General features: G+C 48.4%; 47 protein-coding genes and 3 tRNA genes. 26 read left to right on the top strand and 24 right to left on the bottom strand.

Translation table 11 applies throughout. The features are described 5' to 3' along the window. The 3 genes from AC4PME_RS15295 to AC4PME_RS15285 all read right to left on the bottom strand — a co-directional run. Positions 1-371: alpha/beta hydrolase (locus AC4PME_RS15295; protein ID WP_491529646.1), on the bottom strand; the 371-nt coding region annotated here is incomplete at its 3' end. A gap of 219 nt (positions 372-590) precedes the next feature. Further along, on the bottom strand, positions 591-1,202 hold the full coding sequence (locus tag AC4PME_RS15290) for a hypothetical protein (protein WP_491046385.1): 612 nt from the start codon (positions 1,200-1,202) through the stop codon (positions 591-593). A 157-nt stretch (positions 1,203-1,359) separates the two neighbouring features. Next, positions 1,360-2,307, bottom strand: a complete 948-nt coding sequence (locus AC4PME_RS15285) for a hypothetical protein (RefSeq protein WP_491046386.1) — start codon at positions 2,305-2,307, stop codon at positions 1,360-1,362. A 142-nt stretch (positions 2,308-2,449) separates the two neighbouring features. Here AC4PME_RS15285 and AC4PME_RS15280 point away from each other — a divergent pair, with 142 nt between their 5' ends. The 3 genes from AC4PME_RS15280 (at position 2,450) to ybiA (ending at position 4,092) form a co-directional block, all read left to right on the top strand. Then, a complete protein-coding gene (locus AC4PME_RS15280; protein ID WP_491046387.1) occupies positions 2,450-2,794 on the top strand; it encodes a hypothetical protein in 345 nt (114 codons plus the stop codon). Positions 2,795-2,874: 80 nt separating this feature from the next. Further along, the gene (locus AC4PME_RS15275) at positions 2,875-3,474 is read left to right on the top strand and encodes a hypothetical protein (RefSeq protein WP_491046388.1); all 600 of its coding nucleotides are present in this window, start codon (positions 2,875-2,877) and stop codon (positions 3,472-3,474) included. A gap of 51 nt (positions 3,475-3,525) precedes the next feature. Next, a complete protein-coding gene (gene ybiA, locus AC4PME_RS15270; RefSeq protein WP_491046389.1) occupies positions 3,526-4,092 on the top strand; it encodes a riboflavin biosynthesis intermediates N-glycosidase in 567 nt (188 codons plus the stop codon). Here ybiA and AC4PME_RS15265 read toward each other — a convergent pair. From AC4PME_RS15265 to AC4PME_RS15250, 4 genes are all read right to left on the bottom strand, one after another. Continuing rightward, positions 4,083-4,622 carry a hypothetical protein gene (locus tag AC4PME_RS15265; RefSeq protein ID WP_491046390.1) on the bottom strand — a complete coding sequence of 180 codons (540 nt, stop codon included), beginning with the start codon at positions 4,620-4,622 and terminating at the stop codon, positions 4,083-4,085. The genes ybiA and AC4PME_RS15265 overlap by 10 nt on opposite strands. A gap of 481 nt (positions 4,623-5,103) precedes the next feature. Next, positions 5,104-5,463: a hypothetical protein gene (locus AC4PME_RS15260; RefSeq protein WP_491046391.1), complete on the bottom strand. Its 360-nt coding sequence runs from the start codon at positions 5,461-5,463 to the stop codon at positions 5,104-5,106. A 378-nt stretch (positions 5,464-5,841) separates the two neighbouring features. Beyond that, the gene (gene lpxH, locus AC4PME_RS15255) at positions 5,842-6,579 is read right to left on the bottom strand and encodes a UDP-2,3-diacylglucosamine diphosphatase (RefSeq protein WP_491046392.1); all 738 of its coding nucleotides are present in this window, start codon (positions 6,577-6,579) and stop codon (positions 5,842-5,844) included. Positions 6,580-6,655: 76 nt separating this feature from the next. After that, positions 6,656-7,150 (bottom strand): peptidylprolyl isomerase, encoded by a 495-nt coding sequence (locus AC4PME_RS15250; RefSeq protein ID WP_119501800.1) that lies wholly within the window; start codon positions 7,148-7,150, stop codon positions 6,656-6,658. Positions 7,151-7,322: 172 nt separating this feature from the next. Between AC4PME_RS15250 and cysS the strand changes: the two genes are divergently transcribed. Further along, positions 7,323-8,702 carry a cysteine--tRNA ligase gene (gene cysS / locus AC4PME_RS15245; RefSeq protein ID WP_119501799.1) on the top strand — a complete coding sequence of 460 codons (1,380 nt, stop codon included), beginning with the start codon at positions 7,323-7,325 and terminating at the stop codon, positions 8,700-8,702. Positions 8,703-8,749: 47 nt separating this feature from the next. Here the strand turns inward: cysS and AC4PME_RS15240 are convergent, their stop codons facing one another. From AC4PME_RS15240 to gloB, 3 genes are all read right to left on the bottom strand, one after another. Continuing rightward, on the bottom strand, positions 8,750-9,802 hold the full coding sequence (locus tag AC4PME_RS15240) for an ion transporter (protein WP_303575609.1): 1,053 nt from the start codon (positions 9,800-9,802) through the stop codon (positions 8,750-8,752). A gap of 6 nt (positions 9,803-9,808) precedes the next feature. Further along, a complete protein-coding gene (locus tag AC4PME_RS15235) occupies positions 9,809-11,488 on the bottom strand; it encodes a lytic transglycosylase (RefSeq protein ID WP_491046393.1) in 1,680 nt (559 codons plus the stop codon). 64 nt (positions 11,489-11,552) lie between these two features. Continuing rightward, on the bottom strand, positions 11,553-12,350 hold the full coding sequence (gene gloB, locus AC4PME_RS15230; RefSeq protein ID WP_491046394.1) for a hydroxyacylglutathione hydrolase: 798 nt from the start codon (positions 12,348-12,350) through the stop codon (positions 11,553-11,555). A gap of 88 nt (positions 12,351-12,438) precedes the next feature. Here gloB and AC4PME_RS15225 point away from each other — a divergent pair, with 88 nt between their 5' ends. Beyond that, the gene (locus AC4PME_RS15225; protein ID WP_119501795.1) at positions 12,439-13,206 is read left to right on the top strand and encodes a methyltransferase domain-containing protein; all 768 of its coding nucleotides are present in this window, start codon (positions 12,439-12,441) and stop codon (positions 13,204-13,206) included. A 10-nt stretch (positions 13,207-13,216) separates the two neighbouring features. On the opposite strand, the gene AC4PME_RS15220 is transcribed toward AC4PME_RS15225, so the two are convergent. Further along, positions 13,217-14,320, bottom strand: a complete 1,104-nt coding sequence (locus tag AC4PME_RS15220) for an MBL fold metallo-hydrolase (RefSeq protein ID WP_491046395.1) — start codon at positions 14,318-14,320, stop codon at positions 13,217-13,219. 146 nt (positions 14,321-14,466) lie between these two features. After that, on the bottom strand, positions 14,467-16,530 hold the full coding sequence (gene metG / locus AC4PME_RS15215) for a methionine--tRNA ligase (RefSeq protein WP_491046396.1): 2,064 nt from the start codon (positions 16,528-16,530) through the stop codon (positions 14,467-14,469). 109 nt (positions 16,531-16,639) lie between these two features. Here metG and apbC point away from each other — a divergent pair, with 109 nt between their 5' ends. The 5 genes from apbC (at position 16,640) to AC4PME_RS15190 (ending at position 21,333) form a co-directional block, all read left to right on the top strand. Then, positions 16,640-17,728, top strand: a complete 1,089-nt coding sequence (gene apbC, locus AC4PME_RS15210; protein ID WP_491046397.1) for an iron-sulfur cluster carrier protein ApbC — start codon at positions 16,640-16,642, stop codon at positions 17,726-17,728. Positions 17,729-17,819: 91 nt separating this feature from the next. Next, positions 17,820-18,410 (top strand): dCTP deaminase, encoded by a 591-nt coding sequence (dcd, locus tag AC4PME_RS15205; RefSeq protein WP_119501791.1) that lies wholly within the window; start codon positions 17,820-17,822, stop codon positions 18,408-18,410. 64 nt (positions 18,411-18,474) lie between these two features. Next, positions 18,475-19,845, top strand: a complete 1,371-nt coding sequence (locus AC4PME_RS15200) for an SLC13 family permease (RefSeq protein WP_491046398.1) — start codon at positions 18,475-18,477, stop codon at positions 19,843-19,845. Positions 19,846-19,955: 110 nt separating this feature from the next. Further along, positions 19,956-20,032: transfer RNA gene (locus AC4PME_RS15195), tRNA-Pro, on the top strand. A 389-nt stretch (positions 20,033-20,421) separates the two neighbouring features. Next, positions 20,422-21,333 (top strand): hypothetical protein, encoded by a 912-nt coding sequence (locus AC4PME_RS15190; RefSeq protein ID WP_491046399.1) that lies wholly within the window; start codon positions 20,422-20,424, stop codon positions 21,331-21,333. A 623-nt stretch (positions 21,334-21,956) separates the two neighbouring features. Here AC4PME_RS15190 and AC4PME_RS15185 read toward each other — a convergent pair. Further along, the gene (locus tag AC4PME_RS15185; RefSeq protein ID WP_491046400.1) at positions 21,957-22,763 is read right to left on the bottom strand and encodes a hypothetical protein; all 807 of its coding nucleotides are present in this window, start codon (positions 22,761-22,763) and stop codon (positions 21,957-21,959) included. A gap of 248 nt (positions 22,764-23,011) precedes the next feature. Here AC4PME_RS15185 and AC4PME_RS15180 point away from each other — a divergent pair, with 248 nt between their 5' ends. From AC4PME_RS15180 to AC4PME_RS15145, 8 genes are all read left to right on the top strand, one after another. Further along, positions 23,012-23,329, top strand: a complete 318-nt coding sequence (locus AC4PME_RS15180; RefSeq protein ID WP_491226109.1) for a hypothetical protein — start codon at positions 23,012-23,014, stop codon at positions 23,327-23,329. A 53-nt stretch (positions 23,330-23,382) separates the two neighbouring features. Further along, the gene (locus AC4PME_RS15175) at positions 23,383-23,919 is read left to right on the top strand and encodes a DinB family protein (RefSeq protein WP_491046402.1); all 537 of its coding nucleotides are present in this window, start codon (positions 23,383-23,385) and stop codon (positions 23,917-23,919) included. A gap of 155 nt (positions 23,920-24,074) precedes the next feature. Next, positions 24,075-24,314 (top strand): helix-hairpin-helix domain-containing protein, encoded by a 240-nt coding sequence (locus tag AC4PME_RS15170; RefSeq protein WP_491046403.1) that lies wholly within the window; start codon positions 24,075-24,077, stop codon positions 24,312-24,314. 13 nt (positions 24,315-24,327) lie between these two features. After that, on the top strand, positions 24,328-24,753 hold the full coding sequence (locus AC4PME_RS15165; protein ID WP_491046404.1) for a GNAT family N-acetyltransferase: 426 nt from the start codon (positions 24,328-24,330) through the stop codon (positions 24,751-24,753). A gap of 50 nt (positions 24,754-24,803) precedes the next feature. Next, positions 24,804-25,424: a LysE family translocator gene (locus AC4PME_RS15160; RefSeq protein ID WP_491046405.1), complete on the top strand. Its 621-nt coding sequence runs from the start codon at positions 24,804-24,806 to the stop codon at positions 25,422-25,424. A gap of 223 nt (positions 25,425-25,647) precedes the next feature. Continuing rightward, a complete protein-coding gene (locus AC4PME_RS15155) occupies positions 25,648-26,130 on the top strand; it encodes a c-type cytochrome (RefSeq protein ID WP_119501781.1) in 483 nt (160 codons plus the stop codon). A gap of 205 nt (positions 26,131-26,335) precedes the next feature. After that, the gene (locus AC4PME_RS15150; RefSeq protein ID WP_491046406.1) at positions 26,336-28,879 is read left to right on the top strand and encodes a putative bifunctional diguanylate cyclase/phosphodiesterase; all 2,544 of its coding nucleotides are present in this window, start codon (positions 26,336-26,338) and stop codon (positions 28,877-28,879) included. Positions 28,880-29,019: 140 nt separating this feature from the next. Continuing rightward, on the top strand, positions 29,020-30,909 hold the full coding sequence (locus AC4PME_RS15145) for a propionyl-CoA synthetase (RefSeq protein ID WP_491046407.1): 1,890 nt from the start codon (positions 29,020-29,022) through the stop codon (positions 30,907-30,909). Between the two features lie 120 nt (positions 30,910-31,029). Here the strand turns inward: AC4PME_RS15145 and AC4PME_RS15140 are convergent, their stop codons facing one another. After that, positions 31,030-31,713: a cytochrome b/b6 domain-containing protein gene (locus tag AC4PME_RS15140; RefSeq protein WP_491046408.1), complete on the bottom strand. Its 684-nt coding sequence runs from the start codon at positions 31,711-31,713 to the stop codon at positions 31,030-31,032. A gap of 214 nt (positions 31,714-31,927) precedes the next feature. Between AC4PME_RS15140 and dapB the strand changes: the two genes are divergently transcribed. The 6 genes from dapB to AC4PME_RS15110 all read left to right on the top strand — a co-directional run bounded on the left by dapB (position 31,928) and on the right by AC4PME_RS15110 (position 40,325). Continuing rightward, positions 31,928-32,728 carry a 4-hydroxy-tetrahydrodipicolinate reductase gene (gene dapB / locus AC4PME_RS15135; RefSeq protein ID WP_474844514.1) on the top strand — a complete coding sequence of 267 codons (801 nt, stop codon included), beginning with the start codon at positions 31,928-31,930 and terminating at the stop codon, positions 32,726-32,728. A 280-nt stretch (positions 32,729-33,008) separates the two neighbouring features. Continuing rightward, complete coding sequence (carA, locus tag AC4PME_RS15130; protein ID WP_349587667.1) at positions 33,009-34,139, top strand: glutamine-hydrolyzing carbamoyl-phosphate synthase small subunit; 1,131 nt, start codon at positions 33,009-33,011, stop codon at positions 34,137-34,139. Between the two features lie 13 nt (positions 34,140-34,152). Next, positions 34,153-37,374, top strand: a complete 3,222-nt coding sequence (carB, locus tag AC4PME_RS15125; protein ID WP_491046409.1) for a carbamoyl-phosphate synthase large subunit — start codon at positions 34,153-34,155, stop codon at positions 37,372-37,374. 126 nt (positions 37,375-37,500) lie between these two features. After that, entirely contained in the window at positions 37,501-37,977 is a 477-nt protein-coding gene (gene greA / locus AC4PME_RS15120; protein WP_119501775.1) for a transcription elongation factor GreA, read from the top strand. A 98-nt stretch (positions 37,978-38,075) separates the two neighbouring features. After that, positions 38,076-39,080: an alpha/beta hydrolase gene (locus AC4PME_RS15115; protein WP_491046410.1), complete on the top strand. Its 1,005-nt coding sequence runs from the start codon at positions 38,076-38,078 to the stop codon at positions 39,078-39,080. A 303-nt stretch (positions 39,081-39,383) separates the two neighbouring features. Further along, the gene (locus AC4PME_RS15110; protein ID WP_491046411.1) at positions 39,384-40,325 is read left to right on the top strand and encodes a tetratricopeptide repeat protein; all 942 of its coding nucleotides are present in this window, start codon (positions 39,384-39,386) and stop codon (positions 40,323-40,325) included. Here AC4PME_RS15110 and AC4PME_RS15105 read toward each other — a convergent pair. The 7 genes from AC4PME_RS15105 to miaB all read right to left on the bottom strand — a co-directional run bounded on the left by AC4PME_RS15105 (position 40,295) and on the right by miaB (position 47,691). Continuing rightward, complete coding sequence (locus AC4PME_RS15105) at positions 40,295-40,726, bottom strand: Hsp20 family protein (RefSeq protein WP_491046412.1); 432 nt, start codon at positions 40,724-40,726, stop codon at positions 40,295-40,297. The two genes, AC4PME_RS15110 and AC4PME_RS15105, sit on opposite strands and share 31 nt — an antisense overlap. A gap of 147 nt (positions 40,727-40,873) precedes the next feature. Continuing rightward, positions 40,874-42,136, bottom strand: coding sequence for a Xaa-Pro dipeptidase (locus AC4PME_RS15100; protein WP_491046415.1), 1,263 nt, complete (start codon positions 42,134-42,136; stop codon positions 40,874-40,876). Between the two features lie 164 nt (positions 42,137-42,300). Beyond that, on the bottom strand, positions 42,301-43,767 hold the full coding sequence (gene lnt / locus AC4PME_RS15095) for an apolipoprotein N-acyltransferase (RefSeq protein ID WP_491046416.1): 1,467 nt from the start codon (positions 43,765-43,767) through the stop codon (positions 42,301-42,303). A 36-nt stretch (positions 43,768-43,803) separates the two neighbouring features. Further along, positions 43,804-44,661, bottom strand: a complete 858-nt coding sequence (locus AC4PME_RS15090) for a CorC family transporter (RefSeq protein ID WP_119501769.1) — start codon at positions 44,659-44,661, stop codon at positions 43,804-43,806. 32 nt (positions 44,662-44,693) lie between these two features. Further along, entirely contained in the window at positions 44,694-45,107 is a 414-nt protein-coding gene (gene ybeY / locus AC4PME_RS15085) for an rRNA maturation RNase YbeY (protein ID WP_491046417.1), read from the bottom strand. 56 nt (positions 45,108-45,163) lie between these two features. Beyond that, the gene (locus AC4PME_RS15080) at positions 45,164-46,225 is read right to left on the bottom strand and encodes a PhoH family protein (protein WP_119501767.1); all 1,062 of its coding nucleotides are present in this window, start codon (positions 46,223-46,225) and stop codon (positions 45,164-45,166) included. A gap of 29 nt (positions 46,226-46,254) precedes the next feature. After that, positions 46,255-47,691 carry a tRNA (N6-isopentenyl adenosine(37)-C2)-methylthiotransferase MiaB gene (gene miaB / locus AC4PME_RS15075; RefSeq protein WP_119501766.1) on the bottom strand — a complete coding sequence of 479 codons (1,437 nt, stop codon included), beginning with the start codon at positions 47,689-47,691 and terminating at the stop codon, positions 46,255-46,257. Positions 47,692-47,941: 250 nt separating this feature from the next. Between miaB and AC4PME_RS15070 the strand changes: the two genes are divergently transcribed. After that, positions 47,942-49,120, top strand: a complete 1,179-nt coding sequence (locus AC4PME_RS15070) for an FAD-dependent monooxygenase (protein WP_491046413.1) — start codon at positions 47,942-47,944, stop codon at positions 49,118-49,120. After that, complete coding sequence (locus AC4PME_RS15065) at positions 49,108-49,287, top strand: hypothetical protein (RefSeq protein WP_119501764.1); 180 nt, start codon at positions 49,108-49,110, stop codon at positions 49,285-49,287. The genes AC4PME_RS15070 and AC4PME_RS15065 overlap by 13 nt, the downstream gene beginning before the upstream one ends. An 85-nt stretch (positions 49,288-49,372) precedes the next feature. On the opposite strand, the gene AC4PME_RS15060 is transcribed toward AC4PME_RS15065, so the two are convergent. The 3 genes from AC4PME_RS15060 to AC4PME_RS15050 all read right to left on the bottom strand — a co-directional run bounded on the left by AC4PME_RS15060 (position 49,373) and on the right by AC4PME_RS15050 (position 51,149). Next, positions 49,373-50,776, bottom strand: a complete 1,404-nt coding sequence (locus tag AC4PME_RS15060; protein WP_491046414.1) for an alanine/glycine:cation symporter family protein — start codon at positions 50,774-50,776, stop codon at positions 49,373-49,375. A gap of 178 nt (positions 50,777-50,954) precedes the next feature. After that, a tRNA-Gln gene (locus AC4PME_RS15055) sits at positions 50,955-51,030 on the bottom strand. 43 nt (positions 51,031-51,073) lie between these two features. Beyond that, positions 51,074-51,149, bottom strand: a tRNA-Gln gene (locus AC4PME_RS15050). Between the last annotated feature and the right edge of the window lie 5 nt (positions 51,150-51,154).

The following is a 51,154-nucleotide window of genomic DNA, read 5'->3' as shown; positions in this document are numbered from 1 at the left end:
AAAAATACGAATTGCCGCCCTTGACCTTGTGTACTGTTTAACACCTCATCTCTCAGTAAATCAAAGTTGGTTTTTGCCTCGTAAAAGTCATTATTGTAACCATGGATAAACACCACCAACTCTTTTGAACCCCTGTTCAGTTGTTGATAAAGATGGTTAGCCCGGCTTCGTATGAGCTCTTGTTTTGATATTTTACGATTTTCATCAACGGTACTATCAATAGGATAGAAGTCACCATTTTTATCGAGAAACAGGCTAACAGTATCGCAATCCAGAGTTTCTTGCTTGTGTGCTTTGTCAGTAAAAATCACGTGTGTAGCGCAGCCGGAAAGGAAGATAATTGGGATGAGTAGAAATACAAACTTGTTCATAAAACGTCCTTGTTAATAATTAATTGAAGCCTAAAAACGCCTAATAGATTAGGCTTGTATAACTGTAGTTTGTGTTTTATACCTAGCAAGTATAGCAATCATTTAAGCATCATCATTGCAGCATGTAATAGCCTTAAACCGAAGAGCACACAAGGAGCTTATCTTATTTTCTGTGAGCTTATGCGAGGTTACTAATTTCAAAAATCACCAGCTTTACGCCTACACAATAGGCGATGGCTCAATTTGATACTTATCAAAACCTACGGTATCCATGCGCTCGTACGGGCAAGGCTCTACCTGCTGTACTTCCGGTGCGCCGTTATTGGCCGATAGCGTATAGTATTCCATGATGAACTCGCTCTGTCCCTCGGGGAGCGAGACATGCATCCCATCTACCCACAGGTTGTCATGCTCATCAAACCCTACTTCAAATGTGGTGCTTACCAGACTGTGCAGGTATTGCACCTCAAGATGTTTGTTTGCATCGAAACCCTCACCGATATAATGCAAAAATACGGTCATGAATTGGCTATTACCTGCATCCAGTTCGTGCATACATACCAACCAGTTGCCAGAAGCCGAACTGAACACGGTAATAAAGTCGTCTGTTCCCATGTCAAACGTATGCAATAAGCGCTGGGTTTTCAAACACCAAAAGGTAAAATACCTATCGCTATCGCGCTCAAACAATAACACCCGATGGGTGCTTGGAAGGTATATGAAATAACCACAATCGGCGCGCTGCTCGTCGCTTAATGGCAGTGCATCCAACCATTGGTGGATTTCGGCGGGTGTATTGCTGTCGCTTTGAGTAGAAGGCAAATCAGTCACTTTATATTCCTCTTAATATCTACAACTGCTTGCTTTAAAATTACGCGCAACAGCTACGACGCGATGGCACGTGGTAAACAGCGCACCAAACACGATTAAAATACTGTAGCATCCTTCGCACCTGTACTGGTGTGCCACAGCGCGTTCATGCTGTGCGTTAACTTGGCCTGGCGGTTGATGGGCCACAAAAGTCAAAATGCAGCGCAGTTTCGTTGCCAATGGCTAACATAAAACTCAGGTGCCTTTCTGCTAAAAGTTGTTTGCGTAAATTGCTTATTGCTACTGCGTCAGCTGTTAATGCGAAAGAAACAAAACCGTCATCATCAAAATTTGGCAGGATATCTTTCTGATAAATAATTGCGCCACTGTCTTCGCTACTTACTGTCAGGCCCACCTCTGCCTCATAAGGCCAGTGCGAACGCGCACTGCCCACTTCCTCTGACAACACTATCGCCGGTTGTTTATTGTGCTCTGATGAAGGTTCCAGCACACCATCCGCAGCAATAACAATGTGTAGATGCAGCAGGCGAAACACATCCTGATATCGGGTAGCGATGTGCCAGCAACGTGTTTTTACCCTATTCGAGATCGGGTAAATCAAAGGTTCAAAATAACTGCCTGTGATGCTTTGTCCGTCAGCTAAATCTTCGATGGCCAGACTACTCTCGGTCATGCTCCCCCGGCGCATAGTTAACGGAGTGGTGCGCCGGGCAGCGCCACCTAACACCAGTGTTACCATTGGATGGCATAGATGTTCAAAATACTGTTTTAGCCAAACATCCGTTGTTCTCGGGTCTTCTGGTGGTTCGAAAAAAGCTAAACAGTCTTGTACTCGCGCTTTGTTTAACCTGAAATTGTGATCATGCGACTGGGCGTAACACAAAATGGGTATCCAGGTACTAACGAAACCGCTTCGCGAGAAATACACAATCAATAAGTCTAATAACAAGGTGTTTGGCTGTTTCGGCGACGCGGTGTGTTCATCACATAGCGATTGAAGTCCCACGGGCGATAGTGCGTTAGTGAATCGGGTAATATAAGACGTGTCCAAACCAACCGCGAGGAGTTGAGGTTTTAAAACGCTAGCGATGTAATGATTATCCATAATTAACGCTTTTAGCAGTACAAATTCGCGCAGGCATGATTACACGAACGCCAAGATAATAAAAACGCCCTTCGTTTACAAAATGTGCATTTTGTTTCATAGTCATTCTCACTTTGCCATAAACCGTAAGGCACACACAACCATGCCTCATCGCTTAACACTGCTTCAGCGCATAGTATTACCTTGGGTCGTGCAGCGCGAAGTAAAAGCGATGTTGTTGCAACAACGTAAGCAGGCTGAGCGCGCACAATACGACCGACAAATCGGTATTGTTGCCCGTGGGGCAGCGTGTGATTTGGTGCGAAGACAAATGTCACTGCTGCCGTGGTGTACCCGCTGGCAGCGCATTTTATCGGCGCTTGAAGCGATGGCAGACAAACAAAACCAGCAGGGTGAATACAGCACGGGACGCAGTGATGTTTTGTCGGTGTATTATTCACTGAGGTCGTTATTGCTTGATTATCAGGTAATTACGCGAAACGATTAAGTGTTGACTGCTCAACCTATGAGAAAACAACGAGAAACTGTTGCTAAATGATTATCAGTAAGACAAGGAACGAACACACATTGAAAACAATCGCGGCGTGCTTAATATTACTGTTTTCAGCCACGCTTCATGCGCAGGCACCTTCGTCTACCATCACCGAAGCAAAAAAGGCAGAAATCGCCACGCTCGCAAACCAGATTTGCGACACTATGATGCTGTATAAGACTTTCGGCAAGCTTACCTATGTCGCGTTTGAAAAGATGATTTTAAAGTATCTACAGCAAGCGCCTAAAGAACCCGATGGCACGATTAACGGAATATCAAACGACGTATCCGCATTCTGGCAACAATTCCATCAATATTTTATATGCACTACGCCTCACCATGGTTACCCCACGCCGCAACATTTGCTTAAACGCGTAGTGGATATGAATACAACTGCAAGTTTTTACTTCGAATACTTATTGCACGATGAAGCCATAAATCTCAATGCTATTGAGTGGGTAGATGGTGAGCCAAAGACCTTAGTAGACTATTTAGATGAGATTCTTGCAGACCAAAAAAATAACCAGCTTTACGATTTAGAAACGGTAAGGCGGTTGCGTGATTTTGCCATCTATACTTACGATGGCAAGCGCGCCTGCGAGCTGCGTGACGGCTATCACTGTCCGGCACACTGATTCATGTTTATTGTGCAGCATTCAATTTGCTAAGAAATCGGAGACGGGGGAATGCGTCATAACGGGAAGCTACCAACGGATAAGGCGACGCTGATACAGCAACTTCAGCATGGCTATTCGCCCGCCATTCTATTGTTCTGCCAACATCACAAACCTAAGGGTAACAATGTCGACAAAAGTTGCTTAAGTCAGTGGTTCGACGTGAGTTTTCAGATGGATGACGTGTGGTACAGCAGTGCTGAGCACTATATGATGGCGCAAAAAGCGTTGTTGTTTGGCGATAAAAAGCACTTTAAGGCCATTGTGAAGAATCCTTCTGTGAAAGCAGCCAAGCAGTTGGGCAGAGAGGTGCAAGGCTTCAAAAGCCGGGTGTGGGATAAACACAAATTCGACATTGTAGTGGCGGGTAATCTTGCCAAGTTTTCACAGAATTCGGCGCTTAAGCAATTTCTGTTAAGTACTAATAATGCGGTGTTGGTAGAGGCAAGTCCGTCAGACGGGGTGTGGGGTATTGGGCTAAGCGAAACCGATACACGCGCCAATGACCCTGGTCAATGGCCGGGCGAGAACCTATTGGGTTTTGCCCTTATGCAAGTGCGCCAGCAGCTTCAGGGCTGAATTTCGGAGCAGGTTGAGAGCAGTTTGCCGTTTAATTTTTGTAAGATAAGTGCATCACCTTGCCAACTAACAGGCAGCACAAAGCTATCTCCAGTTTCATAAAACAATTTCTGTATAGGAAAAATATCATCGTGTCCGCTGCCAGATAAGTTCTTGATGTCTGAGTGGCTAACGGTCAGCAATATGCCATCTTGGGTGTCTTTCCATGTGAAATACTGCGTCAGAGTATAATCAAGGGTGGTAAAGCCTTGTGTTGGCATCATCACCATGCTTCCCACTGAAACATACAGCCCATTATCCATAAACGCATCCGTGGTGTTGATTTCCAGATAAATGCCGTCATTCATTTTTGCGCGGCATTGCCAGGCACCTTTAAGCGACTCCTGATGTGTTTCATCAAACTCTGTACTTGTTGCAGCGATTGAGGTGAGCGGGTAGCTAAGCGCTAGTAAACATAGAGACAAATTACATCCTTTGAGCAAAGTACGCCCGACGTCTGGTGGTAATGCTTTTCTAAACATTCTATTCATATTAATGCCCTTTCTAGCTGACGTAAAAAAGCGATATCGCTGGATGGGTGTTTCGCAAATAATAGTTGTTGGACAATTTGCAACAGTTCTACATAAGTGTAGCCACAGGTATCGACCAGTAAGTCCAGTACTCCTTCAATATTAATGTTGTCGCACTTGTCCACTGCAAAAACGGGGGGCCGTTAACTAAACAAGGCACTAAGGTAATCGTGTTGGGCTCATGTGAAGGTGATTGATATGCAAACTGATGCGAGTGATACCATTTTTCTGTTATTCGAAAAAACACGCTGGCATTGGGCTCATCGCGATAACGGGATTGCAAATATTGGAAGTCTTGTTGCCTCGTCGTGGTTAAGTTTTTGGAAACTTTAATGCCCTTCATTACACCGTCTTCGAGTTAGTATCGCTCATTAATAAGGCAGAAAACATGCTTTCCACTATTTGAACTTTCAAGGTTAATGGTTATAAACCAACAATAAGATTAACGACATATTTTTTTCACTATCTGCCACACATCGTCAATCGGCGGCTCGAGTTCTTCAAATGAAACCTTAAAACTCTCGGAAACAAACATTTTGTAGTTTTCGCAATACATTTCAGCCCTGACTGGCCGCAAGTAGTATTTTAGATTCAATGCATGGTATAAATCATCGGGACGATAGCTTTTTTCTTGCCGTAGATGAGTGATGAATGCGTTATTGTCTTCTCTGAGTTGTTGCAGCCCAGCCAAAATAAGTGCGGGGTCTACTTCTTTTTGGAGAAAATCAATCGCGTCCTTGGGATCGAAAGCCATACTTTTTGAGGCGAAGAGTAACCCTAATATGAGTAAGGCACGTTTCATGATGCAAATTCCTTATTATCGCGATTTAAGTAAGTGAGTTTATACGAACTTCGCGATAAACCCACCGTTTTGCATTAGTTTCTATTGGTGATTTACTGATGATGTTTAATCATCTTGGAATACAGATGCTCTTCGTTTTGGTCAACTAAATTTGGAAATGGACAACATGACTTGAATGTCTGCAATGCATTTTTAACCACCGTTGAAATTCATAAAACTCAAGGGGCGGCTACACGTACGAAGCAGTCCTTTACCAAGTATCTCGGTGATATCCGCTTTTGACCAAAATTAGAAGTAGGAAATGACATTGTTGACCGTCCGCTCCTTGTCTCTAGCCGACGATTCCATTTCCGACTGCTGATTTCAGTAATTCACCCATCACTGTCTAGAAACAAGAAAATCCCGCTGCTGCAACGTAACTTCCGTTCCACTGACTTTTAAAACCGAGCCTTGATCGTACCAGTCGCCCAGCACTATACGGGTAGCGGGTTTACCGTTGGCTTTCAGGGCGTGGATGGCTGGGCGGTGGGTGTGACCGTGGATCATTCGCTGTACGTTGAAGTGTTCCATGGCTTTCACCACCTCTTCCGGCGTTACATCCATGATTTCAGGTTTCAGGCCCTGCTGGTTTAACTTGCTTTGCTTACGTCCGTTCTCGGCGACCTTACGGCGGTATGAAAGTGGCAATGCCAGCATAAGCCGTGGCCACCACCAGCTGCGGCTTTTCTTACGGAATTTCTGGTAGGCAATGTCTTTTGTACATAACTCATCACCGTGGCTGATGAGGGTAGGGGTGCCGTATAAATCAATGACAGCCTGTTCGGGCAGTAATGTCATACCGGCTTGGGTTGCCCATTCCTGACGGATTGCAAAGTCACGGTTGCCGTGAATGAAAAATACCGGTGTGGTTTTACTGACCTGTTTAAATGCGGCTGCAATCGCGTCATTGAAAGGCGTTTTGTTGTCATCACCTATCCACACTTCAAACAAATCACCCAGCACGTAGAGTGCATCCGCCTGTGGCGCTTCGTTTTCTAAAAAAGTCATCAGACACTGAGTAATGTCAGGACGGTCTTCGCTCAGGTGAATATCGGCAATGAAGTAAGTAAATGGCATGCAGCTAAGTGTGACAATATGGGGGAAGAGGGATCAGAGACAGCAGGAACTGTCTCTGAACAAAGGTATCGCCGGATTACTCAGCAATAACCGCTTTTTCGATAACAACAGGCTCTGCAGGTACGTCCTGGTGGAAGCCGCTGGTGCCGGTTTTCACAGCTTTGATTTTCTCAACCACGTCCATGCCTTCAGACACTTTACCGAATGCACAGTAGCCCCAGCCGTTTACTGATTCGCTGGAGAAGTTCAGGAAGTCGTTGTTGTTCACGTTAATGAAGAACTGCGCTGTTGCTGAGTGCGGATCATTTGTACGTGCCATGGCGATTGTGCCTTTTTCATTGGCAACGCCATTGTTCGCTTCATTGGCAATAGGTGCGTTGGTCGATTTCTGATCCATATCCGGTGTGAAACCACCGCCCTGAATCATGAAACCGTCGATAACACGGTGGAAAATCGTGTTGTCGTAAAAGCCTTCTTTTACGTAGTTTAAGAAGTTTTCAACGGTTGCCGGTGCCTTATCTGCAAAAAGCTCCAGTGTGATGTCACCGTAATTTGTTTTTAACGTAACCATGAATTCGCCCCTTATCTTGTGTCCCGGCGGTTAAAGTGGGGTAATGGTAGCTGATTTCCTCCGTGAGTTAAATTAATCACTGTTAAAAGGCGGCAAAACCTGTGCGACCGCAACGGGTAGTGCTACACTTTCGCCCCGAATTTGAATCCTGAGCTAAAAAACGAGGACAACCATGCTACACCTTTACAACACACTGACCCGGGAAAAAGCCCCTTTTGTACCGCTGAAAGAAGGATGCGTGGGTTTATATGTGTGTGGTATCACGGTGTACGATCTCAGCCACATGGGGCATGCCCGTACCTATTTAAGCTTTGATGTGCTGGTACGTTATCTGCGCCATCTTGGATTTGATGTGAACTACGTGCGTAACATTACTGACGTAGATGACAAGATTATTGCCAGAGCGAATGAAAATGGCGAAACCACCGGTGAACTGACTGCCCGTACCATCGCCATGATGCACGAAGATTTCGCTGCCATTAATTTACTTGAGCCGGATATCGAGCCCCGTGTAACCACGCACATGGCTGAAATTGTGGATATCATTGAAAAACTGCTGGATAAAGGCTTTGCTTATGTAGCAGAAAGCGGTGATGTGCTGTTTGATGTCAGTAAGTTTGGTGACTACGGCAAACTGAGCAAGCAAAACCTGGAACAGTTACAGGCCGGTGCCCGCGTTGAAGTGGCGGCGGGTAAAGATGATCCGCTGGATTTTGTGCTGTGGAAAAAAGCCAAAGCCGGAGAGCCTTTCTGGACTTCGCCCTGGGGCGACGGCCGTCCCGGCTGGCACATTGAATGTTCTGCCATGAATCACAAGCACCTGGGTGCACACTTTGATATTCACGGCGGCGGCTCTGACTTAACCTTCCCTCACCATGAAAATGAAGTGGCTCAATCCTGCTGTGCCTTTGATACGCCGTATGTAAACACATGGATGCATACCGGTATGGTGCAGGTAGATAACGAGAAGATGTCCAAGTCGCTGGGCAACTTTTTTACCCTGCGTGATGTATTGCAGGAACACGATGCAGAATCCCTGCGTTTCTTCCTGATGTCGGCTCATTACCGCAGTCAGCTGAGCTACTCGCAGGATAACATCAGTCAGGCAAAATCAGCACTTGAACGTTTGTACACAGCCCTTCGCGGTGTGGATATAAACTCTGCCACTGATTTGTCTTACGGCGGTTACCTTGAGCGCTTTGAAACGGCAATGAACGACGATTTGAATGTGCCTGAAGCGATGTCTGTCCTGTTTGACCTGGCCCGCGAGCTCAATAAGCAAAAAGCCGGGGCGGAAGAAGCCGGTAAACTGGCTGCGGTACTGAAAGGTCTGGGAGCGATTTTAGGTATTTTGCAAACCGCGCCGGAAACCTGGTTGCAGGGCGGCAGCAATGATGATGAGAGCGCCGAAATTGAAGCACTTATCAAACAACGTAACGATGCCCGTGCTGCGAAAGACTGGCCGGCTGCGGACGCTGCCCGTGATGCATTGGCGGCAATGAATGTTGTTCTTGAAGACGGACCGTCCGGAACGACCTGGCGTAAAGGCTGACAAGCGACAGTATTTTCAAAATATACTGAATGAAAGGGCCCTGCGGATTATTCCAACGGGCCTTTTGTTTGGTTCTCAATACCGGCATCAGGCACCGGCCGGTTCTTTTCAGCCAGTTCGGTTTTCCAGCGCTGTTGTGCCACATGGGCTTTCACCAACTCCAGACACTCGTTAATCACTCCCAGCACCTCTTTATCCAAATCATCCGTGACCGGCGTGTAATCGTGTAAACCGGCTTCTACAAAATGATCAATCTTGCGGGCGTCGATGTCCGAAAGTAAGTTAATAATGGATGCGGTCACGATGTCGGTTACAGCCGACTCCAGCGTGCTTTCAATGGTTTTTCCCACCACCGGAATATAGTGCAGTGTCGATACCTGCTCGTTACTTTTCACCGCTTTGCCTACCGAGCGTCTGACGTGTTCGCGGATCGCTTCGCCATAATGTCCGTCGCTGATGGACTGACCGAAATGATTCAGCACACCTGCAACCCATTCAGTCAGAACAGGGCGGCGGGGGGCGAGCACCTGACGGGTAATATCGTCAACCAGTGGTGACCCTGCTGAAATATCTTTTTGGGCATCGCTGAGTACTTTAACGACAATGCGGTCAGACAGCTCTTCCACAAAAACATCGTAATAAAAGCGGAAGAAACGAAAAATGGCGGTACGGTTTAAGTCGATGATGTCGAATTTATGCAGCCGGTGCAAAATCGAAAAAATACGCAGAAAACGGAAAATGCGGGTTGCCCCGAGAGGGATCAGGCCGACAATATCGTACCAGTGCAGAAAGGGGAAAAAGTACCAGCGCAAATGCTCTTTTCGTACCACTGACACAACCCAGCGAAAGCAAAACTCAACAAAGAAAATGCCAATGAATACCAGGTCGACAAGAATGAAATTTTTATGGATGGGGTCGTAGGTGCCGGTAAATCCCGGCAGCAGAATTTCCAGTTGCTGGTGGATGACAGCAGTGCCGTAGAGGGCATCGAAGAGCAGCCAGGCCAGGTTTACCAGCAATAAACCCAGCATAACCAAATCAAGAATTAACCAGGGCGTTTCATGACTTTTCCGTAAGTTGTCCCAGTTAATTCTCAGCATGGTGGCTTATCCTACATTTTTCAGTCTCGTTACATCCACGTGTAATTTGAGTTTCTGACCAGGTTGTAAATAGCGGTTTTTGCTCAAATTATTCCAGTTGGTGATGTCTGAGATTTTAACATTAAACTTACTGGCTATACGGGAAAGACTGTCTCCCGGTTTAACTGTGTAAGTCAGAGAGCGGATGATGGAAGCGGAGGACTTCTCCGGCGCATCGCCACCTTGCCAGATCACCAGGGTTTTACCGGGCATCAGCGGATCTGCCGGCGCCATACCATTCCACTTCGCCAGGTCACGGGTGCTGACTTTGTATTTAACGGCTAAATCCCACAGGGTATCGCCGGAGGTGACTTTATGTGTCACTTTCACCGATGAGCGGGGCTTGTTCTGCAACGAAGCCAGACGCTGATCCTGTGACAAAGAATAAGAATCCAGTTCTTTTAAAGCAACCGGCACCATGACATAGTCACCGGCGCGGATCATGTTACCCGACAGACTGTTGACCCTTCTGATGATGTCAGCTGTTGTATGATACTTCTTTGCCAGACGCAGCAGGCTGTCCCCGCTTTTCACTTTATGACGCACCCAGTTCAGGCGGTCATGACGGTCAACGGACGCCAGTTCTGTAGTAAATTGTTCTGCTTTCTCAACCGGAAGCAACAACTGATGAGGGCCGTCAGGATCGGTTGCCCAACGGTTAAAGCCGGGATTCAGGGCATGCAAGTCTTCCAGTTCCATGTCCGCAAGATCGGCAGCAAACGCCAAATCTACCTGTGAGCCGATGTCTACCAGTTTTACCACTTCGACATTATCAACAGCAGGCCAGGCAAAGCCGTACTGGTCTTTGTTTTTAAGAATGTCAGCAAGGGCCAGAAGTTTCGGTACGTAAGCGCGGGTTTCGCGGGGTAAATCCAGCGACCAGAAATCTGTAGGTTTACCGGCTTTACGGTTTTGTTTGATGGCTCTGAGTACGCGGCCTTCACCGCTGTTGTACGCCGCAAGGGCATGTAACCAGTTGCCGTCGAACATGTTATTCAGGTAGGTAAGGTAATCCAGTGCGCCCTGTGTGGATGCCACAACATCCCGGCGGCCGTCGTACCACCAGGTCTGGCGGATCCCAAAACGTTTCGCCGTACCCGGAATAAACTGCCACATACCGGCAGCGCGGCCGTGGCTGTATGCGAAGGGGTCAAAAGCACTTTCCACGACAGGAAGCAGTGCGATTTCCAGCGGCATGTCCCGCTTTTCAATTTCTTCAGTAATGTAGTACAGGAATGGACGCGCACGGTTAACCACACGGGCCATGTACTCAGGGTGTTTCAGATACCAGTTACGCTGGCTGGTTACCCGCTTGTCATCAGGGATCTCAAAGGCCATTTGTGCAGCCGCGCGGGTCCACACATCATCAATGACAACGTCTTCAGGTTCTTCCGGTTCAACCGCTTCATCCAGCGCCTCGTCTACATCTTCAACAGGATGCACAACTTCAATAACACCTTCTTTGGCGATTTGACAGTCCTGCTCGTCGTCAATGGTCGTCTGGCCTACTTCACAGGTGTCTGAGTCCTGAGGTTCGGTATACTCAGGCGGTTGCTCACTGGCAATGTCATTCTCACCGGTGGTTTCACAACCACTCAGCATGCCAGCAAGCGCGATACTGGCAATCAGGCCCAGTGCTGATTTCATTAATTAAGTGCCCCGCAAATAAACTTCGAACGTGATAGTGTAACGATTGTTGCCGTCAATTGCATCAAAACTGATCTTTCCAGCGCCGCAGCGCAGCAAATACCGCAGTATCGTCATCTAATTCTTCTCCCTGCCACTGTGATGCAGCGGCTGCCACAGAAGCTTTGTGACTTCGCAGAAAGGGGTTAATGGCCTTTTCTTTTTGCATGCTGGAGGGCAGGGTAATGTTGTCTTCAGACCGCAGCTTTTCTACGAGGTTCGCATGTTGCTGCAATTCTTCGTTGTCAGGCTCTACCGCGAGGGCAAACTGCATGTTGGCCTGTGTGTATTCATGAGTACAGAACACACGGGTGCTATCGGGTAAGCGTTTTAATTTGTTCAGTGAATGGTGCATTTGCGCCGGCGAGCCTTCGAAAAGACGTCCGCAGCCACCGGAGAATAATGTGTCACCGCACAGCACCAGTCCGTGACCATAAAATGCAATGTGATCGAGGGTATGGCCTGGCAGCTCCATGACCGTAAACGCACAGTTCACCACATTCAGATGAATATCATCACCTTCATCCACAGAGCGGGTAATGCCTCGAATATGTCCGCCGGCGGGGCCGATAACCGGTAATGAAGGATTGGCGGAGGCCAGTCTGGCGATGCCGCCGGTATGGTCGCGGTGGTGATGGGTGATCAACACGGCTTCCAGGCTGAGCCCGTTCTGCTTACAAAATGCCAGTACAGGTTCTGCATCGCCCGGATCCACAACCACTGCATGGGTTTGATTGTGCAAACACCAGATATAATTGTCAGTAAAGGCGGGAATAGCGCTGATTTGTACACCGTCGGGAAGGGCGTCAGACATCCTGTTCATGGGGAATCCTGCTTGTTTATCAGTATTAATGCGATACTATAGAAATTAGATAGCAGTGTCGCAACTAATTGGATCAGCCTGAATATTAATGAGACTGGCATACCGTTCTAAACCGCCCGGTTACCCTGAATCCTGGGCTCAGCTACCGGCAGGTGAGGCAATTAAAGATGCTGTGCAGACGGTCAGTAACAGCTTTTCTGCCCGTATCTTCGGCTATCATCTGGTCAAGCTGGGAACACTCAGCAGTGAAATTGCGTTAAGCAAGTGCAACGTTAAACACCAAATCCGTCAGACACCCGTTCAGGTCGACGCGACATCTGTGCTGAGTCTGTCCACCGAACTGCCTTACGTTGAGAACAGCATCGACGGGTTTCTGCTGGCCAACGAGTTGGACTTTTGTCAGGATCCTCATCAGTTATTACGGGAAGTTGACCGCTGTATCACGCAGGACGGTTACATTATTCTGAGCGGGTTTAACCCGTACAGCCTCACCGGCATCGGCAAATATCTGCCATTGAAACGGGGTAACCTGCTGCATGATGCACGTTTCTTCTCGTCAGGCCGGGTAAAAGACTGGTTGCAGTTACTGGGCTATGAAATTATTGAAACCCGCCATATTCTGTTTTCCATGCTGTTTATTAAAAAGCAGTTTTCTCTGCCTGCCAGCTGGCATAACCGCATTACCCGCTATTTTCCCTGGTGCAGCTCGGTGTATGTGATCCTTGCCCGTAAACGGGTGATCCCCATGACCACCATCAAACCCGCATGGAAACTCAAACCCCGGTTCTCCGCCGTAGGTGCCAGTATGCGGGTGCAGAATGCAACTCCTGCAGGCCGCGACGGAAGCAGGGGCTGACCGGCCGTTGTCAGAGGTAGAAGGGTTCTCCCTGCTGCGGAAAAATCAGCGTTACACCATGCGAATTAAGCGCTTCCAGTTCGGATTTTATTTTCAGCAGGGTGTTTTCCTGTCTGTTCAAAGACGGCTTTATATGGGTGATAATGATCTTTAATCCCCGCAATGCGCTTGCGGGATTTTCACTGTCGGTAAGTGCTGCCAGTGTGTCCAGTTCCCGCATCAGCCATGCCGGTGTTAAATGACCAAACAGCGCGTTGTCCTCTCTGTCTGAAGGATAGGACGCTTCGATAAACACGCCTTTTAACCGGCCGCTTTTTATCAGTGGTGCCACGGCTTTCCACAAGCCGGCTAACTGACCGGTACCTTCCACTGCATCAGGCCCGGTATCCCCAAGATACAGCACGGCATTGTCATCACACTGGTATAAAAACGCTGAAGACTTGTCAGCACCGGCATGGGACAGCGGATAGGCAGTAAGCGAGCAGCCTGTGTCACTCAGTGTTTGCGCTTCACCGGCCTGCATGTAGGTATAACGGTAGCGGTTCAGTTTGTAGCCGTTTCCCTCATTGGTAAAGTTTGGCCACAGCGCCCAGTTAAATACATTTTCTTTCAGCGTTTTAATAGTGGAGGGCATGGCATAAACCGTTTTCGGCGTATCGTCCGTAGCGTTAATCACCATGCCGGCCACGTGGTCGAGGTGAGCATGGGAAAGTGCATAACCGTTGATATGACGGGTGAGTACATTTCCCTCAACAGATAAATCTGCTTGCACAGGCAAAGTCGCAAAAGCACCGTTTGCCGCAGCCACTTTCAGGCCTGCCATTACCGATCCGGCATCGAATGCGATATAACGGTGGCTGTACCCGGGCGATATCAGATAAGACGATAAGTTGCTTTCATCCAGCCCGCCTGCCGTACCCAGCGGGATCACTTCGAATGCCGGAGCTGAAACCTTTTGTCCGGCATCAGCTGTAATGGCGGAAGAAGCCGGTACGGCACTGCAACCGCTTAAAATAAATGTGAGAAGACATGCTGCGCCGGCCAGTACGTTGACTGAAATCCCAGCCCGTGGTTTTACATAAATCATTGTGATTGAGGCAGAAGTGGTTTGCACAAAGCATATTATCCGCTGCCTCTGCTGTATACCTTTTTGAAAAGCATTGACCTGTGAATTTTATTCATAAAAAAACGGTGTTCATCTGAACACCGTTTTTCGTTTACTGTCGACGTTACCTTTTCAGGTGAACATTGCGCAGCGCATTATTTAACGCGCATACCCGGTTTGGCACCTTCGTGTGGCTCAAGGATATACAAGTCCTTACCACCCGGACCTGCCGCCAGCACCATGCCTTCAGACATACCGAAACGCATCTTACGAGGAGCCAGGTTGGCAACCATTACGGTGTGCTTGCCAATTAAGTCTTCAGGGGCGTAGGCTGACTTGATACCGGCAAATACCTGACGGGTTTCGCCGCCTAAATCCAGCTCTAAGCGCAACAGTTTGTCAGCTTTTTCCACATGCTCGGCATTGGCGATGCGGGCAATGCGGAAATCCACTTTCGCGAAATCATCAAACGTAATTTCTTCACTGATGGGATCTTTCGCCAGCGGGCTTTCAGGATCTAACTTCGGCGCGTTTGCTGCAGCCAGGCTCTCTTTTGAGTCTTCTACCATTGCGTCAATCTTATCCATTTCGATGCGTTGCATCATGGCTTTAAATTTATTGATTTCATGACCGGTCAGAACAGTCTGAGTACTTTCCCAGGTCAGCGTGTCGTTCAGGAATGCTTCCGCTTTCTCTGCCAGCACAGGCAATACCGGCTTCAGGTAAGCCACCAGAATACGGAACATGTTAATGCCCAGTGAGCACACGTCATGGGTAAACTGCTGCTTGTTTTCGTCTTTAATGGTGACCCACGGCGCGTTCGCATCAATGAACTGGTTAGCTTTGTCAGCCAGCGCCATAATTTCACGCACCGCCTGATGATACTTACGGTTTTCAAAGTGCGCGGCGATACTCTCTGATGCAGCATGGAATTCTGCCATCAGCTCTTTGTCCAGTACCGTATCTGACAGTTTGCCGTCAAAACGTTTAGTGATGAAGCTGGCACAGCGGCTGGCGATATTGACCACTTTACCCACCAGATCTGAATTCACTTTCTGGGCAAAATCAGCAAAGTTCAGGTCGATATCCGTTACACCGTCACCCAGCTTGGATGCGAAGTAATAACGCAGGTATTCCGGGTTCAGATGGTCCAGATAGGTACGGCCTTTAATGAATGTACCGCGGGACTTGGACATTTTCGCGCCGTTTACTGTCACGAATCCGTGAATGTTCACACCGGTAGGTTTACGGAAACCGGCACCTTCCAGCATGGCAGGCCAGAACAGGCAGTGGAAATACGTAATGTCTTTACCGATGAAATGATACAGCTCTGTGTTGGTGTCTTTGTTCCAGAAATCGTCAAAGTTAACGTTATTCTGATCACAGAAATTCTGGAAGCTGGCCATGTAACCAACCGGGGCATCTACCCACACATAAAAGAACTTGTTCGGCGCGCCCGGAATTTCAAAACCGAAATAAGGTGCATCGCGGCTGATATCCCACTGCTGCAGGCCGTCTTCAAACCATTCCTGAAGCTTATTCGCCATTTCAGCCTGAATCGCACCGGAGCGGATCCACTCTTTAAGCATGCCTTCGAATTGCGGCAGGTCAAAGAAGAAGTGCTCAGATTCCTTCAGTATTGGCGTCGCGCCGGAAACTACACTGCGCGGGTTTTTCACTTCTGTCGGGCTGTACGTTGCGCCGCAAACATCACAGCTGTCGCCGTTTTGGTCTTCCGCATTACAGCTCGGGCAGGTGCCTTTTACGAAACGGTCCGGCAGGAACATTTCTTTTTGCGGGTCATATAACTGATTGATGGTACGCTTGCTGATGTAGCCTGCTTCATCAAGACGGTTATAAATGGTTTCACACAACGCCTTGTTTTCCGGCGAGTGAGTCACATAATAGTTGTCGTAATCAACGTAGAAGTCCTGCAGATCCTGATGGTGCTCTGCACGGGTACGGGCGACCATTTCTTCCGGCGTAATACCCAGCTCCTGTGCTTTCAGCATAACAGGCGTGCCGTGAGCATCGTCGGCGCAAACACTGTAGCATTCGTTGCCGCGAAGACGTTGGAAACGGGCCCAGATATCGGTCTGGATATGCTCAAGTAAGTGCCCGAGGTGGATAGAGCCGTTAGCATACGGCAGTGCACTGGTTACCAGAATACGGCGTTTCGCATTGTTTCCGGCAACAGAAGTCGACGTGTTTTCAGACATAGTATTATGTTTCTGTTCTCAAGCGTTGAAAAATGGCTGCAAATACTAGCGGAATCGCGCCGCTTTTGCATTACGTAAATAGCGCGACCGCGCATTTTAAAGGTGAATTATGTTCTTTTCCCGAAAGGGTGACAAGCTGGCGCAAACCGCCGCACAAAGTCTGGCTGATTATTATGCCTTAAGCACAGAGCAAACCCAACCGTGGTGTGAGGTAGACAACGGCTGTTTGTCGGTCACACTGCCATTCTGTGCGCTCACTCAACATGCCGTTATCAGAGAAACCATCACACAGGCATTAACACAAGCTGGATTTCCGCTGGTGGAGTTGGCCATTTCACAACAGGTTCGCGGTGCAGAAACCGCTATCGCGCCGGTGACTAATATCCGTAACGTGGTTGCGGTCGCATCCGGCAAGGGTGGTGTGGGTAAATCAACCACCAGTCTGAATCTGGCGTTTGCGCTTATGCAGGAAGGCGCCAAAGTGGGCATCCTGGATGCGGACATTTACGGCCCTTCTGTACCCATCATGCTGGGCAATCCGCAGGAACATCCGGTCAGCGGCGATAACAAACATATGCAACCGCTGAAAGCCTGGGGCATGGTGGCGAACTCCATCGGATACCTGGTGCCGGCAGAAGACGCGGCAGTATGGCGCGGCCCAATGGCGAGCAGGGCACTGAAACAGTTACTCGATGAAACTTTGTGGCCGGTACTGGATTATCTGATTGTGGATATGCCGCCTGGTACCGGTGATATTCAGCTTACTATGGCACAACAGGTGCCTCTGAGCGCTGCCGTCATTGTCACCACACCGCAGGACTTAGCCGTAGCTGATGCGCAAAAAGGCATTTCCATGTTCAATAAGGTAAATGTGCCGGTGGCGGGTTTAATTGAGAATATGAGCTATTACCAGTGTTCTTCTTGCGGTCACACGGATTATTTATTTGCGCAGGACGGCGGTAAAGCGCTGGCTGAACGCTACAATTTACCGTTGCTAGGCGCATTGCCGCTGGATGTCTCTATCCGCGAGCAGGCCGATTTAGGTAAACCGCTGGTGGCAGATAAACCGGACAGTGAACTGGCCGGCATCTACCGTGAAGCTGCCCGCGCATTGTCCATGCAAATGGCGCTTACATTACCTTCCCGCAGCTCTGAAAGTTACATCCGCGGTGAGACCATCGGGCTGACAAAGTTATAACTGCATAAAACGGTAGTTATGGCGGGTTGTGCGGCTTTAAGCAAAGTCGCATAATACGCGCTGTTTTCTTTCCCTCCTCAGGACATGTGTTATGCGTTTATGCGATCGTGATATTTACGATTATCTTCAGAAAGGCAAAATTAAAATCGACCCTACACCCGGGTATGAGCAAATCAGCGGTGTGACGGTGGATATGCGCCTGGGGAATAAATTCCGTGTTTTTGAAGACCATCAGGCACCTTATATCGACCTGAGCGGACCTAAAGCCGAAGTGCAGGAAGCCCTTAACTCTGTGATGAGTGATGAAATTGAGCTGCCTGAAGGCAAGGCATTCTTTCTGCATCCGGGTGAACTGGCACTGGCCATTACCCATGAGTCGGTAACATTACCGGACAATATTGTCGGCTGGCTGGACGGACGTTCTTCACTGGCAAGGCTCGGCCTGATGGTGCATGTGACTGCGCACCGCATTGATCCCGGCTGGTCCGGTAATATCGTGCTTGAGTTTTACAACAGTGGTAAGTTACCTCTGGCGTTGCGTCCGATGATGAAGATCGGCGCGCTGAGTTTTGAAGTGTTGTCTCAGGCGGCAGAAAAACCGTATAACGCCCGTGCAGATGCCAAATACAAAGGGCAGGCCGGTGCTGTTGCCAGCCGAATTACATCTGATGACGATAAATAAGCCTTTCGTAGTTTAATCCCGAATACTCTGTCAGTTTTCGTCTTACAAGAAACGGAGCCCGGTAATGATAAAAAGCAGTCTCACCCTTTTCATTGCCGCGCTGGTTGCGTTGCTTTCAGGCTTTGGCCTGCATTTCGCCGGCCAGCCCGCTGACATTGCGTCCACAACTGCAATCACCGCTTTTGTTGCCATATTATGGGTAACCGAAGCGTTGCCTATTCCTGCTACGTCACTCATCCCATTTGCGCTTTTTCCGCTCGCCGGCGTAATCAGCCACGCCGAAGCGGCATCTTCTCTTGGCAGTCATGTCATCATACTGCTGATGGCGGCATTTATGCTGTCGAAAGGACTGGAAAAAGCGAATCTGCATAAGCGGTTCGCGATTTATATGCTGCGCCTTACCGGCACTGGCAGCGGCATGAAGCTGATTTTGGGCTTCATGCTGACCACCGCTGTTTTGAGTATGTGGATCAGCAACACCGCTACTGTGCTGATGATGCTGCCCATGGCAATGGCCATCATCAACGCAACCAAACATACCCGCTTCGGTATTGTGCTGATCCTCGGTATTGCATACGCGGCCAGCCTTGGCGGTGTCGGTACGCCCATCGGCACGCCGCCGAATATTATCTTTATGAGCGTGTATGAAGAAACGCAGGGCAGTGAGTATAATTTCATTGAATGGATGAAAACCGGTGTACCCATTGTGCTGCTGGCAATTCCGGCTATGGCCATGTGGCTCGGACGCGGTCTGGGCAGCATCGGTAACATTGATTTACCGCAGCCCGGTGCCTGGACCACCGCTGAAAAACGGGTACTGGCGATATTCGGTACAGTGGCAATGGCCTGGATTTTCAGGCCGTTCTGGACAGGCTGGCTGGGGATCACCACCGTCAGTGACAGCACCATCGCTGTAGCCGGCGTGGTTGCCATGTTTATGGTTAACAGTGGCAAGCCGGACAATAACAAATTACTCGACTGGCCCACTGCCAATGATATCCCCTGGGGTATGCTGCTGTTATTTGCCGGCGGTATCTGTATCGCCAAAGCGTTTAAAGCCTCAGGGTTAAGCCTGCTTATGGGCGAGTGGCTGACGGGCCTGTCTACTTTGCCTGTACTACTGCTGGTGTTTTCTATTTGCCTGTTCGTAACGTTCCTGACAGAAATTACCTCTAACACCGCCACTGCCACATTGCTTATGCCCATACTTGCGGCAGCCGGCACCGCCGTGGGCGTTGACCCCAAATTGCTGATGATCCCGGCCGCCATAAGTGCCAGTTGTGCTTTCATGCTGCCCGTTGCCACAGCACCAAATGCTATCGCCTATGCCAGCGGTAAATTCGATATTAAAACCATGGCGAGGGAAGGGATCGTACTGAATGTAATAGTCGCCACTGTCGTCACCGTGGTGTGTTACCTCACATTACAGGGCTAAAACCGTAGTCCCGGCAGGGATTTGCTCATCATTTAGACGTTCAGTCATCGCGGTGCATATTTGTCGTTGCAAAGTGAAGAAAAATAAGTAGACTTGTCGGCTCTTTCGGTCGGTGTGTGGCGCAGCTTGGTAGCGCACTGTCATGGGGTGTCAGGGGTCGGAGGTTCAAATCCTCTCACACCGACCAACTTCTCTCTTCCCCGCTAATAGCTTGACTCTCGGGCTTAATCTCACTATTTATATTATCAAATTGGTAAGCCAAGGGTCACCTTTAGATCACTTCTGCTTACCGTTGTTTAATTTGATAATGGTTAACGATAATGGACACAAAGTATCTGATACGGGCATCGTCTGGTCTATGGTTTTATAGACGTAAGACACCTGTTCTTCTTAGGGATAAGTACGACTAGGCTACATTCATTAGACTCTGAATACCCACAGCCACCACGAAGCCATCATAAAGCGGAACTCTATGACTGCTGAGATAGACATGGAAGTAATGCGGGTTAAGCGAGGCGATACGGATAAGTCAAAGTTCTACGACTACTACAAATTTAAAGTAACACGGATAGCCAAATGGACATAATAAAAATACTTAGTGAGCACTTTAGGGATATTTTTGGAGCAGTAAAACAGCGCGCCTCTAGTCCTATAGTCGGCACATTCTTTATCTCATGGGTGCTGATTAATTGGAAACTGGTTTATTATTTCCTCTTTAGTTCAGAAGATGTTGCGGACAAAATTAGGCATATCGAACTGTACTATATTGATGTATTTCCCAATCTTTGCCTTCCGCTTGCGTTTACAGCAACTTACATCATTTTTTACCCATTATTGCTGCACTTGACCAATACTATCTGGGTTGCAATGGATAACTTAGGTAAAAGAGGTTCTTCCTATTTCATAAAGAACCGTATACCGATTTCCAAAGAAGACCAAAGACGGCTTTTTGAAAGCATGGCTAGTCAGGAGGCGCGGTATAAAGCAGCGCTCAAAGAAAAAGACGACGAAATTGATTCACTTACTCAGTCGCTTAACTACCAGACTGAATCACTTCGTCGTGCTAAGAATACCGAATTTAGTTCGTCGACGAGCAGCAAGTCTGATATGTCAGTGAGCGACGAAAAGCCAACATTAATTCCAGACATGTATAAGGTCATAGAATCCGTAGACGGTAAATTCCGTTTTGAAGATTTACTCGCTAGGGAGATGGATTTAGATAAAGACGATACCCTACATAGCAGGGAACTTTCCACTTATGCAGAAATTATCAAGATGATTGTAAAAAGATATCCAGAGCCATGGAAAATACAGGAACTTAGTATCGTTAATGGTGGAAGGCTAACTCTTGCAACTGCTACTGTACATTCAAATGCGAAAAAGTTAATCAGCAAAGGATGGTTAATCGAGATGGATTTTATGGATGCTAAAAGTTTGGCTTTCACAGATGAATTTGTAGAAAAATTAAATAGTGTAGCAATCGGATAATTTTCACCGCAAAAATCTGAGAGCCTAATCTACAGGAAGGTCGCCGCGATTCTCCCCCCATAGCCTAAAAGATGCTGCTGGTGGCTTTACTCTTTATCGTGATGCGACCTGGCCTCACTCCCTGACCTATGCAAAGCAAGCGCTTGGACTGTTCCCTAAGCACCTCTGAGCCTTTACCAGATACGGCATAGGCTAACTTGTACATTTATCCTGGTACAGACTTCTACACTCAACTGTACAAAATAGACTTGGCTTCGCATCACTGGTACAGATAGCGTATATAGCCTAAGAGTCATATTGGTACACTGAGGTACGCATGAGTAACGGAAAACACATCGGATACGCTCGGGTAAGCACAGTCGAGCAGAACATATAGAGACAACTCTCAGAGGTGGACCTGGACAATACATTTACCGACAAGTGTTCAGAGAAAGACCGCAACAGACCACAGCTAGAGGCTCTGCTCGACTATGTGCGAGAAGGTGTCACTACAACCAGACAAGTAACAGTGAAAAAGGCGATCAACGGCTAGGTCGGAACTAATTCAGCTGACGCGGTAAATTTAATCGCCCTTTCTTGGAATACTTATTTAGTCTGTAAGTCCCATTACATTCCCTTATTTATCAGGAGTTATACTGCTGGACGAAATCAGCTTTATTTCTGCCTGTATTGCTTATTTCAGGATGATCGTAAAATTTACCACTACCAATGAGCCAAAACACTTTGTCGACATTGTATGGAGATACTCGATTAGCCAATGCGATTTCTACTATTATTTTTTGAATTTGATAAGGGGTAAGTTTAGAGTCGCATAGGCCAACACCAGATAAAATATCCATGATATGGATATCAGGTTTACCAAAGTTGATAAAGCCGAGCTCCTTCAAAAAGTCACATGCAAGAGGATACCCAATACCATAAATTTCTTGCTCGAGTATAAGTGGCAGAGCAGCTAGAGAGCGTGGGTCATTATAGTAGTGATTTGCCCAAGCGTAGAATTCTTGGCCAGAGTTAAATTGTGATAAGAAATTCGCTGCACTTAAAGCAGTTTCGCAATATCTTGGCCAGATACTTTGTGGCGTCTTTCGAACTTTTCCGGTAGGTTTCAGTTGGGATTCGATTTCATTCAGTAACGCAAAGTGATCTTCATTATATTTCTCTACAACGTCAATGGGGCAAAAATCGCAAAGAACAATACCCAACTTGTCTACTCCTCCAATTGACCCTCCGATAACGCCAGCTTTCATGTTGGCATTCTGTGCAGATGATAAAAGTCGATAATACAAATTCTCAATGCTAGTGATATTTACGCTTCCATCTGACAGCGATATATAATGCTCTAAAATTGTTTCAGCATCAGCTCGATTGATTTTTTCGATTAGGTAACTTTTCGCACTTTCATAAAGGGTTATAAGCGATTTTTCATTCATTAGTTAATTCCATTTATTATTAACCTCAGATTTTTATTTTTGGTGATATTCATCAAAAAAATGCATTTTGTGAAAGTTTTCCAAGTGAATTTTTCTATTTCTTGATTGATACATATAGTACTAAAGTATGGGGCTCAAGCGCGCAAATTAGGTAGTAAACGTACCATTTTAAGCTTTGTCAGTGTAGTCTGAATTAGTCAACCATTAAGCGATAGCGTCAGTACTCAAACTCACCGACAGGACGTCCTATGAACCTATTACCATACTCAAAAATAGAAACTAGGAACTTGAGCATTTTGCTTTACTCAGCAAGGTTCATTGCGCTGGCCGCTGCGACCGTATTTGTATTGGGCGTAGCGCTGATTGTTTTTAATATTGTAATGAACCTGTCTGCACCACTTCCTCTGGAGGACGACGGCAGTGGTCTCCGAGTAGTTGTCACTCATGAAAGTTATGGTATGGCTTTCGGAGGCGTTGTGGCAATTTTGATTTCTGTACTGGGTTTTGTTTTCTCAGGTTTCTGTGCTGCTGTGGTAAGTTGGGAACACAAGTTGTCTTTAAAGTAGTCGTCGCCTGATATTGCAATGTTTTGCGGCTAAATACGTGTAAGGTTTTTTCCATGAGTCTGGAAAGTCATTTCTGCTTAATGGCGGAATATAATCAGTGGATGAATTTAAAGGTCTATGAATCTGCCGGGCGTCTGAGCCGGGAAGATTTAACGGCAGATCGCGGTGCTTTTTTTAGTTCTGTGCTGGGCACGCTGAATCATATTGTCGTCGCGGACATTATCTGGCTGAAGCGATTTGCCACACACCCATCTTGTGAGAATTTACTACGCGACATTGTTGACCTTTCGAATCCGGCAAGCCTTGATCACATTCTCTATGACGACTTTGAGGCATTGTCTGAACGCAGGTATTGGCTGGACGAACAGATAATCAAATGGACTGGTGCGTTGACCGCTGACGATCTGAATTTTGTGCTCAGCTATCGGAACACAAAAGGCATCGCTGCTAACAAGCGGTTTGCGAGTTTGCTTCTTCATTTCTTTAATCATCAAACCCATCATCGTGGTCAGGTGTCTACTTTATTATCGCAGGCGGGCGAGGATGTTGGTGTTACCGATTTACTTGCGCTGATCAAAGAAGAAATTTAAGTGGAATATCTCAGGCATCCGCAAAAAGGTATCTGATAAACACTATGGTCTGCACAGCTAATCTGAATGAATTGCCAGATGCGTTCAGAACCGGAAACTGGTAACTTGAAGCAGAGCGCGATTAATCAGAATTTATAGATGAAGGAACTAGGCAAATGCCATTCACGGAAGAAGAAAAAAGTTGTTTACTTGCAGTCAAAGGCGTTGGCCCTACGGTGCTGAAGCGCTTTGAGGAAGTCGGGCTGGATTCCTTTGAAAAACTCGCCAGCCACAATGCTTCAGAAGTCGTTGCACTGGTATCTTCCATGCTGCAATCGAGATGCTGGACGAATACTAAAGCGATTGAGGCAGTGGATGCCGCGATCCAACAAGCAAGAAAAGAAATCAGCAACTGAACGGTGTGAAAGCATGCCAGTATCAGACATCACTTTAATCACCCGGCCGCCTGAAGCAAAAGCATTTGCTGCCTTACGGGAGACTGCGGGATGGAATAACCCGGCGATGGCAGTCATCCAGAAGAGTATTGAAAATTCACTGTTCTGGGTTTGTTTGTATTCAGAGGAAACGCTAATTGGCTGCGGGCGTCTGATTGGTGACGGGGCGATGTACTTTTACCTTCAGGATGTCATTGTGCACCCTGATTTTCAGGAACTCGGGCTCGGGGCCCGGATAATGGAATCAATAAACGGATACATTGCAGAACATTGTCCGGCAGGCTCAACAGCCGGCCTGTTAGCAGCAAAGGGAAAAGAAGGGTTTTACGCCAAATACGGCTTCACTGAGCGAAACGGTGAGCCGCTGGGACACGGAATGTGCCGTTTTATCACGGAGTAAAATCTGAAAACATTTACCGACTCAGAAACCTGAAGGAAAAGGAGAGAACAATGCTGTCAGCCGGATTTTTATTAACGTCTCTGGTCGTGGTGCTGATGCCGGGCACAGGTGTGTTGTACACCGTAGCAACGGGTCTTTGCCATGGAAAAAGGGCGAGCTTCTTTGCTGCGCTGGGGTGTACGCTGGGGATTATTCCTGCGCTGCTGGCCAGTAGTTTCGGTCTGGCCGCTATATTCCATACCAGTGCGGTAGCTTTTTCGGTAGTGAAATATGCCGGGTGTGCTTATCTGTTGTATCTGGCCTGGCAAATGTGGCGCTCGTCCGGGCCACTGGCGGTGTCCGGTGAAGCGCAGAGTGAGGCAGGGTATGTAAGCTTCATGATAAAGGGATTTTTGCTAAATATCCTGAATCCGAAATTGTCTATTTTCTTTCTGGCATTTCTGCCTCAATTTATCACCGGCAGCGACAGTACCATTGCCGCCAGTATGTTACTTCACGGCTCCGTGTTTATGCTTATGAACTTTGCTGTTTTTCTGGTTTACGGTGGGTTATCCGGTTTATTCAGCGCCCGGGTTTTAAAGTCTGAGAAAGTGAGTGTTTTCATACAGAAATTCTTTGCCACCAGTTTTGCTGCACTCGGGCTGAAACTCGCATTTAGTGAGCAACGCTAAAGAAAGTGGCGTTGTCCCGTTACTGCGGTGAAGAAAATTCGTTCAACTTCGTATTTAATGCGCTTGTCGTACATAACCTTGCGCGAATATAGATTTAGTGCAACAAATAACATGATATGACCCTGGAAACTGCAACCGGATCAGGGGTAAGGTAAGCTTGTCCGCAGGGACGGATGCGTAAACTATCACACACCACATTTACCGTATCTTAATGGAGAAAAGAATGAAGCAACTGCTCAAGACCGGCCTGATGGCAGCAGTCGTGGTTACAAGCCTTACAACCGGCAGCGTTCTGGCTCAGGAAGCTGCAATGAACGAAAAACACGCGAAAGCGGCAACCAAGTACAGACATGCGCTTTACACACTGGTAGCCAGCAACATGGGGCCTTTGGGCGGCATGGCGAAAGGCGCTATCCCGTTTGATCAGGAAGTCATTGAAACCAACGCAATGCGTCTGGAACAACTGGCCGACATGATGGCAGATTATGTAAAGGTTGATACCCGCAAGTTTGATGTAGACACCGAAGCAAAAGATGAGATCTGGGAAAACTGGTCTGATTTTGAAGGCAAGATCAGTGCGCTGAAGTCTGCTGCTGCTAATTTACAGACTGTTGCTGCGGCAGGTGACGAAAGCAAATTTGCTCAGGCAATCGGTAAAGTAGGCGGTACCTGCAAGTCTTGCCACGATGATTACAAGGCTGACTAATCAATAAAAAATCGGTACGGATTATCCGTAATGTTCATTTAATGGCCGCTTATAGCGGCCATTCGCGTTTTTAGACGTCGTATTCCGGCATGATATCGCAATTTACCAACCTCTGTTTGTAGAAAAATGGTTCTTTTCCTATGCTTAATGGGGGGTGATCGCCGCAGGAAAGATTTTTAGTGATTCATGAGAGGAATGCCGGTATATGGGTGAGTCGTGGTTAACGGATGAAATAAGTCATGAAGGACGTTCCCGGATTTCGGATGTCCTGAATTCGCTTATTCAGAATACCGCCGCAGAGAACGCCTGTATTATTGTTGCCACGGTGGCAGAGCAGGAGGATGCAGCATCCTTACAGGGTAAAATTCTTTTCTGGCAAATGAATGACACCGCGTCATTACCCGTCGCTTGTGTACTGGAACAAACCGGCGCCTCTCCCTGTTTGCCCGTAAGCTTTAAAGACAAAACGACAAAAGCATTTTTTTCACTGGCGGTTCAGGTTGTTAAACACGACGACATTGCACTTTTTGTCGCCGGTTATTTTCCACACCAGAAAGCATCAGACTACGATATGGCCTTTCTGGAGCTTAGTGGTGAGCGTGTGGGGTTGATAGCCGAATCGGCATCATTGCACCGTGAGGGCAGCCTGAAGTTACTTCACGACAGACTGTCGCTGTTTGATGAAGTCTCCGAGATGTCGTCTACCGGCGGCTGGGATTACGATGTACAAACCCAGCAAATACACTGGACTAATGAAACCTACCGGCTGTTCGATTTCGCCAGAGATACCCGCGTTACCCTTTACCGTATTCTTTCCTGTTTTCCCTCTGAAGCCAGACGAAAGCTGATTAAAGCCATACAGATGCTACTGGCCTCCGGAGTGAGTTATCAGTTTGAACTGCCTGTGATCACCCGCAAAAAACACAAACGCTGGGTGAAATTGTCTGGCAAGGCCAGAAAGCAGAACGGTGAAATCGTGAAGATTTTCGGCTCTGTTCAGGACATTACTGAGCACAAGCGCCTGTCGGAAACAGAACAGAATTACATCGAATACTTAAACACGATTCTGGACAGCATGAATGATGCGGTACTGACCGTGGATGAGCTGGGCACCATCATTACTGCCAATCAGACCGTTGAAATTCTGTTTGGTTACGAGCCTGAGCAGGTTATCGGAGAAGACATTTCCTATTTATTGCCGGGGCCGCCTGATGATGAGCAGATCGAGTTTGTCCGTCAGCACTTGCGGCCGGGACTCGGCGCTATTTTCGGAAAAGAACTGTCAGCGAAGCACCGTCAGGGCAAAACCTTTCCGATTGAAGTGTCGGTGTCTGAAGTTGAGCAGGTCAGTCAGTCGCAGTTTGTCTGCGTTATCCGCGATATTACCGAGCGTAAACAGGCGGTGGACAGTATCTATCAAATCGCCTTTTTTGATGAAGTTACCCATTTGCCCAATATCAAATCCTTTGAAAAGGATTTACGCCGGCTGATCATCGCCGCGAAAACCACTAAACGGCAAATGTACTGTTGTATGCTGGATATCGATAATTTTGCCCAGTTTAATTTGTCGTTCGGAAAAGAGACCGGTGATTACATTTTGCGAATTTTCGCCGGACGTATCAAAAAAGCCATTTCCTCCCGCTTTCAGGTATACAGCGGACTGGGGGATAAATTTTATATTCTGTTTAAAGAACCCTTTGATGAGTCAAAAGATGCTGCCACCATGGATCTGATTGATTCCATCGAATGGGGCGTGCACAGTGAGCTGGGCAAAGAATTTACCCTTCATGGTCATTCACAGCTGGTATCAACCTCGCTGGCATCGACCTATGTTCACGCACAGGATGCCAGCTATGAGAAAATTACCGGTATTCTGGATTTCGGTACGAGGCAGGCTAAGAAGCAGGGACCGGGCGGCCGAGTCACCCTGGAGCGCAACGAGTTTAATGCCTACGACAGGCACAATTACATCAGTCAGAGTTTTGCCCACGCACTGGAATACAACGAATTCTATTTAGTGCTGCAACCCCAGTACGACAAACATGGTCGTATTTTATCTTCTGAAGCACTGCTGCGCTGGAATGAGAAACGGCTGGGCTTTATCAGTCCCGGTGAGTTCATTCCCATTGCTGAGGAAAGTGATGCCGTGGTGGATATTGGTTACTGGGTAATAAACGAAGCCTGCCGTTTGCTGTCAGAAATGAAATCTCAGGGGCTGGAAACGACCCTTTCTGTGAATATCAGTGGCAGACATATTGCCCGTGCTGATTTTTCTGACCGGCTGCTGGAAACGATCTCAGAGTGGCAGATTAACCCTGAGCAACTGGTGCTGGAGATCACGGAAACCACGCTGGTTACCACCATTGATCTGGTGCGCAAACGCATTGAAAGGTTGTCACAACTGGGCTTTGCTTTCTCCATTGACGACTTTGGTACCGGCTATTCCAGCTTGAGTTACCTTAAAGAACTGCCCATTACTGAACTGAAAATCGACCGTTACTTTGTGGATGAAATCAACTTTGAAAGTGATGACGTGCCCATCGTGAATACCATTATTGAAATGGCCAGTGCCATGGGTGTGAGAACGGTAGCGGAAGGCATTGAGAACGAAATTCAGATCCAGTATCTCACTCGCCGGGGCTGCGATATCTTCCAGGGTTTTTACCTCTCCAAACCGGTGGAAGAAGAAACCTGGCGTAACCTGCTTCTTACCTGCGCAAAAGGAAAAATTGCCCGCCTTGTGAACTGATTTCTCTGTCAGCACAAGGCAAAAATTTGCGACCCAAGTCTTATGCGGCTTTTTGTTGTTTTTATATTAATGTAAATCAAGTTAAAAGTTTTCATTAATGGTTACATTAATTGTACCGGAACAACATTCGCGAGGCCGTTATGTCGTACACCACAGAATATCAGAGGGCAATTGATTCACCGGAAGCATTCTGGAAAGAAAAAGCGCAGGCGCTGCCCTGGTCCCGTTTTCCTGAAACCATTTTGTCGAAAGACGACAACGACATTTATCGCTGGTTTGCTGATGGGGAAATGAATACCTGCTACATGGTGCTGGATTATCATGTTGAAAACGGCAGGGGTGATCAGCCTGCGCTTATTTATGATTCACCGGTTACGGGAAAGAAAGCGACGTATACCTACCGCAGGTTGCATGAGGAAGTCGCAAAATTTGCCTCCGTGCTTGCCGGTAAAGGCGTAGAGAAGGGCGACAGGGTTGTTATCTACATGCCGATGATCCCGCAGGCTGTCATTGCCATGCTGGCATCGGCACGACTCGGCGCTGTTCATTCGGTAGTTTTCGGCGGCTTCGCTCCCCACGAGCTGGCTGTGCGCATTGAAGATGCATCGCCTAAGGTGCTGGTGACAGCCTCCTGCGGCATTGAGGTGGCGAAAGTGATCCCCTACAAGCCGTTGGTCGACGAGGCAATCAGTCTGTCGGCGCATAAACCGGATTCAGTCATTGTTTTTCAGCGTCCTGAGCAAATGGCAGAACTCAGCGCTGACGACACAGACTGGGATACCGCAATGGCAACAGCCACACTGGCGCCTTGTACTGTGGTGCAGGCACCGGATCCTCTCTATATTCTTTATACTTCAGGCACTACGGGAAAACCGAAAGGGGTTGTGCGGGATAACGGTGGTCATGCTGTCGCGCTGAAATATTCCATGCAGGCTATTTACAACATGGCACCGGGTGAGGTGTTCTGGGCAGCATCGGATGTTGGCTGGGTAGTCGGACATTCCTATATCGTTTACGGACCGCTTTTGCATGGATGCACTACGGTTGTGTATGAAGGCAAACCGGTAAAAACGCCGGATGCAGGCGCGTTCTGGCGAATGACGGAAGAATATAAAATTAAGGCGCTGTTTGCTGCGCCGACGGCGTTCCGCGCAATTCGCAAAGAAGATCCTGATGCAAAGTTAGTCGAAAAATATGACATCAGCTCACTGAAGACGATTTTCATGGCCGGGGAACGGCTCGACCCGCCCACCTATCTCTGGACCGTTGATAAAACCGGCAAACCGGTGATCGATCACTGGTGGCAAACTGAAACCGGATGGGCCATTTGTGCTAATCCCGCAGGACTTGAAGACTTACCGGTTAAACCGGGTTCCTCAACCGTACCGGTGCCGGGCTTTAATGTGCAAGTGCTGGATCACACCGGTAAACCTTTACCGGCGGGAGAGCAGGGCGCAATTGCGATAAAGCTGCCGATGCCGCCGGGTTGTCTGCCGACTATCTGGGGGGATTGTGAACGGTTCAAACATGCCTATCTGGAAGCTTATCCGGATTATTACACTTCAGGTGACGGCGGTTTTAAAGATGACGACGGCTATGTCTTTATTATGGGGCGCACTGATGATGTGATTAATGTGGCCGGTCACCGTTTATCTACCGGTGAAATGGAAGAAATCGTTGCTGCGCATCAGGCAGTGGCAGAATGCAGTGTGATAGGCGTTCATGACAGTTTAAAAGGGCAGGTGCCGGTGGGATTAGTGCTGCTCAAAGATGGTGTGGATATTGACGAAGACACCCTGCAACAGGAGCTGGTGGCGATGATCAGAAAGGAAATCGGTCCGCTGGCCTGTTTTCATCGTGCGGTGGTGGTGCCCCGGTTACCTAAAACCCGTTCGGGTAAAATTTTACGTAAGCTGTTACGTCAGATCGCCGCAAACCATGAGGTGGCAGTGCCGTCTACCATTGATGACCCGGCCAGTGTGCCGGAAATTCAGGAAATAATGCAAAAGCAGGGGCTGGTAAAATCATAAGCAGGGACTGGTCAAATCATAGTGCTGCTGTGGCGCTTAATGCATGAGAGACAAAACGACAAAGCCGCCTGTGAAGGCGGCTTTGTAACATCTGGCTGTGCAGCTGAGCCAAGTTAAAGATCAGTAGTAATATTCTTCTTCTACTGCTTCAGGCGGCGCGATTTCTACTACGTAGTACACAATGCCGGCACTGATGAGTGCAACAATAAAAGCAGCCAGCAGGCGTGATGACGGGATCCCGGCTTCATTGGTGCTTTTCTTTCCGTGCACCATGGCCGGTGCCAGTTTTTGCTTTTTATACACGGCATAAAAACCAATCGCTGCAATATGAAGGGCAATGACCACCAGTAAAATATTGAAGATGTTATTGTGCAAATAACTCATGGTTTTCAGCGTTGAGTCTTCTACTGCGGCGCGCCAGGGACCATCAAGGAAAATATCGTCAGTCATGAATAATCCGCTTACTGCCTGCACGGCAACCAGTGACAGCATGATGATAACAACCCAGCCACCCAGCGGGTTGTGACCTGCATGAGCTTCTGAGTCCCGCTTAAATAAGGTGCCGGCATAACGTAATACGGCCCGGGGACCATAAATAAACTGGCTGAACTTCGCGTAATCCGAACCGGCAATCCCCCAGATGAGCCTGAAAATAATCAGCCCGAGCGTAAAGTAGCCGAGATAGAAGTGCCATTGCATGGCGTTGTCCATCAGTTCAGCGGTGACATATTGCCCGGCCAGGGAGAAAACGAGCAACCAGTGAAACAGTCGGGTAGGAATATCCCAGATCAGCTTTTTTTCCATGTTGAGTCCTTTTCTGCAGAAGCACGATTATCGTAGCGGATAAAGTACGGTTTTGTGTCGATGAAACACAGTGTAAATGCAGATTTTCTGCGGGTAAATTGAAATGGCATGACTGCAGATGGTTATACCATATTCTACGCTAATTACCTGTGAGCATTTGAAAATTGTCTGCGCTCAGGCAAAATGCCGGAAAACAGACTGAGAATATCCTGATATGAAAGTAGCTATTTTAGGCGCCAACGGGCGTATGGGACGTGTGCTGATTGAAGCATTACGTGAAAATGACGATGCAGATTTATCTGTTGCCACGGTCCGTGATGACTCACCGTGGGTAGGCATCGATGTTGGCGAACTCGCCGGGATCGGTACGCAGGGCATTGCCTGCAGTGCGATTTCATCACTGAACCCTGACGATGTTGATGTGGTCATTGATTTTACCTTACCGGCCGCGTTCGACAGCAATCTTGCCTGGTGCACAGAGCACAAAAAGCCGGTTGTTATTGGTACCACAGGTTTGTCGCAGGACCAGTTAAAGGCGCTGGACGAAGCAGCAAAAACAATCCCGCTGGTTTTCGCGGCGAATTACAGCGTGGGCGTAAACGTCATGCTGTCGCTGGTGAAGCAGGCGGCTAAAGCACTGGGCAATACAGCAGATATTGAGATCCTCGAAGCACATCACCGCTTTAAGCAGGATGCACCATCAGGCACAGCTATGGCCATCGGTGAAGCGATTGCGGATACTTTAGGCCGAAACTTGCAAGAATGTGCTGTTTACGGTCGTGAAGGGAAAGAACCGCCCCGTGAACATCAAACTATCGGTTTTGCCACCGTAAGAGCCGGTGATATTGTGGGAGAACACACCGCATTGTTTGCTGATCTGGGTGAGCGTCTGGAAATTACGCACAAAGCGTCGAGTCGTTTAACCTTCGCCAAAGGCGCAGTACATGCGGCTTTGTGGCTGTCGGGTAAGCAAAATGGACGTTATGGCATGAATGATGTCATTGGTCTGGCGTAATTATTCATCAGATAAATAGGCTTTTCTGAGGTTAGACGCTGAAAAATCAGTTAATGAGGTGTTTTTCATATTTTTCTAAATTTGAATTAGACCTTTGCTGATTACTCCTATATAATACTTGGAATTTGCCAAAATTTAGCGTTCCGGCCTGTCCGGGTCGCGTTTTATTAGCTGCAAAGTATCGTAAACGGGAAGTAAAATTATTGTTACCTCCCGTTTTTTGTGGGGTTTATTCATGCCACTGAATAAACCGTCGGTTATCCTTAATCTGGAGGTTGACTTGGCTAATTCTGCCCTTTTGGTGTTAGAGGATGGTTCAGTTTTTAAAGGTACGGCAATTGGTGCCACTGGTTCTGCCGTTGGGGAAGTTGTTTTTAATACTTCCATGACAGGCTATCAGGAAATCATCACCGACCCGTCATACGCTGAACAAATCATTACACTTACTTACCCCCATATCGGTAATACCGGTACCAATTCTGAAGACGTCGAAGCAGACAAAATCTGGTCTAAAGGTCTAATCATTCGTGACCTTCCCCTCGTAGCCAGTAATTTTCGAAACGAACAAACATTATCTGAATACCTCGAAGCCAAGGGCGTAGTAGGTATTGCGGATATCGATACCCGTCGTTTAACCCGTATCCTTCGTGACAAGGGTGCGCAGAACGGTTGTATCATCTGCGGTGACGATTTAGATGAAGCCAAAGCATTAGACGCTGCTAAGGGGTTCCCGGGCTTAAAAGGCATGGACTTGGCCAAAGTAGTTAGCACTAAGGAAGTGAAAACCTGGACCGAAGGCACGTGGGTGCTGGGTGAAGGTTATGTAACGCCTGCGGAAGCGAAATACCATGTTGTTGCATACGACTACGGCGTGAAGAACAACATCTTACGTATGTTGGCTGACCGTGGCTGTAAAGTGACACTGGTGCCTGCGCAAACGCCTGCTGCCGATGTACTGGCTCTGAATCCGGATGGTGTGTTTTTATCAAATGGCCCCGGCGACCCTGAGCCGTGTGACTACGCCATTGAAGCGATTAAAACCATTCTTGAAAAAGACATTCCGGTATTCGGTATTTGTCTGGGTCACCAGTTACTGGCTCTGGCCAGCGGTGCTAAGACGGTCAAAATGAAGTTTGGTCACCACGGTGCTAACCACCCGGTGAAAGACCTTAAGAAAGGTACAGTGATGATCACCAGCCAGAACCACGGTTTTGCTGTTGATGAATCTACGTTGCCGGATAACTTAGAAGTTACTCATATTTCATTGTTCGATAAGTCGTTGCAGGGTATTCACCGTACCGACAAACCTGCATTCAGCTTCCAGGGCCACCCTGAAGCGAGCCCGGGTCCGCACGAAGCGGCTGATCTGTTTGATCATTTCATCGACCTTATTGAACAATCAAAACAGTAGGAACTAGCCGACAATGCCAAAACGTACTGACATAAAAAGTATTCTGATTCTGGGTGCCGGCCCTATCGTTATCGGCCAGGCCTGTGAATTTGACTATTCCGGCGCACAAGCCTGTAAGGCACTGCGCGAAGAGGGTTACCGCGTCATTCTGGTAAACTCTAACCCTGCGACTATCATGACTGACCCTGAAATGGCTGATGCAACCTACATCGAGCCGATTCACTGGGAAGTGGTACGCAAAATCATCGAAAAAGAACGTCCTGATGTGGTATTGCCTACCATGGGCGGCCAGACTGCACTGAACTGTGCGCTGGATCTTGAGCGTGAAGGCGTACTGAAAGAGTTCAACGTTGAACTGATTGGTGCAACGGCTGACGCTATCGATAAAGCGGAAGACCGTGAGCGCTTTGATAAAGCGATGAAGTCTATCGGTCTGGAATGTCCCCGTGCGGAAATTGCTCACTCTATGGAGCAGGCTCACGATGTACTCAGCCGCATCGGTTTCCCTTGTATCATCCGTCCGTCGTTCACCATGGGTGGAACCGGTGGCGGTATCGCATACAACATTGACGAGTTCAATGAAATCTGTACCCGCGGTCTTGACCTTTCTCCTACCAATGAGCTGCTTATCGATGAGTCGCTGATTGGCTGGAAAGAGTACGAGATGGAAGTGGTTCGTGATAAAAACGATAACTGCATTATTGTTTGTACTATCGAAAACTTCGATGCCATGGGTGTTCACACCGGTGACTCTATCACTGTTGCGCCGGCGCAAACGCTGACCGACAAAGAATTCCAGATCATGCGTAACGCGGCCATGGCCGTACTGCGCGAAATCGGTGTGGAAACCGGCGGTTCAAACGTGCAGTTCGGTGTGGATCCGAAGACTGGCCGTATGGTTATCATCGAGATGAACCCGCGCGTATCACGTTCTTCAGCACTGGCATCAAAAGCTACCGGCTTCCCGATTGCGAAAGTGGCTGCCAAGCTGGCTGTGGGTTATACCCTGGACGAACTGGCTAACGATATTACCGGTGGTCTGACGCCGGCCTCTTTCGAGCCGTCTATCGACTACGTTGTGACTAAGATTCCACGCTTTAACTTCGAAAAGTTTGCCGGTGCGAACGACCGTCTGACCACACAGATGAAGTCTGTGGGTGAAGTGATGGCGATTGGCCGTAATCAGCAGGAATCACTGCAGAAAGCATTACGTGGTCTGGAAGTGGGCGCTACGGGTCTGAACCCGATTCTGGACCCGCAGGACGACGAAGCCATGAGCAAACTGAAGTACGAACTTCAGAATCCCGGCGCTGAGCGTATCTGGTACATCGGTGATGCCTTCCGTATGGGAATGAGCGTTGACGAAGTGTTCTCTTACACCAATGTTGACCGCTGGTATCTGGTACAGCTAGAAGAACTGATTAAACTGGAAAACCAGGTGGCAGAGCAGGGCGTAAGCGCACTGACTGAAGATTTCACCCGCGCGCTGAAGCGTAAAGGTTTCTCTGATGCCCGTCTGGCTGAGCTGACTAACGTTGCAGAAAGCGACATCCGCGACATCCGCCGTGGTTTCGGTATCTCTCCGGTGTATAAGCGTGTTGATACCTGTGCTGCTGAATTCTCAACCAGCACTGCGTACATGTACTCCACATACGACGAAGAATGTGAAGCTGCACCGACGGATAAAGATAAAATCATGGTACTGGGCGGTGGTCCTAACCGTATCGGTCAGGGTATCGAATTCGATTACTGCTGTGTGCACGCTGCGCTGTCTATGCGTGAAGACGGCTACGAGACCATCATGGTTAACTGTAATCCTGAAACGGTTTCTACCGACTACGACACATCAGACCGTCTGTACTTCGAACCGGTAACGTTAGAAGACGTGCTGGAAATCGTTGCAAAAGAACAGCCTAAAGGCGTGATTGTTCAGTACGGTGGTCAGACACCACTGAAACTGGCCCGTGCCCTTGAAGCGAATGGTGTACCGATTATCGGTACGTCTCCGGAAGCCATTGACCGTGCAGAAGACCGTGAGCGCTTCCAGCACATGGTGAACAAGCTGGGTCTTAAGCAGCCGGCTAACGCAACGGTTACCAACATTGAACAGGCTCTGGCCCGTGCAGAAGAAATCGGCTTCCCGCTGGTTGTTCGTCCTTCATACGTTCTGGGTGGCCGTGCGATGGAAATCGTGTACGACCTGAAAGATCTGAAACGTTATCTGAACGAAGCGGTTAAAGTGTCTAACGACGCCCCGGTACTGCTGGATCGTTTCCTCGACGACGCGATTGAAGTCGACATCGACGCTATCTGTGACGGCACAGAAGTGGTGATCGGCGGTATCATGGAGCACATCGAACAAGCCGGTGTTCACTCTGGTGACTCTGCCTGTTCATTACCTTCACACTCTCTGCCAAAAGATATTCAGGACACCATGCGTAAGCAGGTTCGTGATATGGCGTTAGAGCTGGGTGTTGTGGGTCTGATGAATACACAGTTTGCTATCAAAGACGGTGAAGTTTACCTGATTGAAGTGAACCCACGTGCTGCCCGTACCGTACCTTTCGTATCTAAAGCGACAGGTGTACCGCTGGCGAAAGTTGCTGCCCGCTGTATGGCCGGTCAGTCACTGCAGTCTCAGGGTGTGACGGAAGAAATCATTCCGCCGTTCTACTCTGTGAAAGAAGTGGTACTGCCATTTGCTAAGTTCCAGGGTGTTGACCCGCTGTTAGGCCCTGAAATGCGCTCTACCGGTGAGGTTATGGGTGTTGGTGATACCTTCGAAGAAGCGTATGCTAAAGCCAACCTGGGTGCCAGTGCGCCGCTGCCAAGAGAAGGCAAAGCGTTACTGTCTGTGCGTAACAATGACAAAGCCCGTGTTGTCGACCTTGCCAAAGCAATGATCGAAGCCGGCTTTAAGATTGAAGCGACCAGCGGTACTGCGAAGAGCCTGATTGATGCAGGTGTTGAATGTACTGTAGTCAATAAGGTGTCTGAAGGACGTCCTAACATCGTTGATTCAATTAAGAACGGTGAATACAGCTATATCATCAACACCACGGAAGGCCGCCAGGCAATCACGGATTCTGTATACATTCGTCGTGAAGCGTTAGTGAATAAAATCACTTACACCACAACAATGAATGCAGCATTCGCTACGATTCGTGCAAAATCTGCCGATGACCGTAACAAGGTTTCATCAGTGCAGGAACTGCATGCCCGTATTAATGCCTGATGACAGTTGTGTGAAATTGCGCTATTCTGCGCAATCAATATTTTAGAAAAGTGCGCCGGTCGGCGCACTTTTTTTAACTCAGCGATCAAAAGGTCAGCAGACCAGTCAAAATAAGTGAGAAACACCATGAGTCAGTATCCGATGACCGCTCGTGGCGCAGAGTTATTGCGCAAAGAATTAAATGAATTAAAAACAGTTACCCGCCCGCGTATTATCGCTTCTATTGCCGAAGCCCGTGAGCACGGCGACCTGAAAGAGAATGCCGAGTATCATGCTGCCCGTGAAGAACAGAGCTTCTGTGAAGGTCGAATTCAGGACATCGAAGGAAAGTTATCTAACGCGCAAATCATCGATGTTACCAAAATGGATAATACCGGTAAGGTCATTTTTGGTACTACAGTTACCATAATGAATCTGGAAACTGATGCTGAAACCACTTACCGTATCGTGGGTGATGATGAAGCTGATATCAAAAATAATCTGATTTCAGTGAATTCTCCTATCGCCCGTGGTCTTATCGGTAAAGAACTGGATGATGTGGTAAATATCCAGACACCGGCAGGTACTGTCGAGTTCGAAATTACCGAAGTGGAATATATCTGATATTGATGGCGGAAAGTCTCCGGCTTTCCGCTTCCTTTAACCAACGCCCTCAGCGGATAAAGCCGCAACGGCAATTGATGTGTAGTACGGTACCGTTCGTGAAACATTCATTATTACTTTTAGTCCTGATCTTACTCAGTGGCTGCTCACGGATGGTAGCAGAGCGCATCGAATCACCCGCGCAATTAATTCACTACGAACAGGCCACACTGGACCAGATGTATGCCCAATGGGGCGTGGTTGAGAAGCAGTGGTGTAGTGAGCGCTCATCCTATTGTATTCCTTATAAAGATGGCGGTGCTGTTATCCGTCAGCTTCCCAGTATGTCTTTTACCGTATCGCGGGATTTTGGTAACCAGTTCAGCTTTTTGAAAGAAGTGACAATTGCTCCCCGTGATGTCGGGCAATTTTCCGGCACCGTTGTTTTACTTCACGGTTACGGCGCGAAAAAAGAAAGCTGGATGAGTACCGGTTTCTATTTTCAGGCATTGGGATTCCGCGTCATCGAACCTGATTTGATGGGGCAGGGCGAGTCCTCTGCACCGCTGGGGTTTGGTGTGCGTGATGCAGACTTGCTTGCCGAATTTATCGACCACACCGTGGATATCACTGAAGAGCCTGTTTACCTTGTTGGTCACTCCATGGGCGCTTTAGCTGCGGTGAAAACAGCCAGAAAGCTGGAGTCTGTGGCCGGACTGGTCTTACTGGCCCCTATGGACCGGTTTGACCGCGCTACCATTGGTGTCGCCCATACGTTTAAACCCCGTTTAAGCAAGCTGGTACCTGATTCATCCATTCGAGCCGGCGCAGAACTGGCGCTGAAGCGGGCTGGGCTCTCTGTTGAGCAGACAGATATGTTTGCAGATTTACCTGCACTGAAGGTGCCTATTCTCACCTACGGTTCTGATCAGGATCTCGTCAGTAATATTCGCCGCGCCAACGGCTGGTCAAAGCTGGCAAATGTTACCCGAATCGTAAATGATGACGAAACGCACATGTCAGTCATCGGGATCAGCGATACCGAACATCAGGTGTTGATGAACTGGCTGGAGCATGCGGGTAATCACCGGCCTGCGCTGTCTGCTGCACGCACTGCTCAGTAAAACAGTCGTTTATTCTCTTTCTGTGCAGGCTTTCCCTGCCTGCACTTGTCGTCTTTTCTTCATTTAAAAAGCCTTTTTACGCATTATTTACGATATAATGCACCGATGTGGCGCAAATGGAGATGCAGAACAAATAATTACGGAAAAATAAAAGGTTTATGCCGGTGTGGAAATCACACCTTACTATGAGTTTTCTGATAAACGACGTTGTCTCAGGACAACAGGGTTTATGAGAGAGTTTCATCCTTTTGCGCACTGGTAAGGAAGTATTGCTTTAGATGTCTGCCAGACGGAGAACCAGTCGTGCGCGACACCATCCGTATAATTATAAGTTTGTCTTTCCTGATTTCAGGAAGCGTTAATGCGTTGTCTTACACCAGTCTTGACAGTTGTCTTGCCAGTGCTGTGGACTGTAAAAATGAAACCCGTCAGTTACTGAAAAATACTGCTGCCGGAAGCCGGGACTGGTACATGTTGATGTACTACAACCTGTCTGCACGGTGGGATTTGGATAACCTGTCTCTGACCCGTCAGGAACTCAGCGGTTATGCTGACATGACGGATGCCCCTGATGTCTTCAAAATTGTGGTTTACACCATTTATGCCAAGAAGCTGTTAAGTAGCGGTGAGACAGCGCAGGGAACAGAATACGCTCATCTTGCCCGTGATTTAATTATGCGTTCGGCAGAGTATGCCCCCGATCCACGGCGTCTTGCAGAACTCATCATTCTCCACAACTACCTCAAAGATTATGACGCTGCCAGCGAACTGGCTGACTGGGCGGTAAGGCGTACTGAAAATATCCGTAATCCTGATGCGAAAGCGCCTTTGCATATGGCAATCGCACATGTAGCATTTTTTATAAAGGATTACGACAAAGCATTGCAATATTACGGCTATGTGGCAGAAGCCTACGAAAGTAAGAACGAGCCGTTACAACTTTCTTATGGGTACACCAATCTGGGGGTCGTCTATCTGAAAAAAGGTGAGTATAAGCAGTCACGTTATTATTTCATGCAGGCGGGTCATGCCCTTGACCAGGCACTGGGTACGTATGAAACGGGCGATAAAACCTACATCCGGCTGAGACTGGCGGAACTGGACTTTATCGAAGGTAAGAAAGAGGCTGCTATCGCCGCACTGGCTAAGATAGATCCCGGTAACGTGCATAAGCATCATATGCCACTTTACCGGAAATTACAGACACAAGCCGGTCAGTCTCCGCCGCCGATGGAAATGCGCTGAGGCTTTTTCGCTTCCGGGATAAGACGTTGTAAATCAATATGCAGCAGGCCGAGTGCCATATCGGCCGCCATCACTTTTACGTTGTCACCTAACTGGAACTTACGTTCAAAACCCCGCTCAGAAATGCCCTTGTGCAGGAATTTGCGCTCTGCCTGCTTAGGATCGGCCAGCTTTTTACCGGCAATCCGTAAGGTATTGTCCTGCACTTCCACAATCACGTCCTGCTGACTGAAACCCGCTACAGCCATTGTGATGCGGTACTTAAACTCGTCAATCAGTTCAATGTTGTACGGCGGATAGCTGCTTTGCTTTTCTGCGCGGTTCGCAGCTTCAATTAAGGTAGCCAGATGGTCTGAGCCGATAAAAGAGCGGTAAAGGGGAGTTAAGTCGATAGTAGGCATACCTGTCCTGTTAAGCAAAAGGCGTGAGTTCCCGTAACGGGCAACATAAAAGGCCAGCCTCTTATTTAAGCACCAGCCTGTAAAGGTTTGATTATGTCAGAAAGCGGCACCGGCGGCGAGTGGGAAAGTTGCCGCCGGCATGAAGGGCTACATCGCGAGGCATTTTACGATTTGTCCGTCTTTGACCACCAGGCCTACATCTTCCATCAGCGCCATATCATCAAGAGGGTTGCCTTTTACTGCAATGACGTCAGCTTTCCGGCCCGCTTCAATGCTGCCAAGTGATTCCTGTTGCTTCAGTAATGTCGCCGAATTAATGGTGGCAGCCTGAATGGCCTCCATGGGTGTCATACCCCAGGTCACCATGCGGGCGAACTGTTTGCCATTGTCCCCGTGAGGGTAAACACCGGCGTCTGAGCCGAATACCATGTTGACGCCGGCCTTCACCGCTTTTCGGAAATTCTCCCGTTGTTTGGTGCCTACAATGCGTTCTTTAGCGAGGCTTTCCGGCAGAATACCGGCCTTTTCACCCTCGCCGAGAATATATTCTGTGACGTACACGTCCATGGAAAAGTACGTGCCGTGTTTTTTCGCCAGTTCGATGGCTTCATCATCCAGTAAACTGACATGTTCTACAGAGTCCACACCGGAACGGATTGCCGCTTTTATGCCGCTGGTGCCGTGAGCGTGCGTGGCCACGGTGAGGCCGCGTAAATGGGCTTCTTCAATCAGTGCCTGCATTTCTTCTTCGGTGTACTGCTGGGCACCGACTTTTGTACCTTTAGATAAAACACCACCGGTGGCGCAGAACTTAATAACAGTAGCGCCGTATTTGATGTTTTCACGTACTTTCTTGCGTACTTCCCACGGACCATCAGCAACGCCTTCGCTTTTATCGTGATAGCCATAGGGGAGAAGATTATTGTCGCAGTGACCACCGGTAACACCCAGTGACGGGCCGGCCACAAACATGCGCGGACCCTGAACATCACCGTCATTGATGGCATCACGCAGCGCAACATCGGTAAAGCCCGGTGCGCCAACGTTCCGGACCGTGGTGAAACCCGCCATCAGCGTATCTTTTGCATGTTTAACACCAGTAATGGCAGCACGGGGAACGGAAACAGACAGCGATGAGTAGCCGTGTTTTGTGGGGTCGCTGGTCAGATGAACGTGCATGTCCATCAAACCCGGCATTAATGTGTAATCACCCAGCGCCATGACTTCAGCGTTGTCCGGTATGGCAATTTTTTTGCTGTGGCCGGCCTGAACAATCACATCATCTTCGATAATCACCACGGCGGATTCGATAACCTTACCGGCTTTCACATCGACCATGCGATCTGCGGTAATAACAAGGGGATTAGCCAGCGTAAATAAACTGGTAAGCGCCAGCGAACCGGCCATCATGTATGTGTGTATTCTTTTGATTTTCATTGGTATTTCCGGAACTGTCCTGTCAACAGCCATACTTTACCCAATCAGCGGGAAATTTGGCTGACAATTATCGCAAAAAAGAGGAAGAAGAACGTGTACTTGTGCCTTAGAAAGGCACAAGTACGCTGTCAGAAGGGTTAATGTGTGCGTTTAAGATACAGCGCAATGCAAAGGAGTAATCCGCTGACAAACCATACCGGTATATCTCCGGCGCGGTTGTAAGGTGTAAGACCATGTTTGGCTGCGACGTCAGACACCAGGCTGCCAGCTTCAAACTGCGGCAGAACAGAGGTCACATCGCCCTTTTCATTAATAAACGCGGTAATACCATTGTTGGTTGCCCGCAGTACCGGCCGGCCGGTTTCAACTGCCCGCATACGGGCAATATCCAGATGTTGTGCCGGACCGTGGGAGTGACCAAACCAGGCGTCATTACTTACCGTGATGATCATGTCTGTATCGCTGTGGACATTGGCCGAAACCTGACGGGGAAAGGCTATTTCAAAGCAAATTGCCGGTGCCAGGCGGATCCCGTTGGCTATCAGGTTTGTTTGTTCAAAGTCTCCGCGGGAGAATGAAGACATAGGTAAATCAAACAACGGGGCCAGCGGTCTTAATATGTCTTCAAAAGGCACAAATTCACCGATGGGCAGCAGGTGGTGCTTGGCATACCGGTTGGCATGGAAATAATGGTAACGGGCCTGCGTATCGTCCGGTGTTTTGCGCCCGAGCACCAGCAGATTATTCCACGCTTCTTCAGACTCCCAGTTGTAATTAACAATACCGGTTATGAGTGCTGTGTTTGTGCTTACTGCCTGGCGGTCCATGGCTTGCAGAAAGTCTGTCGCCATCAGTTCCAGTTTGGGGACAGCAGCCTCAGGCCATATCACCAGATCGTTGTCCCACAATGGCATGGTTAACCCACGGTATTTTTCCATGGTGGGAATATCCTGTTCCGGTACCCAGCGCAGTGACTGGGCAATATTGCCCTGAACCATGGCAATAGAGTGCACACCGGCGGTTTCCACCCAGTTAACTTTCTTCAGCAGCCAGCCTGATACGAGGCTAACTGTAAAAATAACCGCTATCGCCGGCCATTGGGTTCTGACTCTGAATACTGCCAGTGCTGCTGCAAGGGCAATAATAATCGCTGTAATGCCGGTTTCGCCGGCTACCGGCGCCCAGCCTGCCAGCGGACTGTTGATTTGGCTGTAGCCCACCGATAACCAGGGGAAGCCGCTCAGCATCCAGCTTCTCAGCCATTCAGCAACGACCCAGAGAAACGGCAGGGCAAGCGGCCATAACCTGGCAGGAAACCAGCGTCTTGCAGCCCAGAGCGCGGTTGCAGGATACAATGCAAGATACCCGCACAGAATGAGCATGAGTCCCACTGACAACACCACGGGCAAGCCGCCAAAATCAGCGATACTGACATGCACCCAGCTGATGCCGGCACCAAACCAGCCCAGACCGAACAACCAGCCGGTTAAGAAGGGACGTTGCGTTTTTACCAGTTGGCGGATGGCCAGGGCCAGCGCCACGAATGTGACGGGCCAGAGCGAAAACGGGGCATAGGCAAAGGTTAAACTGGCACCGCTAAGCAGTGCCAACAGATAGGGAATAAACGCTTTCAGGGGAGATTACTCCATGGAGGGTACGGTAACCTTGAGCTGCACCAGACGGCGCTTGTCGGAGTTGGTAATTTTGAAGTGAATATCGCTGACGGTAATTTCGTCACCGGTTTCCGGCATGTGCCCGAATGCTTTCAGTACAATACCGCCAATCGTATCCGCTTCTTCTTCATCGAATGTCGTCTTGAAAAACTCATTGAAGTCATCCACCGGCGTTAATGCTTTAACGGTGTAGGTAGATTTATTCAGTGGTTTAATGTCGTCTGTACCATTTTCGTCGATGTCATATTCATCTTCAATTTCACCGACAATCAGTTCCAGAATGTCTTCAATGGTAACCAGACCGGATACACCACCATATTCGTCCACAACAATAGCCATGTGGTAGCGTTGCTGGCGGAATTCTTTGAGCAGAACGTCTACCCGTTTACTTTCCGGCACAATGACCGCCGGACGAAGTACATCTTTTAACTCAAAGGCCTTATCCGGACTGAATGCATAGCTGAGCAGATCTTTTGCCAGTAAAATACCTTCGATATGGTCCTTGTCTTCGCTGATAACAGGAAAGCGAGAGTGGGCTGTGTCCAGAATTTTAGGCAGAAACTCTTCTACCTTCTGGTCGATATCAATAGTAGTCATTTGCGTTCTGGGGATCATGATATCCCGTACGCGCATTTCGTTGACACCGATAACGCCTTCAATCATTTCTCTGGTCTGGGGGTCAATCAGTTCCCGTTGTTCGGCTTCTGTAATAACGTCTACCAGATCTTCCTTACTTCTCGGCTCGCCGGAAAATGTCAGTCTTAATTTATCTAACCAACTTTTGTTCGTCGAGCCGTTGGTAGAGTGAGGGCTGTCTTCGCTCATAATCGTCTTTTGTAGTGTGTGAAATATAAAAGTTAAAGATCCCGGTAAGGATCGTCAATGGATAATTGCGCTAAAATCTCAATTTCCAGAGATTCCATTTCTTCGGCTTCATCATCATCGATGTGGTCGTAGCCTATCAGATGCAGGATACCGTGCACCACCATGTGGGCATAATGGTTGGTTACCGGCTTATGCTGCTCTTGTGCTTCACGGCTGATAACCGGCGCACAAATGACCAGGTCACCGAGCAGATTCAGTGGTACACCCGGCGGGCATTCAAAGGGAAATGACAGTACATTGGTCGGCTTATCTTTACCGCGGTAATCTCTGTTGAGGGTTTGTGATTCTTCTTCATCTACAAAGCGGATGGTCAGTTCTTTATCGCTGATATCCAGTTGAGAGAAGATGGTGTTGGCCCAGAGAGAAAGTTGAACTTCTGTTGGAATGTGCGCCGAAACGGAGTCTTCCGGCGCATAAGCTTGCTGAAAATCGATGACTGCCGTCACGGCTTGTCCTTACTGTCGTCACCGGCATTTTGCTGCTTTTCCTGTTCGGCGGCAGCACGTTTTGCCTGACGGATTTTTTCCTGTTCACCATCAAACTTCTCATAGGCCTGTACGATTCTGGCCACCACAGGGTGACGCACAACGTCTTCAGCTTTAAAGAAGTTAAATGAAATGTCAGATACACCTTCCAGTACTTCAATACTGTTTCTCAGCCCTGAACGCACGCCACGGGGCAGGTCGACCTGGGTGATGTCACCGGTGATCACCGCTTTGGAATTAAAACCAATACGGGTTAAGAACATTTTCATTTGTTCAGTGGTGGTATTCTGGCTTTCATCCAGAATGATAAACGCATCGTTCAGTGTACGGCCACGCATATAAGCCAGCGGCGCAACTTCGATTACGTTGCGTTCCATCAGTTTTTCTACCTTTTCGAAGCCAAGCATTTCAAACAGGGCATCGTAAAGGGGACGCAGATACGGGTCGACTTTCTGAGATAAATCACCCGGCAGGAAACCCAGTTTTTCACCGGCTTCAACAGCAGGGCGGGTAAGCAGAATACGGCGTACTTCCTGACGTTCAAGGGCATCAACCGCACAGGCTACAGCCAGATAGGTTTTACCCGTACCGGCAGGGCCGATACCGAACGTAATATCATGATTAACCACATTGGCAACGTATTGTGCCTGGTTCGGATTACGGGGCTTAATGACACCCCGCTTAGTTTTGATATTAACTTCTTTGCCGTAAACCGTTGATTCACTGCGCTCCGGGAAACGGGCTTCCTGAATGGCCAGGTGTACCTGCTCCGGTTCCAGTTGCGGGATAAGGCCTTTAACAGGCTGAGTTTCGATATACAGTAACTTGAGCAGCTCTGCTACACCGTTGGCCTGAAGGGCCTCGCCTGACACTTTAAAGGCGTTATTACGGTAACTGATTTCTACACCAAGCCTGCGTTCGATTTGTTTGATGTTGTCATCAAACGGGCCGCACAGGCTGGACAGACGTTTATTGTCAGCAGGTTCTAATATGACTTCGTTGCTTACCAGAGTACTCAAGTTATGCTATTCCTCGCTTATTCATCAATTTAAACGGCAGGGACAAACTGACCCACGCCCAGTGCATCAGGAGTTTCCCCGTGACGCTTTGCTGTAATAGATTGGGGCGAAACTGCCACACGCAAGCCCATATCCTTTTCGCGGCGAACCACATCACCACGCAGTGAATTGGTAAAGACGTCTGTAATTTTCACATCCACGAATTCGCCAATCATGTCCGGTGAACCTTCAAAGTTCACCACACGGTTATTTTCAGTACGGCCGGACAGCTCCATCGGGTTCTTTTTCGACGGGCCTTCTACCAGAATACGCTGCTCAGTGCCCACCATATGACGGGCAATGCGCAATGCCTGCTGGGTGATGCGTTGCTGCAACAGGTGCAGGCGCTGCTTCTTCACGTCTTCGCTGACATCATCCACGGCATCAGCAGCAGGTGTACCCGGACGTGCGCTGTAAATGAAACTGAAGCTCAGGTCATAATCGATGGCCTGAATCAGATCCATGGTCGCTTCAAAATCTGCATCGGTTTCACCCGGATAGCCGATGATGAAGTCTGAAGACATGCAAATGTCAGGACGTACTTTCTTCAGCTTGCGGATTTTCGATTTGTATTCCAGTGCCGTGTGACCACGTTTCATCATGTTGAGAATACGGTCGGAACCGCTCTGAACAGGCAGGTGAAGATGGTTTACCAGCTCGGGAATTGTTTCGTACGCGGCGATAATGTCATCGGTGAACTCCACCGGATGTGACGTGGTGTAACGGATACGGTCAATGCCGTCGATGGCTGCGACCATTTCCAGAAGTTCGGCAAAGCGGCAAATGGTGCCGTCATGATGCTCGCCACGGAATGCGTTTACGTTCTGGCCTAACAGGTTCACTTCCCTTACGCCCTGTTCAGCTAACTGCGCGATTTCCAGAATCACGTCATCAACGGGACGGCTGACTTCTTCACCACGGGTGTAGGGTACAACGCAGAATGTGCAGTACTTGGAACACCCTTCCATAATTGAAACGAAAGCCGTGGGACCTTCTGCGCGGGGTTCAGGCAGTGAATCAAACTTTTCAATTTCAGGGAAACTGACATCCACTACGGAACCGGCACCGCCCTGAAGTTGCTTAATCATTTCCGGTAAACGGTGCAGGGTTTGCGGACCGAATACCAGATCTACGAACGGTGCGCGCTGACGGATATGGTCGCCTTCCTGTGAGGCGACACAGCCACCCACGCCGATAATGAGTTCGGGTTTGTCTTTTTTCAGATTTTTCCAGCGACCTAACTGGTGAAACACCTTTTCCTGTGCTTTTTCACGGATAGAACAAGTGTTCAGCAGGATCACGTCCGCCTCTTCTGCTTCCTGCGCAAGCGAATAACCGTGGGTAGAATCCAGCAGATCTGCCATTTTCTCCGAGTCATACTCGTTCATCTGACAGCCCCAGGTTTTGATATACAGCTTTTTGGTCATATTCACGTCACGATTTCAGGTGTTGCGGCATTAAAAACCACGGGCTAAACCCGTAAGACAGCCGGCTAGTGTTCAAAATAGCCGCGTATTTTACCTGTTGAGAAGCTGTTTGCCCAGTGGTTCCTTAAATCTGTTCCGCAGTTTAATACTGTTTAGTATAGCTTGCTGATCTATAGCAACAGTATGACATTGGCTTCATGGTAGTCGCTGCCGGTTTAGGTCATAATGCGCTATCGCTTCAGGAGATGTTATGTACGATTTTTGTATCAATGGTGGTGGAATGGTTGGCGCAGCGCTGGCATCAGGGCTGGCGCAGCAGGGATATAAAATAGCCATCATTGAAACGGTGCAGCCGCAGCCATTTCAATACAGTCAGCCGCCGGATCTGCGTTTGTCTGCTATCAGCCTGACGTCTGTGGATTTATTACGGGCGCTGGGGGCATGGGAGCACATTGAAGCCATGCGGGTGCGGCCCTACGATACCCTGTCTGTGTGGGAAAATCCGGATATGGCCACCCGCTTCAATGCACAAAGTATTGGCCAGACTCAACTGGGATATTTTGTTGAGAACCGTCTTATCCAGTTAGGCTGTCACCGTGTTCTGGCAGATTTGCCAGTGGACTGGATGACGCAAACCAGTTTGCAATCCTATGAGGTTGATGAATCCACGGCCATCACACGGGTCACACTGGAAAACGGTGAAAGTTTGCAATGCCGTTACCTTATCGGGGCTGATGGGGCCCGCAGTCGTGTGAGAGCACTGGCGCAAATTGGTTCCACTGGCTGGCAGTACGGCCAGCAGGCAATGGGCATTATTATCGAAGGTGCAGATGCTTTTGAGGGTGAAACCTGGCAGCAGTTTTATCCTTCCGGACCCAGAGCATTGCTTCCCATGTACGGCCAGTTTGCTTCGTTGATCTGGTACGACAGCGGCGAACGCATAAAGCAGTTGCAAGGCTTGAACGACAAAGCGTTAACTGAGGAAATTCTTAGTCATTTTCCCCGTCTTTTACCTGAATTCCGTATCGTCAGTAAGGCCGGTTTTGTGCTCACGCGTTCACATGCTTCAGACTATGTGCGGCCGGGTGTCATATTAGCCGGAGATGCAGCGCATACAATAAATCCGCTGGCAGGGCAGGGCGTGAATCTCGGCTTTAAAGATGTATCGGCTTTACTGGCTCTGACCGGCGACTGCAAACCTCAAAGTGATGAGTTTTACCACAGACTGAAAACAGAATATGAACGCCCGAGAATGAAAGACAATGCCCTGATGATGTCGGCGATGGACGGCTTTTACCTCTTGTTTAGTAATAAAATACCCCCAGTTAAGTGGTTAAGAAACCTGATGCTGAAAGGTGCGGATATGGCCGGGCCGGTGAAAGAACAGGTATTGAAGTATGCAATGGGGATGGACGAATGGAAGTTCTGATCTTACTGGGTGTGTTATTTCTGGCGCTGTTTATTATTGTGCCGTTAATTGAACGCTCCAAAATGCGGGTGAGTCCGGAAACAGCAAGCAAAATCAGCCGCTGGATTTGGCCGCTGGTGATGATTTCTCTGGTTATTCAGCTAATAAGAATGATGATGCAGGGCTGACAGCAATTCCGTTCAGCGATGTTAAAACGACAAAACCGTGAGCGCGGCTCACGGTTTTGTTGATCTTGCCGGTAAGTTTTTTTGCTTACCAGATACCGTCTTCGCTTTTACCCTGAATTTCGCAGTCACCGGTTTTGTATTCCATGTCACCGCCACGGTCGTGTTTGGCAAAATAGTCTTTACTGATGGAGACGATAGTGGGCGTCATCCAGACAATGGCGATGATGTTTATTACTGTCATCAGTCCCAGTGCCATGTCAGCCATTGCCCAAACAGTGGGCAAAGCTGCCTGAGAGCCCCACAGGATCATAATAAGGTAGCCGGCAGTGTAGGCAATGCGGCCCGGTTTGTTGTCCAGTTTGAACATATGCAGGTTACTTTCGCCGTAGGCGTAGTTCGCAACCACCGAGGTGAATGAGAACAGGCAAATTGCTGCGGCAACAAAGTCTTCACCACCCATTCCGATGTGTTTCGTCATCGCTGCCTGAGTCATGCCAATACCTTCCATCTGACCGGTTGCTTCACCGCCTGCCAGTAAAATGATAAACGCTGTCGCCGTACACAGGATCATGGTATCAACAAAAACCCCCAGCATCTGAATGTAGCCCTGAGATACCGGATGATTTGGCGTAGGTGCGGCACTGGCTGCTGCATGGGGTACACTGCCTGAACCAGCCTCATTGGAATAAAGGCCGCGCTGGATACCATTTTTCACGGCAGCCCCCAGCATACCGGCACCGGCTTCCTGTAAGCCGAATGCAGACTTGATAATCGAAATCAGTACGGCAGGCAATTCAGTGATGTTGAAAGCCACAATAAGCAGCGCCGCTATCACATAGCCAATTGCCATGAAGGGCACAATCCATTCTGCAAAGCGGGCAATACCCCGCAAACCACCCACAACAATGAGTGATGCCAGAGCAATAATCACCAGACCGGAATAAAGCGGATTGAAACTGTAGGCGTTGTTCAGTGCATCGGTAATGGTATTTGCCTGCACCGCACTGAATACGAAACCGTAACCGAAAAACAGACAGAGTGAAAAGGCCACTGCCAGCCAGGTTTTATTCAGTCCTTGTTTAATGTAATAAGCCGGACCACCCCGGTATTCACCGTTCTCATCTTTCACCTTATAAAGCTGACCGAGAACGCTTTCGGCAAAACCGGTAGCCATGCCCAAAAAGGCAATAACCCACATCCAGAAAATAGCGCCTGCGCCGCCAAGAGAAATTGCTACTGCCACACCGGCCAGGTTACCGGTACCTACACGGGCGGATAAGCTGGTGCACAATGCCTGAAATGAACTGATACCTTCTTTCGTTGTGGAAGTACTGCCTTTCATCAACGAGAACATATGGGTGAAATGACGGAGTTGTACCGCGCCGAGTTTCCAGGTGAACCAGAGACCACACCCGAGCAACATGACGATAAGGACCTGGCCGTCACCCCACAGCACATTATTTACGGCCGATACGATATCGTTTATCACATGAATTCCTTGTTATTTATAATAGATCTTCTTTATTGTCCGGCTATCTTATCAGAACAGGGCAGGGGGAAAAGGCTATACAACCCGTGTTTGCATAAATATCTCTGTTTTTTGAATTTTCAACGCACTGAAAAACAGGCATAAAAAAACCAGTCAAAAGACTGGTTTTTCTATAATATGGCTGGGGTAGCTGGACTCGAACCAACGGATGGCGGGATCAAAACCCGCTGCCTTACCAACTTGGCTATACCCCAATCAACTGGGTGTTAGCTGAATGGATTCAACATAACGAAATAATGGCTGGGGTAGCTGGACTCGAACCAACGGATGGCGGGATCAAAACCCGCTGCCTTACCAACTTGGCTATACCCCAATCAA

This window comes from Alteromonas sp., assembly GCF_984505615.1.
The sequence above is the reverse complement of the archived record's forward strand: the minus strand, read 5'-3'. Positions and strand labels throughout refer to the sequence as shown.

Coding starts and splice junctions, on each gene's coding strand:
- greA (WP_119501775.1), top strand. CDS start 37,501: ATGAGTCAGTATCCGATGACCGCTCGTGGCGCAGAGTTATTGCGCAAA.
- AC4PME_RS15165 (WP_491046404.1), top strand. CDS start 24,328: ATGCCAGTATCAGACATCACTTTAATCACCCGGCCGCCTGAAGCAAAA.
- miaB (WP_119501766.1), bottom strand. CDS start 47,691: ATGACCAAAAAGCTGTATATCAAAACCTGGGGCTGTCAGATGAACGAG.
- AC4PME_RS15150 (WP_491046406.1), top strand. CDS start 26,336: ATGGGTGAGTCGTGGTTAACGGATGAAATAAGTCATGAAGGACGTTCC.
- AC4PME_RS15160 (WP_491046405.1), top strand. CDS start 24,804: ATGCTGTCAGCCGGATTTTTATTAACGTCTCTGGTCGTGGTGCTGATG.
- AC4PME_RS15265 (WP_491046390.1), bottom strand. CDS start 4,622: ATGAATAGAATGTTTAGAAAAGCATTACCACCAGACGTCGGGCGTACT.
- AC4PME_RS15100 (WP_491046415.1), bottom strand. CDS start 42,136: ATGATGGCCGGTTCGCTGGCGCTTACCAGTTTATTTACGCTGGCTAAT.
- AC4PME_RS15065 (WP_119501764.1), top strand. CDS start 49,108: ATGGAAGTTCTGATCTTACTGGGTGTGTTATTTCTGGCGCTGTTTATT.
- AC4PME_RS15180 (WP_491226109.1), top strand. CDS start 23,012: ATGAACCTATTACCATACTCAAAAATAGAAACTAGGAACTTGAGCATT.
- AC4PME_RS15285 (WP_491046386.1), bottom strand. CDS start 2,307: ATGGATAATCATTACATCGCTAGCGTTTTAAAACCTCAACTCCTCGCG.
- AC4PME_RS15140 (WP_491046408.1), bottom strand. CDS start 31,713: ATGGAAAAAAAGCTGATCTGGGATATTCCTACCCGACTGTTTCACTGG.
- AC4PME_RS15175 (WP_491046402.1), top strand. CDS start 23,383: ATGAGTCTGGAAAGTCATTTCTGCTTAATGGCGGAATATAATCAGTGG.
- AC4PME_RS15225 (WP_119501795.1), top strand. CDS start 12,439: ATGAGACTGGCATACCGTTCTAAACCGCCCGGTTACCCTGAATCCTGG.
- AC4PME_RS15240 (WP_303575609.1), bottom strand. CDS start 9,802: ATGCTGAGAATTAACTGGGACAACTTACGGAAAAGTCATGAAACGCCC.
- AC4PME_RS15070 (WP_491046413.1), top strand. CDS start 47,942: ATGTACGATTTTTGTATCAATGGTGGTGGAATGGTTGGCGCAGCGCTG.
- AC4PME_RS15145 (WP_491046407.1), top strand. CDS start 29,020: ATGTCGTACACCACAGAATATCAGAGGGCAATTGATTCACCGGAAGCA.
- AC4PME_RS15155 (WP_119501781.1), top strand. CDS start 25,648: ATGAAGCAACTGCTCAAGACCGGCCTGATGGCAGCAGTCGTGGTTACA.
- AC4PME_RS15280 (WP_491046387.1), top strand. CDS start 2,450: ATGCCTCATCGCTTAACACTGCTTCAGCGCATAGTATTACCTTGGGTC.
- gloB (WP_491046394.1), bottom strand. CDS start 12,350: ATGAACAGGATGTCTGACGCCCTTCCCGACGGTGTACAAATCAGCGCT.
- AC4PME_RS15260 (WP_491046391.1), bottom strand. CDS start 5,463: ATGAAACGTGCCTTACTCATATTAGGGTTACTCTTCGCCTCAAAAAGT.
- lpxH (WP_491046392.1), bottom strand. CDS start 6,579: ATGCCATTTACTTACTTCATTGCCGATATTCACCTGAGCGAAGACCGT.
- AC4PME_RS15105 (WP_491046412.1), bottom strand. CDS start 40,726: ATGCCTACTATCGACTTAACTCCCCTTTACCGCTCTTTTATCGGCTCA.
- carB (WP_491046409.1), top strand. CDS start 34,153: ATGCCAAAACGTACTGACATAAAAAGTATTCTGATTCTGGGTGCCGGC.
- AC4PME_RS15250 (WP_119501800.1), bottom strand. CDS start 7,150: ATGGTTACGTTAAAAACAAATTACGGTGACATCACACTGGAGCTTTTT.
- dcd (WP_119501791.1), top strand. CDS start 17,820: ATGCGTTTATGCGATCGTGATATTTACGATTATCTTCAGAAAGGCAAA.
- AC4PME_RS15170 (WP_491046403.1), top strand. CDS start 24,075: ATGCCATTCACGGAAGAAGAAAAAAGTTGTTTACTTGCAGTCAAAGGC.
- metG (WP_491046396.1), bottom strand. CDS start 16,530: ATGTCTGAAAACACGTCGACTTCTGTTGCCGGAAACAATGCGAAACGC.
- AC4PME_RS15185 (WP_491046400.1), bottom strand. CDS start 22,763: ATGAATGAAAAATCGCTTATAACCCTTTATGAAAGTGCGAAAAGTTAC.
- AC4PME_RS15200 (WP_491046398.1), top strand. CDS start 18,475: ATGATAAAAAGCAGTCTCACCCTTTTCATTGCCGCGCTGGTTGCGTTG.
- AC4PME_RS15235 (WP_491046393.1), bottom strand. CDS start 11,488: ATGAAATCAGCACTGGGCCTGATTGCCAGTATCGCGCTTGCTGGCATG.
- AC4PME_RS15190 (WP_491046399.1), top strand. CDS start 20,422: ATGGACATAATAAAAATACTTAGTGAGCACTTTAGGGATATTTTTGGA.
- AC4PME_RS15090 (WP_119501769.1), bottom strand. CDS start 44,661: ATGAGCGAAGACAGCCCTCACTCTACCAACGGCTCGACGAACAAAAGT.
- apbC (WP_491046397.1), top strand. CDS start 16,640: ATGTTCTTTTCCCGAAAGGGTGACAAGCTGGCGCAAACCGCCGCACAA.
- cysS (WP_119501799.1), top strand. CDS start 7,323: ATGCTACACCTTTACAACACACTGACCCGGGAAAAAGCCCCTTTTGTA.
- dapB (WP_474844514.1), top strand. CDS start 31,928: ATGAAAGTAGCTATTTTAGGCGCCAACGGGCGTATGGGACGTGTGCTG.
- ybiA (WP_491046389.1), top strand. CDS start 3,526: ATGCGTCATAACGGGAAGCTACCAACGGATAAGGCGACGCTGATACAG.